The organism is Pseudomonas sp. G3-19 (assembly GCF_054855875.1).
In genome coordinates, this window is record NZ_JBMPIQ010000003.1 from 2,977,713 (window position 1) to 3,035,383 (window position 57,671).

General features: G+C 60.5%; 47 protein-coding genes and 1 pseudogene (2 of these 48 cut by a window edge). 20 read left to right on the forward strand and 28 right to left on the reverse strand.

What is annotated here, in order from left to right; all coding sequences use genetic code 11:
- Nucleotides 1–874, forward strand: partial view of a transglycosylase domain-containing protein gene (locus tag ACOYXI_RS13630; protein ID WP_461674957.1) — the 3' end only. The gene continues 2,240 nt to the left of window position 1, outside the view; only the last 874 of its 3,114 coding nucleotides appear in the window; its start codon lies beyond the left edge, outside the window; the stop codon is at nt 872–874.
- Nucleotides 875–1,039: 165 nt separating this feature from the next.
- Nucleotides 1,040–5,722: an NEL-type E3 ubiquitin ligase domain-containing protein gene (locus ACOYXI_RS13635; RefSeq protein ID WP_461674958.1), complete on the forward strand. Its 4,683-nt coding sequence runs from the start codon at nt 1,040–1,042 to the stop codon at nt 5,720–5,722.
- A gap of 48 nt (nt 5,723–5,770) precedes the next feature.
- On the opposite strand, the gene ACOYXI_RS13640 is transcribed toward ACOYXI_RS13635, so the two are convergent.
- The 5 genes from ACOYXI_RS13640 to ACOYXI_RS13660 all read right to left on the reverse strand — a co-directional run bounded on the left by ACOYXI_RS13640 (nt 5,771) and on the right by ACOYXI_RS13660 (nt 11,471).
- Nucleotides 5,771–6,262 (reverse strand): CS1 type fimbrial major subunit, encoded by a 492-nt coding sequence (locus ACOYXI_RS13640; protein ID WP_135296487.1) that lies wholly within the window; start codon nt 6,260–6,262, stop codon nt 5,771–5,773.
- Between the two features lies 1 nt (nt 6,263).
- Nucleotides 6,264–7,022, reverse strand: coding sequence for a molecular chaperone (locus ACOYXI_RS13645; RefSeq protein WP_461674959.1), 759 nt, complete (start codon nt 7,020–7,022; stop codon nt 6,264–6,266).
- Between the two features lie 59 nt (nt 7,023–7,081).
- Complete coding sequence (locus ACOYXI_RS13650) at nt 7,082–8,338, reverse strand: hypothetical protein (RefSeq protein ID WP_461674960.1); 1,257 nt, start codon at nt 8,336–8,338, stop codon at nt 7,082–7,084.
- Between the two features lie 28 nt (nt 8,339–8,366).
- Nucleotides 8,367–10,889, reverse strand: coding sequence for a CS1-pili formation C-terminal domain-containing protein (locus tag ACOYXI_RS13655; RefSeq protein WP_461674961.1), 2,523 nt, complete (start codon nt 10,887–10,889; stop codon nt 8,367–8,369).
- Nucleotides 10,890–10,994: 105 nt separating this feature from the next.
- Complete coding sequence (locus tag ACOYXI_RS13660) at nt 10,995–11,471, reverse strand: CS1 type fimbrial major subunit (protein ID WP_177416203.1); 477 nt, start codon at nt 11,469–11,471, stop codon at nt 10,995–10,997.
- Between the two features lie 515 nt (nt 11,472–11,986).
- Here ACOYXI_RS13660 and ACOYXI_RS13665 point away from each other — a divergent pair.
- Both ACOYXI_RS13665 and ACOYXI_RS13670 read left to right on the forward strand, forming a co-directional pair.
- Nucleotides 11,987–12,568, forward strand: coding sequence for a PadR family transcriptional regulator (locus tag ACOYXI_RS13665; RefSeq protein WP_139054248.1), 582 nt, complete (start codon nt 11,987–11,989; stop codon nt 12,566–12,568).
- Nucleotides 12,565–13,350: a siderophore-interacting protein gene (locus tag ACOYXI_RS13670; RefSeq protein WP_461674962.1), complete on the forward strand. Its 786-nt coding sequence runs from the start codon at nt 12,565–12,567 to the stop codon at nt 13,348–13,350. Before ACOYXI_RS13665 ends, ACOYXI_RS13670 begins: the two co-directional genes overlap by 4 nt.
- 106 nt (nt 13,351–13,456) lie before the next feature.
- Here ACOYXI_RS13670 and ACOYXI_RS13675 read toward each other — a convergent pair whose 3' ends face one another.
- Nucleotides 13,457–14,095 (reverse strand): Pr6Pr family membrane protein, encoded by a 639-nt coding sequence (locus tag ACOYXI_RS13675; protein WP_098965445.1) that lies wholly within the window; start codon nt 14,093–14,095, stop codon nt 13,457–13,459.
- A gap of 1 nt (nt 14,096) precedes the next feature.
- Entirely contained in the window at nt 14,097–14,327 is a 231-nt protein-coding gene (locus tag ACOYXI_RS13680) for a VF530 family protein (RefSeq protein ID WP_003227831.1), read from the reverse strand.
- A 300-nt stretch (nt 14,328–14,627) separates the two neighbouring features.
- On the opposite strand from ACOYXI_RS13680, the gene ACOYXI_RS13685 reads away from it, so the two are divergent.
- The 10 genes and pseudogenes from ACOYXI_RS13685 (at nt 14,628) to cmoB (ending at nt 26,561) form a co-directional block, all read left to right on the forward strand.
- On the forward strand, nt 14,628–15,989 hold the full coding sequence (locus ACOYXI_RS13685; RefSeq protein WP_098965447.1) for a carbohydrate porin: 1,362 nt from the start codon (nt 14,628–14,630) through the stop codon (nt 15,987–15,989).
- Nucleotides 15,990–16,216: 227 nt separating this feature from the next.
- Nucleotides 16,217–18,628, forward strand: coding sequence for a glucose/quinate/shikimate family membrane-bound PQQ-dependent dehydrogenase (locus ACOYXI_RS13690; RefSeq protein WP_461674963.1), 2,412 nt, complete (start codon nt 16,217–16,219; stop codon nt 18,626–18,628).
- 507 nt (nt 18,629–19,135) lie between these two features.
- Nucleotides 19,136–19,501, forward strand: coding sequence for a DUF6124 family protein (locus ACOYXI_RS13695; protein WP_027612112.1), 366 nt, complete (start codon nt 19,136–19,138; stop codon nt 19,499–19,501).
- 755 nt (nt 19,502–20,256) lie between these two features.
- Nucleotides 20,257–22,674 (forward strand): endopeptidase La, encoded by a 2,418-nt coding sequence (lon, locus tag ACOYXI_RS13700; RefSeq protein ID WP_027612113.1) that lies wholly within the window; start codon nt 20,257–20,259, stop codon nt 22,672–22,674.
- Nucleotides 22,675–22,853: 179 nt separating this feature from the next.
- Entirely contained in the window at nt 22,854–23,282 is a 429-nt protein-coding gene (locus ACOYXI_RS13705) for a hypothetical protein (RefSeq protein ID WP_135296494.1), read from the forward strand.
- Nucleotides 23,283–23,325: 43 nt separating this feature from the next.
- Nucleotides 23,326–23,406 (forward strand): annotated as a pseudogene (locus tag ACOYXI_RS13710) (hypothetical protein); the annotation flags it as partial.
- Between the two features lie 218 nt (nt 23,407–23,624).
- Nucleotides 23,625–24,017 (forward strand): protease inhibitor I42 family protein, encoded by a 393-nt coding sequence (locus tag ACOYXI_RS13715; RefSeq protein WP_007964468.1) that lies wholly within the window; start codon nt 23,625–23,627, stop codon nt 24,015–24,017.
- A gap of 2 nt (nt 24,018–24,019) precedes the next feature.
- Nucleotides 24,020–24,655 carry a lysoplasmalogenase gene (locus tag ACOYXI_RS13720; protein WP_461674964.1) on the forward strand — a complete coding sequence of 212 codons (636 nt, stop codon included), beginning with the start codon at nt 24,020–24,022 and terminating at the stop codon, nt 24,653–24,655.
- Between the two features lie 245 nt (nt 24,656–24,900).
- Entirely contained in the window at nt 24,901–25,608 is a 708-nt protein-coding gene (gene cmoA, locus ACOYXI_RS13725) for a carboxy-S-adenosyl-L-methionine synthase CmoA (RefSeq protein WP_219737930.1), read from the forward strand.
- Entirely contained in the window at nt 25,605–26,561 is a 957-nt protein-coding gene (gene cmoB / locus ACOYXI_RS13730; protein WP_098965457.1) for a tRNA 5-methoxyuridine(34)/uridine 5-oxyacetic acid(34) synthase CmoB, read from the forward strand. Before cmoA ends, cmoB begins: the two co-directional genes overlap by 4 nt.
- Nucleotides 26,562–26,687: 126 nt before the next feature.
- Here the strand turns inward: cmoB and tadA are convergent, their stop codons facing one another.
- Nucleotides 26,688–27,185, reverse strand: a complete 498-nt coding sequence (gene tadA, locus ACOYXI_RS13735) for a tRNA adenosine(34) deaminase TadA (protein WP_135296498.1) — start codon at nt 27,183–27,185, stop codon at nt 26,688–26,690.
- Nucleotides 27,185–28,561, reverse strand: a complete 1,377-nt coding sequence (locus tag ACOYXI_RS13740) for a multicopper oxidase family protein (RefSeq protein WP_095136913.1) — start codon at nt 28,559–28,561, stop codon at nt 27,185–27,187. Before ACOYXI_RS13740 ends, tadA begins: the two co-directional genes overlap by 1 nt.
- A 226-nt stretch (nt 28,562–28,787) precedes the next feature.
- Between ACOYXI_RS13740 and ACOYXI_RS13745 the strand changes: the two genes are divergently transcribed.
- Complete coding sequence (locus ACOYXI_RS13745; RefSeq protein WP_461674965.1) at nt 28,788–31,730, forward strand: dermonecrotic toxin domain-containing protein; 2,943 nt, start codon at nt 28,788–28,790, stop codon at nt 31,728–31,730.
- 82 nt (nt 31,731–31,812) lie between these two features.
- Here the strand turns inward: ACOYXI_RS13745 and guaA are convergent, their stop codons facing one another.
- The 4 genes from guaA to ACOYXI_RS13765 all read right to left on the reverse strand — a co-directional run bounded on the left by guaA (nt 31,813) and on the right by ACOYXI_RS13765 (nt 36,542).
- Nucleotides 31,813–33,390 carry a glutamine-hydrolyzing GMP synthase gene (gene guaA / locus ACOYXI_RS13750; RefSeq protein WP_027612122.1) on the reverse strand — a complete coding sequence of 526 codons (1,578 nt, stop codon included), beginning with the start codon at nt 33,388–33,390 and terminating at the stop codon, nt 31,813–31,815.
- A gap of 99 nt (nt 33,391–33,489) precedes the next feature.
- The gene (guaB, locus tag ACOYXI_RS13755; protein ID WP_027612123.1) at nt 33,490–34,959 is read right to left on the reverse strand and encodes an IMP dehydrogenase; all 1,470 of its coding nucleotides are present in this window, start codon (nt 34,957–34,959) and stop codon (nt 33,490–33,492) included.
- A gap of 116 nt (nt 34,960–35,075) precedes the next feature.
- Nucleotides 35,076–35,624 carry a hypothetical protein gene (locus tag ACOYXI_RS13760; protein WP_027612124.1) on the reverse strand — a complete coding sequence of 183 codons (549 nt, stop codon included), beginning with the start codon at nt 35,622–35,624 and terminating at the stop codon, nt 35,076–35,078.
- 144 nt (nt 35,625–35,768) lie between these two features.
- Nucleotides 35,769–36,542, reverse strand: coding sequence for a sulfite exporter TauE/SafE family protein (locus ACOYXI_RS13765; RefSeq protein ID WP_202368972.1), 774 nt, complete (start codon nt 36,540–36,542; stop codon nt 35,769–35,771).
- A gap of 100 nt (nt 36,543–36,642) precedes the next feature.
- Between ACOYXI_RS13765 and ACOYXI_RS13770 the strand changes: the two genes are divergently transcribed.
- The 4 genes from ACOYXI_RS13770 (at nt 36,643) to leuA (ending at nt 41,940) form a co-directional block, all read left to right on the forward strand.
- Nucleotides 36,643–37,557 carry a LysR family transcriptional regulator gene (locus ACOYXI_RS13770; protein ID WP_461674966.1) on the forward strand — a complete coding sequence of 305 codons (915 nt, stop codon included), beginning with the start codon at nt 36,643–36,645 and terminating at the stop codon, nt 37,555–37,557.
- Nucleotides 37,558–37,588: 31 nt separating this feature from the next.
- A complete protein-coding gene (gene xseA, locus ACOYXI_RS13775) occupies nt 37,589–38,968 on the forward strand; it encodes an exodeoxyribonuclease VII large subunit (protein ID WP_461674967.1) in 1,380 nt (459 codons plus the stop codon).
- 3 nt (nt 38,969–38,971) lie between these two features.
- Nucleotides 38,972–39,796: a peptidoglycan DD-metalloendopeptidase family protein gene (locus ACOYXI_RS13780; protein WP_027612128.1), complete on the forward strand. Its 825-nt coding sequence runs from the start codon at nt 38,972–38,974 to the stop codon at nt 39,794–39,796.
- 464 nt (nt 39,797–40,260) lie between these two features.
- Entirely contained in the window at nt 40,261–41,940 is a 1,680-nt protein-coding gene (leuA, locus tag ACOYXI_RS13785; RefSeq protein WP_003227879.1) for a 2-isopropylmalate synthase, read from the forward strand.
- 166 nt (nt 41,941–42,106) lie between these two features.
- On the opposite strand, the gene ACOYXI_RS13790 is transcribed toward leuA, so the two are convergent.
- A complete protein-coding gene (locus tag ACOYXI_RS13790; RefSeq protein WP_461674968.1) occupies nt 42,107–42,898 on the reverse strand; it encodes an amidohydrolase in 792 nt (263 codons plus the stop codon).
- The gene (locus ACOYXI_RS13795) at nt 42,886–44,034 is read right to left on the reverse strand and encodes a pyridoxal phosphate-dependent aminotransferase (RefSeq protein ID WP_461674969.1); all 1,149 of its coding nucleotides are present in this window, start codon (nt 44,032–44,034) and stop codon (nt 42,886–42,888) included. Before ACOYXI_RS13795 ends, ACOYXI_RS13790 begins: the two co-directional genes overlap by 13 nt.
- 270 nt (nt 44,035–44,304) lie before the next feature.
- On the opposite strand from ACOYXI_RS13795, the gene ACOYXI_RS13800 reads away from it, so the two are divergent.
- Nucleotides 44,305–45,594 carry an NHL repeat-containing protein gene (locus ACOYXI_RS13800; RefSeq protein WP_210558523.1) on the forward strand — a complete coding sequence of 430 codons (1,290 nt, stop codon included), beginning with the start codon at nt 44,305–44,307 and terminating at the stop codon, nt 45,592–45,594.
- 40 nt (nt 45,595–45,634) lie between these two features.
- Here the strand turns inward: ACOYXI_RS13800 and der are convergent, their stop codons facing one another.
- From der to hscB, 13 genes are all read right to left on the reverse strand, one after another.
- Complete coding sequence (der, locus tag ACOYXI_RS13805; RefSeq protein WP_027612132.1) at nt 45,635–47,107, reverse strand: ribosome biogenesis GTPase Der; 1,473 nt, start codon at nt 47,105–47,107, stop codon at nt 45,635–45,637.
- A 212-nt stretch (nt 47,108–47,319) separates the two neighbouring features.
- Entirely contained in the window at nt 47,320–48,471 is a 1,152-nt protein-coding gene (gene bamB / locus ACOYXI_RS13810) for an outer membrane protein assembly factor BamB (RefSeq protein WP_027612133.1), read from the reverse strand.
- Nucleotides 48,464–49,105, reverse strand: a complete 642-nt coding sequence (locus ACOYXI_RS13815) for a YfgM family protein (RefSeq protein ID WP_461674970.1) — start codon at nt 49,103–49,105, stop codon at nt 48,464–48,466. The genes bamB and ACOYXI_RS13815 overlap by 8 nt, the downstream gene beginning before the upstream one ends.
- A 41-nt stretch (nt 49,106–49,146) precedes the next feature.
- On the reverse strand, nt 49,147–50,436 hold the full coding sequence (hisS, locus tag ACOYXI_RS13820; protein WP_247842104.1) for a histidine--tRNA ligase: 1,290 nt from the start codon (nt 50,434–50,436) through the stop codon (nt 49,147–49,149).
- Nucleotides 50,437–50,472: 36 nt separating this feature from the next.
- Entirely contained in the window at nt 50,473–51,582 is a 1,110-nt protein-coding gene (gene ispG, locus ACOYXI_RS13825) for a flavodoxin-dependent (E)-4-hydroxy-3-methylbut-2-enyl-diphosphate synthase (protein ID WP_007964434.1), read from the reverse strand.
- A 3-nt stretch (nt 51,583–51,585) separates the two neighbouring features.
- Nucleotides 51,586–52,623 (reverse strand): RodZ domain-containing protein, encoded by a 1,038-nt coding sequence (locus ACOYXI_RS13830; protein WP_134787275.1) that lies wholly within the window; start codon nt 52,621–52,623, stop codon nt 51,586–51,588.
- Nucleotides 52,623–53,381 carry a type IV pilus biogenesis/stability protein PilW gene (pilW, locus tag ACOYXI_RS13835; protein WP_007964430.1) on the reverse strand — a complete coding sequence of 253 codons (759 nt, stop codon included), beginning with the start codon at nt 53,379–53,381 and terminating at the stop codon, nt 52,623–52,625. The genes ACOYXI_RS13830 and pilW overlap by 1 nt, the downstream gene beginning before the upstream one ends.
- 12 nt (nt 53,382–53,393) lie before the next feature.
- Complete coding sequence (rlmN, locus tag ACOYXI_RS13840; protein WP_003227893.1) at nt 53,394–54,542, reverse strand: dual-specificity RNA methyltransferase RlmN; 1,149 nt, start codon at nt 54,540–54,542, stop codon at nt 53,394–53,396.
- Between the two features lie 28 nt (nt 54,543–54,570).
- Complete coding sequence (ndk, locus tag ACOYXI_RS13845; protein ID WP_007964426.1) at nt 54,571–54,996, reverse strand: nucleoside-diphosphate kinase; 426 nt, start codon at nt 54,994–54,996, stop codon at nt 54,571–54,573.
- Between the two features lie 88 nt (nt 54,997–55,084).
- On the reverse strand, nt 55,085–55,285 hold the full coding sequence (gene iscX, locus ACOYXI_RS13850; protein WP_008084655.1) for a Fe-S cluster assembly protein IscX: 201 nt from the start codon (nt 55,283–55,285) through the stop codon (nt 55,085–55,087).
- Nucleotides 55,286–55,299: 14 nt separating this feature from the next.
- On the reverse strand, nt 55,300–55,641 hold the full coding sequence (gene fdx, locus ACOYXI_RS13855; protein WP_007964424.1) for an ISC system 2Fe-2S type ferredoxin: 342 nt from the start codon (nt 55,639–55,641) through the stop codon (nt 55,300–55,302).
- On the reverse strand, nt 55,641–57,506 hold the full coding sequence (gene hscA, locus ACOYXI_RS13860) for a Fe-S protein assembly chaperone HscA (RefSeq protein WP_134787276.1): 1,866 nt from the start codon (nt 57,504–57,506) through the stop codon (nt 55,641–55,643). Before hscA ends, fdx begins: the two co-directional genes overlap by 1 nt.
- A gap of 51 nt (nt 57,507–57,557) precedes the next feature.
- A protein-coding gene (hscB, locus tag ACOYXI_RS13865; protein ID WP_003227901.1) for a co-chaperone HscB crosses the window boundary here: on the reverse strand, nt 57,558–57,671 show its end. Its footprint extends 408 nt past the window's final position; the window shows 114 of its 522 coding nt (coding positions 409–522); the start codon falls outside the window, past its right edge; the stop codon is at nt 57,558–57,560.

Consider the following 57,671-nt stretch of genomic DNA (forward strand, 5'->3'; position numbering starts at 1 on the left):
CGCCTACGGCCCGGGCACCTACGATCTGCCGGATCAGGGCTTCATCGCCAAGGTCCATCCGCTGGACCTGTGGTTGATGGGCTATCTGCTGCACAACCCGGACGCCACCTTCAGCCAGGTGGTCAAGGCCAGCGAGTTCGAGCGCCAGGAAGTCTATAGCTGGCTGTTCAAGAGCAAGCACAAGGGCGCCCGTGACAGCCGCATCCGCACCATGCTCGAGATCGAAGCGTTCCTGGAAATCCACCAGCGCTGGCAGAAAGTCGGCTATCCGTTCGACCATCTGGTGCCGTCGCTGGCCACCGCCATCGGCAGCTCCGGCGACCGCCCGGCGGCGCTCGCCGAACTGATCGGCACCATCCTCAACGACGGCGTGCGCATGCCGACCCTGCGCATCGACAGCCTGCACTTTGCTGCAGACACCCCGTATGAAACGCGTCTGACCAACGACCCGCATGTGGGCAAACGGGTGATGCCATCGGAGGTCGCCACAGCGATGCGCGAGGCTCTTTCACAAGTGGTGGACTCGGGTACGGCGAAACGGGTGTCCGGCAGTTTCAAAACCGCCGACGGCACCCCGCTGGTGATGGGCGGCAAGACCGGCACCGGCGACAACCGCATCGAAGCCATCGGCTCCGGCGGGCGCATCCTCAGTTCGAAGTCGATCAACCGTACCGCGACCTTCGTGTTCTACATCGGCAACAACCACTTCGGCACGCTCACCGCGTTCGTCCCCGGACGCTCGGCGGAGAACTTCAAGTTCACCTCGGCACTGCCGGTGCAAGTGCTCAAGGGCATGGCGCCGATCCTTTCGCCATACCTGCAACCGGGCACGCACACGCTGTGCCAGGCGCCGGAGGTCACCGCCGCCCGGTAAGCCACGAAAGCAGCGTGGCGTGGTGGTAACTGTGTATTTTTCCCTCCGTGTTTTTCGAAGGCTCCGTGCGCAACCCCGGCGCTTTCAACCGGGTATTTGCGCTTTTTTCACCCACTGTCCTTGCCTAGGCTGATCGTTCCATTTTTGATCAAGGACGATCCAGCAATGCCCACCCTTTCCCCGCAGGGGCAACCGCCACGCACGGCGCACCTCGTCTCACCGGATGTCAGTGTTCATTATCAGACGATCGAAAAAGCCATCCCGGCCTGGCTGCGCGCAAGCTCAGCAAAGCGGGTCAATGAATTGCAGCTGCACCGACTGAAACTGCCGGCCTGGTATCAAGAGGTATCGGACGCCGAACATCGGCGTCTGCAACAGCAGATGCAAAATGCCTGGAAAGCACAAAACGACGTGGACAAGGCCTTGAGCAGTCTGCAAGACGTCTACGCCTTCGCCAAACCGTTATTACAGCAGGCGTTGCGACAGAGCTTCGGCGTCGAGGACGACGTCGAGAACACCTGGTTGCGCCTGTACGCCCCCGTCAACAGCGCGTGGTGGGCCCATGACTTTGCCGGTGCAACCACCAGCCGGACCGTCTCGCTGCTCGACGCTGCATTGCATAATTTTTCCCGTGATGAAGCGTTCAGCCCGGCCTCGGAGTTCATTACCCGCCCCGATGCCAACGGCCACTTCACGGTCAGGCCGCTCAAGCACAAAGTGAGTATCGAGCAGTTCAAGTCACTGTGCCGCGAGCTGAATATCGGCGCCCGATACGAGCAGCATCTCAACGATTTTCTGCGCTCGGGCAACCGTGTCGCCCGCCAGGTTTTGCAATACCGGGTCATCTTCAGCCAGAAAAGTACATTGAGCGTCTGTGCCCAGCTGGCCCTGGCGAAAAAGGACATTGACCGCGACGCCTACGAGGTCATCCAGGGCATGCTCGATGATCGGCGCAACCTGCGCTGGCGCGGGCGAGCCATCAACTACTACAACCTCGCCATGATGGATACGGCGCTGACCGGTATCACCCTAATAGCCCCTGACGTGGACACCGCCAATACCCCGGTTCCGGTGATTGCCTATGTGCCCCATGACCCGGAACACCCGCTCAAACAATACCCCTCGGCGCTGGACTTCATGGCGGAACTGACGCGGCAACTGCGCGACCGCGACGCTGCCGGCAGCTATCAGCGGTTTTTCAGCCAGTTCGTCAACCATCAGCAACGCGGGCATTTTTTTGCAGGGTTGAACGCCCGCCTGAGCACCGTGAAATGGCACGCCGTACCGCCGGGAACCCACCTGCCCAGTTGGCGCGAAACGCCTGTGGATCACCCCGATCTGCGCTTTCGCCTGACAAAAATCCAGGACGACCGCGATACCCGTTACACCGGCAGTCTCTGGGCCTACTTCCAGCAGCAGAAGCTCAACAAGATTTTCAATGACGCCCGGGAGATCGCCATTTCCACCGAGTATGCCGACCGCATGGCCCGCTGGGCCTGGTGGGACAACCTGGGGAAAATCCTCTCGGATATCTTCAACCTGGCGCTGCTGGTGGTGACCCCGCTGGTGCCGGGACTCGGCGAATTGATGCTGGCCTACACCACGTATCAACTGCTCGACGGCGTCTTTGAAGGCATCGTCGACATGGCCGAAGGGCATTTGGCCGAAGCGGGTGAGCAAGCCATTGGCGTGCTGCAAAGCATCGTCCAGCTCGGCGCCTTCGCCGCTGGCGCCAGCCTGGGACGTGTCGCACGGGTCAAGCTGTCGTCGTTTGTCGAAGGCCTGAAACCGGTGCAGTTGGCCGATGGCCAGACCCGCCTGTGGAATCCGGATCTGGAGCCCTATCGTCTGCCGGAACAGACCCTGCCGAGCCCGGCCCGCCCCGATGCGCACGGCGTTCATACGCTGGGGGACAAACACCTGTTGCGCCTGGATCAACACCTGTTCGAGGTGACCAAGGATCCGGCTTCCGGGAAACACCGCCTGCGCCATCCGCGACGTCCCCGGGCCTACGCACCGACGCTTGCACACAACGCCGACGGGGCCTGGGTCTGTGAAACGGAAAGCCCGCGTCTGTGGGACGGACCAAAACTGATGCGACGCATCGGCCATCGCACCGATGGTTTCAGCGACGCGCAACTGGAGCACATGCGCCTGCTGACCGGCACCGACGACGACATGCTGCGCCGCATGCACGTCGACAACACCCCGCCGCCGCCATTGCTCAGCGATACGCTGGATCGACTTGGCCCGGCGCGGCCAGTGCAGCCCGACGCGCCACTGTCGCCGGCGGCCAGCCAGGTGCTGGTGGATTGTCCACAGTTGACGCCGGTTCTCGCCGAACGGGTGGTGTCCCATGCCCGGCCGCTGGAACAGCAGCAAGCCACGGCGCAACGTCGTTTGCCCTTGCGTTTGCGCACGATCGCCCGCGAGGTGCAGTTTGAATTGCAGTCCGTGCGCGCCGCCCAGGGTTTGCAGCAGGAAGCCCTGAGCAATATCGACAGCGAACGGCTGATCCTCGGCGCGCTGCGGCATTACAGCGATACCTTCGGGGCGCTGCGGATTGAAATCCGTGAAGGCACGTTCGATGGCGAGTTGCGCTGCGAAGCCGGTGCTGCGGTCGCCGAGCGCGTCCGGGTGCTGGTGCGGGTCGCTGCCGATCGCTATCAAGTGCGCGATGGCGCGGACCTGCCGATCCACCCTGCCAGTGGCCTGTACGAGGCAATCCTGCAGGCAATCAATCACGATGGCCGCAGTGCCCTGGGGTATCGAACCGACGACATCGAACCGTTCAAGCAGTGGATCATCGCCAGAACCCAGGCCCCCAGCGAGCGGCGCACGCTACTCGCCAGTCCGCCGATCCGCCCGATCGCTGAATACAACACCCTGTTTCTGGTGCGCGGCCCGGGCCTGAGCCGCAATGCCGCCACGCTGGAGCAACGCATCCAGGATCTGCATCCGCATTTCAGCCCGAGCGAGGTCGAAGCGTTTGCCAATGCCCTGACCGAACGCGGCGAGCCGCTCAAGGCCATCGAGGCACATGAAGATGAACTCGATGAACTGCGGGTCATCGTCCATCGCTGGCGCTATCAGCAACCGGAGAGCTGGGGGCCGGGCAGTCAGGGGTTCCGTGACGGTGGCGGGCTGCATATCTACGAAAGTCTGCTGAACTGCTTCGAACGCAAGAACGCGCACCTGGGCAACCGCGCCGATCCGTCCGCCTATGCGCTGGACCTGTCGCTGGAACTGCTCTCCACGGATCTGGAAACCTGGTGGGCGAAACGTCCGCCGCTGAAGAAGTTTCTCGACAAGGTCACGCTGCTCAATCTCGACAACGCGCGGTTTTCCCCCGACGCCAACGGCCTGCTCAAAGACTTTCCGAACGTGGTCGAGCTGAGTGCCAAATACTGCGAGCTGACGCGCTTGCCGGAACGCATCGGGAGCACGATGCCCCGCCTCGAACGTCTGCGTCTGAACAATAACCACATTGTGCTGGACCGCGCCGCCGTCGAACGGCTGGGCAGCCTGACCTACCTCGAAGTGCTGAGAATGGACGACAACCCGCTGGGGCTGTCGCCTGATCTGTCGCGCATGCCGCGCCTCAAGGTGGTGGCGCTGAAGAACACCGGCCTGACCACCTGGCCTGACGGCATTCTGGCCAAGCCTCGGCCACGCGGTCTGCTGCTCGATCTGCGCGGCAACCCGCTGACGGTAATCCCCGACGTGCCGAGCGGTTCCGATGGGCAATGGCTGGTGGCGCGCACGCGTCTGGACGTCGCGGCCCTGTCTGATCTCAACCAGTTGCGTTACCAGGACAGTCGCCGTTCGATGGCACTGCCACCGGAGCCGATCATGCCGGTCGCCATCCCGGGCACCTCGATCATCTCCAACTATGGCGCCGATTACTGGTCCGACGTGCCGGGCTGGGGCATTGATCGCGAAACACCGTGGACAGAGCTGGTGGAAGATCCCATGGCCGCACCGTTCATGGCGACGTTGCTCAGCGTGCGTGAGTTTGCCGATTTCCGCGCGGGCGGAGCGGCGCGCGAGCAGTTGATGCAACGCGTCTGGCGCATGCTCGACGCCGTGCACGTCGACAGTCGCTTGCGCGAAAAACTGTTCACCATGGTGGTGGCGCCGGTGGACTGCGCCGATGCCGGTACGCAGCTGTTCAACCACATGGGGGTGAACGTACTGGCCTACGAGGCGCATGCCTATTCGGTCGAGCCGAAGGAACTGGAACTGAAGCTGGTGACGCTGGCCAAAGGCGCGGCGCGCCTGGAACAGGTCAACGAAATCGCCCGGGCCGATGTCGCCAGCCGTGGCGGCAATCCCGACGACGTGGAAGTTTATCTGGCCTACCAGACCGGCCTGGCCAAACGTCTCGGCTTGCCCTGGCAGTCCGAGGGCATGCTGTACCGGGCGGTGTCCGGCGTCACTGACGCGATGATCGATCAGGCCTGCGACACGGTACTGGCGCTGGGTGAAGGTGATGGCCTGGTCAACCAGATGCTTGAGCTCGACTTCTGGAAAGAGTATTTGAGCGAGCGCTATCCCGTGCGCCTGGAAAGCAACAAGCGTCTGTTCCAGCACCGCTACGAAGCCCTTGAATCGCTGCGCGAGATCCAGCGCCAGTGGGTGCAATCGACCGTGGCCGAGGAACGCGCAGCCTTGCGCGAACAGCTCAAGACGTTGATGAACGATCTGCCGGCGCCGGCAACCGTGGTGTTCAATGAAGAACCGATCAGCGACGCGCTGTTCGAGCGGCTGCTGGTCGATCTGGCGGATGACGAAAAAGAGCTCGCGCGTCGCCTGACCCGTGAAGCCCTGACCCGCGCCGGGCTTTGATGACGGCGTGCCGGCCTGCCCGTTGCACATCGGGCAGGCCGTGCCACCTCAGGGTGCCGCCGCATTGAAGATCAGGTGCACGTTGCCATAGTAATTCCCCGGCTTGTAGCCGCCGGCGGGCGTGATCGGCTGGATCTCCAGCGCATAACGCCCGCCGGCCCTGGCCTGCTCTGCAGAAACCACCTGACGCGGCGTCTCGTGAGTCAGCACGGTATCGGCGAAGCTGACGCGCAGATAAATGTTCTGCTCCTCGCGACCATTGGACAGAAACGCGGCGTTCTCAAGGCGGGCCTCGATGGCACTGGTGTCGTGCCTGAGGTCGAAGTGTTTGCGCATTCCGCCGAGGCTCTTGGTGCTGATATTCCACGGCAGAATCTGTTCACGATGAATCCAGTCCGTTTCGGCCGGTATCACATAAAAACCCAGCGTCGGAATATCCACCGACACCTCGAACCGGTGCTCTTCGCGTGCCGCAAACGATTCTGCACTGAACAGGGTCAGAACGCCCGCGCACAGGATCATCAACGATGGCTTGATCATTTCAGGCCCCCCCTGATGATTGGCCGGCTACGCGCAGGGACTTCTTGCTCTCGCCTTCCACCAGATTGAAGCGGTATTCGCGTCCGGACTGCTTGTCGAACTCGAAACTGTTGCCTGCGCGGATGTGGTGTTTGGTGGTTGGCTGGCAGGCGGTTTCGTCTTTCAGCGCACAATTGCGGAACTCGTCGATCAGCACCACGGTGTTGCCGTTATTGCGCACTCGATAGGTTGTCTGGGTGTCTTCGATCACGCTGTCGAAACGGCTGTCTTTCGGGCGCACAAAGAACACCGTACCGAAACCGGTCATGACGTTGACCCCGGCCGACAAGGTGGTTTTGTATTGCTCACGCTCCTCGGCGGACACGGCGAATTCGTCTTCCTTTTCCGGGACAACGGGGATGAACCGCACGCGGAAATAGCGCTCCCGATCACGCTCACCCATCATCAACAGACGCGTACCCTGCATGCCGTTGGCCGGCACGATCAGCCGCGCGGGGCTGGCCATCAGGCCGTCACGACTGCTCATGTCAGCCTGGCTCCTGACCTCGATTTCCCGCGAGGTGCCGTCGGCGTCATAGAGGATTTCGAGAATGTTGACCTTGACGAATGCAGTGCTGTCGCCGCTGTTGAATACCCGTTTCAGGTACGTGCTCTTGTCACCGTCGAGATAGTCGTAGACCGTCCCGACATTGATCTGCGGGCCGGCCTGCAGGGCAAAGGGCAGCCCGCTCAAAACCATTGCTAACACCAGACGCTTCATCACCTTGATTCCTTGGTCGTTGAACACAATGCCGAGTCGACTCATCGCTGAATGGCCCATCAGATATCCGAATCCCAGATCACAATGACAGTGCCGGAATAGCTGTCGCTCACGCCGGGCTGCAGCATCTCTGCCATCGAATGCGGCCGAACTTCGAAATGCAGGGTTCCCGGTGCTCGATCCACATAAAAACCGGGCTTGAAATACAGGGCATTCCCGGCGCTGGGCTTCAACGGCATGCGCCGCACCGGCTGGCCGGCAAGATCGGTTATGCCATTGGGCATGCTGACGCTGACGTGCAGCTCGACTCGACGGTAATTATTACTGTCCTGCAATCCGCACTCGGCACCTACTCCGGGACCGCAATTGATCAGCATCTTGAAACGCGATGACGCCGAGATGTTGAAGGTCTGGTCGCGGAACAGGCTGACCGGCCGCCGTCCGGCCTGCAGCCAGCTCTGCCAGCCACCGTTGGGAACCAGGCGGACTTTCTCGCCACCGGGAGGAATTTCGACCTTGAGGGTGTGCTGTACATTCAGATTGAAATTCAAGGTCAGAGACGAACTCGACGGCAACATCACATCGCCAAAATCGAAATCCGCATTCGGCCCGACGCTGTAGGTCAGCGAACCGCTGTAGTCCCCCGACGACATGCCCAGCGGGTCGGGGGTGACCAGTTCATAGGCAAAATCGAGGTGTTCCAGACGCAGCCACGGCACATCGAACTTCGCCTGTTTGGTGCAGGCAGCGGCCGCTGGCGTTTTCCAGAAAAACGAGTATGAATCGGGGGAGAACCAACCCACACCGCTGTACTGACAGGGCGCCGGAGCATAGACCCAACTCAAGCCCCACAACAGGTTGTGGGCGCTGCGATCGTCTTCGGCGCCCTCCACCAGTTTCATCACATTCTCGGTCACATAGCGCGAACCGATACCGACGATCCGCACCTTGACGATTTTTGGCTCGCGGGTGGTCTCGTGATAGACCGTCAGCTCACGCCACTGCACGGGTACCTGAAACGTTGCCCCTTGCCGCGGCGAAGGATGATTCGCCGCAATCGGCGCACGAGCGTTGAACTGAATCGGCACCTGCAAGCTGAATATTTCGTGCTGCTCGCACTGCGCCGGATCGTAGGTGCAGTAACCACTGGAAGGCGTGGTGTTGTGGAACTTGTTGCGGTGCGGATAAGACGAGTCCGGCTTGAACTCGGCGGTGATCGACACCTGTTCGGCGTGAGCCGCAGATACCGTGCCGGCGACCAGCACAACAGCGGCCAGCCCGCGACGCAGGTATGTAGCCAAGGGTGAGACGTTCATGTCTGCAAATCTCCTGAAGCAGGCCGGATCAACCCGCGGTGTGAGCCTTTTGGGTGACGTCGGCCAACGTGTCCGGCGAGCAGCGCAAATCGCCGATCATCAGCACGTTGTTTTCGCTACGGTGTTGGTCGGGGTCGAGCCGGAACTGGCACAGCAGTTGATCGGCGTAGCGCACTTCGAGGGTCGGTGAGCCGGCGTGCATCTCCATCGAGAAAAACCCGTCGACTTCGCTGACCCCGCGACTGGCGTGATTGATCACGTGATGGCCTTTGAGCGGCTGGCCTTGGGGGTCGAGCAGGCGTCCGAGTACGGTGACGGTTTTCATCACCCGCACCTTGCGGTACTCCACGCCGCCCTTGTTCAGGTGATAGCGGGCGCGAGACGGTTCGATGTTGGCGGCCGGAACATGATTGCCTTCGAAATCGAAGCCCACCGAACTGTTGCGGTACGCCGTGAGCGGGATGAAATTGCGCCCCGGCCGCAGCGCTGAACTGCCGCCGCTGAGGTCGTCGGCGCGCAGGGTGACGTCGGTGATATCCGACTCGACATCGACGATCATTCCGGCGCCACGGCCCTGATGCTGGCTGGTCATGACCAGTTGCTGACCGCCGACGATCACGCTGCTGTCGAGGTTAACGCCACCGGTGAAGTTGCCGTTGTAGGACGAGCGCTGCACGAAGCCGTCGCCATTGACCCAGTCGGTACGGAAGTTGGCCAGGCTCGAAAGACCGACGCCGTAGGTGTCGGTCAGCGCCGTGACCGAAACGCTTTGCAGAATGTGATTCTGCAGATCCTTGCGATAGCCGATCGAGCCATTGTTGTCGCGCCCGCCATCGCGGGCGGTGCGGCTGCCGATGCTGCCGGAAATCTGCTGCCCCGGCCCGCCCAGTGCCATGTTGATGCTCAGGTCGATCCCGCGATTACGCGCCTCGCCACTGCTGTAGCTGCCCGGCCGGTCGAACAGCGACAGCCGCCAGTTGGCATCGCTGCCAAACAGCTCGGTGCGCTGCGTCCAGCCCAGGTCCATGCCCACGCCTTCGACGTTGCCTGTACTGTGCGAGACCCGCGCACTCAGCGAATCCTTGCGGCTGATACGGTGGTTGAGCGCCAGCGACGAGTTACTGGTTTCGCCGGTGAACACATTGCGCTGCCGCACCCGGGTACCGTCGGGCAGCGTGTCGTAACTGTTACGGGTATCGAGCCAGCTGCGGTTGTGGCTGACCACCAGACTGCCGGCGCCATAGTTGTACAGGCCCTGCACATCGGCGCCGGTGCCGTGGTCTTCGGTCTGATAGAGATTGGCGAAGAGGCTGATGCTGTCGGCCAGGCTCCAGTCGATCGAGGTGCCGTACTGCAAGGTGTCGCGTACCTGACGCGCCGACAGGCCAAGGATCACGCGCGGGTGCAGCAGGTAGTTGAGCGCAGCGCCGGCGGCGAGATCGCCGCTTTGCTGTTCCTCCCAATTGCTCAGCAGTTTGCTTTCCTGCCCGGCGAACACGTTATAGCGCCAGCGCTGGTCGAGGTTTTGCCAGTTCACCGGTTTGTAGACCAGCTCCTGAGTAGTCGCGGTGGTCTGGCCATCCTCGATCAGGCGCACTTCGACTTCATAGATGCCACCGGGCAAGGGCCGGGTATCCAGCGTCTGTAAACCGGCCGGCACGGCTTGCGTATTGATCAGCAGGCCATCGCGATAGATCTCCACCGACGCCTGGCGATTGGCCGTGACGAAAATCGGGTAGACGCTGGGCCGCGGGCTGTCGACCGCCAGGCTGTCGGAGCTGCCATACATCACACCCACCGCCGTATCGGGGCTGGTGCCGAACGAACGGGGCTGGCGGGTCAGGCCTTCGGAATTAGGGGTGAAATAGCCCAGGCGGAAAAAACTGCCCTGCAGTTCGCGCTGGGTGTAAAGCTCGTGTACCGCATGATAGGTCTTGGTGTCCGGCCCGCCGAGGCGCGCCAGTTGCATATTGAAGGCCTGGCTCCAGTTGCCGAGACTGGCACTGGCTTCCAGACCGAAACGTCCGCCCAGATCCTGGTTCTGGCCGCCATTGAGGTTCAGCTGATTACGCAGCATCAGACCGCTGCTGCCCCCCTCGGGCTGCTCATGGAAGCGTTGCGTCTGCAGATCGCGCTCGGCGTTTTCGGTGGCGATCGAGAGCAGTGAATTTTCCAGGTTGTAATGCACCGCCAGCAGTTGCTCGGGGCATTGCCCGCTGCAGTTGCCCAGGGCTACGCCGGATTTGAGGAGACTGGCCCAGGTTTCGCGCTCGGCGGCACTGATACGGCTGTCACTGGTGTCGGTGAAGTCGAGCAAGGTAATGCGATCATCACGCGACAATACAATCATTGCCTCGCCCAGCGGTTGTTGATCAAGTTCGACACGAACCGCCAAAGGCACATCAAAGAAATGCTCTTCAAAGTCCGCCGGAAGACCTTTCGCCTGAGCCAGCAAACTTCGCGGGGTATTATCGACTGGAGGCGGCGCCGCCAGTACGCTGCTGCTCAAAAGCAATGCAAGCGCAGCCGCGATGGGCGTCATCGGATACATGGATTAATACTCTGATTACCGGAAGTAAAAGCCCGGCCGGGCAACTTCAAAGTTGCCGGCCGGTTACGTTACTGGACAAGTAACGTCAGGTATTGCCGTTATGACTCAAACCGAAGGTTCGACGACCAGCATGACCACACCGGTGTAATCGCCAGCGGCCGGTTTGGCACCGGTAGCGCTGATCTTGAAGGGCGCGCGATAACGCGTATTGGACTCGGTATCACCGACCACTTCCTGCGAAGTGGTGGTCAGCGTCTTGCCGTTGAGTTCGACTTTCAGGTCGATGGTGTTGTTACCGCCAATCAGCTTCGGCACACCTTCCAGACGTGCATGAACCTTGCCGGCCGTGTGCAGCACGTCGAAGTGCCCGTTGACTTCGCGCATCGAATTGGTGGCCGGGTTGTAGCTCATGTCCTGATCCTTGTTGACCAGATCGGCATCCACCGGCACCGCATAGAAGTCGTCAGCCGGCACGTGCGCCACGAGACTGATGGAGTGCTTGGCTTCAGTGGCGGCAAACGCCATCGAGGCGCTCATGGCCAGGACAGTCAGAGGGGCGGCAAAGGCGAGTTTCTTGAGCATCATTGAATACCTGTCTTATATAAATTAGTTGAGTCGTCGAGCAGTCAAGGCGAACTGAACAGTCACGAGCAGTCAGTGCTCACCGTTAACTTTCAACGCCGAAGAATATTCAACCAATTTATCTTCAAAGTAAGCAGGCAACGTCCTGCGACCTTGTAGCCTGGACGCTATTAGATGAGAAAGAAAAAACCGCAAAATTCAGGAAAGTTCCTGTCCAACTGTAAGAAGCAGGCTACAGCGCGCCAGCCGAATGACTGCATGCGCCACAACTTGGTAGCAACTTCCGTAAGACATGTACCACACTTTCCCGGAAACAAAGGGCGAAACGGAATATTAGAGAATCAGCACTAATCTGCGCCTTTGCCGGGGGATTTAATACTGCGTTTTCTTGATCATTTTCCGGTTTTTTCGACCGCAGATTCGATCGGTCAGGTGAGCGCCGTTGGTCAGGAACCCTTGTCAACGCCTAAAGATATATCTTAAGTTGTATCTAAACACGACGAGAGAGCAGGAAAATGAGAGACCATCATTCCCCCCATCATCACCGCGAACACGGCGACGGCCGTGACGGCTTCGAAAAACGCCCCGGCCGCGAACGCGGTGGACGCGGCCCACGGGTCTTCGCCCCCGGTGATCTGAAATTGTTGCTGCTGGCGCTGATCGCCGAGCAGCCGTGCCACGGCTATGACCTGATCCGCCAGATCGAAGGCATGTTCGACGGCGCCTACAGCCCAAGCCCCGGCGTGATCTACCCGACCCTGACCTTCCTTGAAGAAAGCGACCTGATCAGCGGCGACGCCGAGGCCGGCAAAAAACGCTACAGCGTGACCGACGCCGGTCGTTTGTCCCTAATCGAACAAGCGGTAGCGCTGGACGGCGTGCGCATGCGCATCGACGTCAGCAAACGCTCGTTGCGCGGCCATGACCGGCCGCCGGAAATCCACGAGGCGGTGCACAACCTGCGCCACGCCTTGCAACTGCACCACGGACGCTGGAGCGCGGAAGAAATCCAGCGGGTTGCCGCGCTGCTCAACGACACCGCCAAAGCCATCGTCGACGGCCCCGCCGTTCAAACTGCCCCGGAGAAAGCCGAATGACTGCAGTCGATACGCAAACCATTCATCGCGTGATGCACGAAATCAAACGCCGCAAACTCGAAGTCTTGCGCGTGGTCGACCTGACCCCGCGCATGCGCCGCATCACCCTCGGCGGCCCGGAGCTGGCCGGGTTCACCAGCCTGGGCACCGACGATCACGTGAAATTGCTGTTCCCGCAGAATGCCGAACAAACCGCTGCGCTGGAGACCATGGTGCTCGGCGCCGGCAAGGACAACGGCCCGCTGCCCGAGATGCGCGACTACACCCCGCGCCGCTACGACCTGGAAAAACTCGAGCTGGACATCGACTTCGTCCTGCACGGCGACGGCCCTGCCTCGACCTGGGCTGAACAGGCCAGACCCGGGCAATTCCTGCACATCGGCGGGCCACGCGGTTCGATGATCGTGCCGGACATCTTCGACAGCTATCTGCTGATCGGCGACGAAACCGCCCTCCCCGCCATCGCCCGCCGCCTTGAAGGCCTGGCGGCCAATCGCAAGGCGCTGGTGGTGATCGAAGTGGAGAACGGTGCCGAGCAACAAGTGCTGGAGAGTGCGGCGCAGGTCAATGTGATCTGGGTCCTGCGCGACGGGGGCAAGGACAACCTGCTGACCACGGTCAAAGAGCTGCAGGTGCCCAAGGGCAATCTGTATGCGTGGGTAGCGACCGAGACCAAGGTTTCGCGACAGATTCGCCGGGTGCTGCTGGATGAGCATGGACTCAATGAGCAGTTCGTCAAAGCCGTCGGCTACTGGCGGGCTGAGGGTTCGGCAGAAGAGTGATTTGCCCTTGTGGGAGCGGGCTTGCTCGCGAATGCGGTCGATCATTCAACCATGATGTTGACTGACCTGACGCCTTCGCGAGCAAGCCCGCTCCCACATTGACCTTTTAACTTCGTCCTGACTGCCAGCGGTCGATCCCGATCACCAGCAAGCCAATCAGCACAAACCCCACCAATATCCCCCCGGCATTGATGAACACCTGTGTATAACCGAGCATTGCCACATCAATGAACGGATACGCGTAGGCGCCAAGCAGATGCCCGCGCAGCAAGGCGTAAACGAAGTACACGAGCGGATAGATCAGCCACAGCGGCAGGTGCCACAGGCGCAACGTCCCTTTAGGCACGCAGCACCACCAATAGCCGAGAAACATCAGCGGCATCACGTCGTGGAGTAATTCGTCGGCAACAAATTGCCAGCCCTGCGGGTGCCACAAATGCCGCAGCAGAATGCTGTAAGCCAGACCGACCACCGCAATGCTGACCGCAATCCCGCTGCTCACCCATGGCTGGAGAAACCAGCGCTGTGCGGCGGATTCACGCCCGGTGACAGCGCAGGTCAGCACGGTCGCCACCAGGGTGTTGGTGAGTACCGTGAAGTAACTGAAGAAACTCACCAGCCCGCCCAGCAGGCTGGCGTCGACACTCAGCCGCGCAAGGAAAATCAGGTACAGCTGGATACTCAGCCCGGCCCAACCGAGCGTGGCGATGAGCGTGATCAGGCGTCGCCGCGTAACGGCGTCCATCTCAGAGCGGACGCTTGGTGCGCATCAGTTTCACGTACAAGCGCTCGACCTTCTCCCGCGCCCACGGGGTTTTGCGCAGGAAGGTCAGGCTCGACTTGATGCTCGGGTCGCTCTTGAAGCAGCGGATATCGATGCGCTCGGCCAACCCCGACCACTCGTAATGCGCCACCAGCGCATTGAGGATCTGTTCGAGGGTTACGCCATGCAGCGGATCGGGAGTGTGGTCGTTCATGCCAGGCCTTTGGACGGAGGGAAAATGCACAAGCCGCGCACCTTAGCCGAGGGGCCGGTCAGGTGGAAGGCCTTGGATCAAATGTAGGCCAACCCGAGAAGATCGCAGCCTGCAGCCATCGCCACAATGCGCCCGTTTGCCGCACTGTTACCGAATCAGAAATGCTGCATGTCTGCAAAAGCCCTTTGTCTTTTTGTTACAGATCATTATCCTGCCGCCCTTCAGCTGAATCGCTTCACTGCCTGCGTCAAATTGAAGCGCTCGGTTTACCCCCGTAAAACACCAAAAAAAGACTGACCCATGCCTGATTTTTCCTTCTCCCGAGACAGCGCTATCTCAGCCCTGCGCCTGCTCGGCGGCTGCACCGCGCTCGGCTTCGCCACCTACGCCCAGGCGGCTCCCGCCTTCGACAGCGACTCACCGTGGATGCTCGGTGACTGGAACGGCACGCGTACCGAACTGGCGGAAAAAGGCTACGACTTCAAACTCGATTACACCGGCGAAATGGGCAGCAACCTGCACGGCGGCTACGACCACGATCGCACCGCGCGTTACAGCGACCAGTTCGGTCTGGGCACGCACCTGGACCTGCAAAAAATCCTTGGCTGGGACGACGCCGAGTTTCAGCTGACCATCACCAAGCGCAGCGGCAACAACATCAGCAACGACCGGATCAACGATCCACGCGTGGGCGGCTTCACCTCGGCCCAGGAAGTCTGGGGCCGTGGCCAGACCACGCGCCTGACGCAGATGTGGTACCAGCAGAAATTCTTCGACCAGAAGCTCGACATCAAGGTCGGCCGCTTCGGCGAAGGCGAAGACTTCAACAGCTTCCCGTGCGACTTTCAGAACCTGGCGTTCTGCGGCTCGCAGGTCGGCAACTGGGTCGGCGGCATCTGGTACAACTGGCCGGTCAGCCAATGGGCGCTGCGGGTCAAATATCACCTGACCCCAGAGTTGTACGCGCAGGTCGGCGCCTACGAGCAGAACCCGTCAAACCTCGATCGCGGCAACGGCTTCAAACTCAGCGGCAGCGGTACCCAAGGCGCCGTGTTGCCGGTGGAACTGGTGTGGACGCCGAAGCTCAACGGCCTGCCGGGCGAATACCGTGCCGGTTACTACTACAGCAGCGCCAAGGCCTCTGACGTCTATAAAGACCAGAACGGCCAGCCTGCTGCACTGAGCGGCGAAGCCTACCGCAGCGCGTCGAGCAAACACGGCGTGTGGTTCGGTGCGCAGCAGCAAGTCACCAGCCTCGCCAGCGACCACTCGCGCGGCTTGAGCGTGTTTGCCAACGCGACGATGCACGACAAGAAAACCAACGCGATCGACAACTACGTGCAGGCCGGCGTGGTCTACAAAGGCCCGTTCGATGCCCGCGCCAAAGACGACATCGGTTTCGCCCTGGCCCGCGTCCACGTCAACCCGGCCTTCCGCAAGAACGCCGAAGCGAGCAATCAGGCGCACGCCGTCTACGACTATGACGACCCGTCCTTCCTGCCGCCGCAGGACACCGAATACAGCGCCGAACTGTATTACGGCGTGCACGTTGCCAACTGGCTGACCGTGCGCCCGAACCTGCAATACATCCGCCATCCGGGCGGCGTGAACGAGGTCGATGACGCACTGATCGCGGGGATCAAGATCCAGTCCTCGTTCTAAAGATTTACGCAAATCCCCAAGGTGGGAGCGGGCTTGCTCGCGAAAGCGGCGTGTCAGTCGATGCATCAGCCTTCTGACACACCGCTTTCGCGAGCAAGCCCGCTACCACAGGGGGATTGATGAAATTCGTTAGCTAGACAAGTTTTTATCTGAACCATACCTGCGCCCAATCGTCATCTAGAGTGACTAAAGCGCGGGACTAAATAAACGTCACGGAGAATCACACTATGAGCACCGAAAGTGCTTCGAGTCGGGGCCGTCTGTTACCGAGCCTGCTCGGCATTCTGCTTCTACTGATGGGCCTGGCCATGTTGGCCGGGGGAGTCAAGCTGAGCATGCTCGGCGGCTCGCTGTACTACCTGCTGGCCGGTATCGGCATTGCGCTGAGCGGCATTCTGTTGCTGCTGCGTCGTCGTGCAGCGCTGGGCCTGTACGCCATCGTGCTGTTCGCCAGCACGGTCTGGGCCTTGTGGGAAGTCGGTCTGGACTGGTGGCAACTGGTGCCGCGTCTGGCCCTGTGGTTCGTTCTCGGCATCGTGATGTTGCTGCCGTGGTTCCGTCGTCCGTTGCTGCTCAATGGCCCGGCGCCGATGGGCACGGGTGGCCTGACCGTGGCCGTGGTGCTGGCCGGCGTCACTGCCCTGGCCAGCCTGTTCACCCACCCGGGCGAAACCTTTGGCGAACTGGGCCGCGACACCGCGGACATGACCAGTACCGCACCGCAAATGCCTGAAGGCGACTGGCAGGCCTATGGCCGCACCGAATTCGGTGACCGCTACTCGCCGCTGAAGCAGATCACTCCGGCCAACGTCGGCAAGCTGCAAGAAGCCTGGCGCATCCAGACCGGCGACCTGCCAACCGCCGATGACCCGGTCGAGCTGACCAACGAAAACACCCCGCTCAAAGCCAACGGCATGCTCTATGCCTGCACCGCGCACAGCAAAGTGCTGGCGCTGGATCCGGACACCGGCAAGGAACTGTGGCGCTTCGACCCGCAGATCAAGAGCCCGGTCGGCTTCAAGGGCTTCGCCCACATGACCTGCCGTGGCGTGTCGTACTACGACGAAGCCGCTTACGCCAAGTCGGAAAACGCCGCTTCCGCCGTCATCTCCGAAGCCGGCAAAGCCGTTGCCCAGGCCTGCCCGCGTCGTCTGTACCTGCCAACTGCCGATGCACGCCTGATCGCACTGAACGCCGACACCGGCAAGATCTGCGAAGGCTTCGGCAAAAACGGCGTGGTCGACCTGACCCAAGGCATCGGCCCGTTCACCGCCGGTGGCTACTACTCCACCTCGCCGGCGGCGATTACCCGTGATCTGGTGATCATGGGCGGTCACGTCACTGACAACGAGTCGACCAACGAGCCATCGGGCGTGATCCGCGCTTTCGACGTGCGCGACGGCCACCTCGTGTGGAACTGGGACAGCGACAAGCCGGACGCCACCGAGCCATTGGCCCCAGGCGAAACCTACAGCCGCAACTCGGCCAACATGTGGTCGCTGGCCAGCGTCGATGAAAAACTCGGCATGGTTTACCTGCCACTGGGCAACCAGACTCCAGACCAGTGGGGCGCAGACCGCACCGCAGGCGCCGAGAAATTCAGCGCCGGCATCGTTGCCCTCGACCTGGCCACCGGTAAAGTGCGCTGGAACTACCAGTTCACCCACCACGACCTGTGGGACATGGACGTTGGCAGCCAGCCAACCCTGCTCGACATGAAAACCGCCGACGGCGTGAAACCGGCGCTGATCGCCCCGACCAAACAGGGCAGCCTGTACGTCCTCGACCGTCGTGACGGCACGCCGATCATCCCGATCAAGGAAATCCCGGTTCCGCAAGGCGCCGTGAAAGGCGACCACACCGCACCGACCCAGGCCCGTTCGGACCTCAACCTGCTGGCCCCGGAACTGACCGAAAAAGCCATGTGGGGCGCCAGCCCGTTCGACCAGATGCTGTGCCGCATCCAGTTCAAGGAACTGCGCTACGAAGGCCAATACACGCCTCCGTCGGAACAGGGCAGCCTGATCTATCCGGGTAACGTCGGCGTGTTCAACTGGGGCGGCGTCTCGGTCGACCCGGTTCGCCAGATGCTGTTCACCAGCCCGAACTACATGGCCTTCGTTTCGAAAATGGTGCCACGCGAGAAAGTCGCCGCCGGCAGCAAACGCGAGAGCGAAACCGCTGGCGTGCAGCCAAACACCGGCGCGCCATACGCGGTGATCATGCACCCGTTCATGTCGCCACTGGGCGTACCGTGCCAGGCCCCGGCCTGGGGCTACGTTGCCGGTATCGACCTGACCACCGGTAAAGTTGTGTGGAAACGCAAAAACGGCACCAGCCGCGACAGCTCGCCAATCCCGATCGGCTTCACCCTGGGCGTACCAAGCATGGGCGGTTCGATGGTCACTGCAGGCGGCGTCGGCTTCCTCAGCGGCACCCTCGATCAGTACCTGCGCGCCTACGACGTGAACACCGGTAAAGAACTGTGGAAATCGCGTCTGCCTGCAGGCGGTCAAGCGACTCCGATGACCTACACCGGCAAGGACGGCAAGCAATACGTGCTGCTCGTTGTTGGCGGTCACGGTTCGCTGGGCACCAAGATGGGTGACTATGTGATTGCGTACAAACTGCCGGAATAAGTTTTAGCGGCGGTAAAGGAAAGGCGATGCTCCGTGAGGGGCATCGCCTTTTTTGTGCCCACACTTTCTGAGTCCACCGGACAAACCTGTGGGAGCGGGCTTGCTCGCGAAAGCGGTGTATCAACCAATGAGTTTGCCGGCTGACACATTGCCTTCGCGAGCAAGCCCGCTCCCACACTGGACGGTGTCCGTCCTACAGAAGCGCGTTATACGCGGGAGATTTCCGACAAGTCGCGTCGGTTGTGCCTCGGAAGTTGGCTGGATAGGCTCTGGTGGTCGCTGGAAATTCAGCGGCCGGGCGTCGCGGCCTGATAACTGATGCATAATCGCCAACCTGACAGCACCTCGGATGCCTGTTGGTTGTGTCATGGCGGCTGTGCGCGGGATACCTTCTTTGGGGGTATGCCGATTCCTCAGTTATCGGTCCGCGAACCCGCGTACAGCTGCCACCTCAGATTGCGTCGCGGCAATTGAAGGTAGCTCCACTTCACCAACTGAGAATTCATCATGATCAAACCCACACCGAATCCCCCCGAAACCTCCCCCTACGAATCCCTCGATTCCAGAAAACTCCACGACGCCGCCGAGCGTGCGCTGGATCACTACCTGAAGCCCTCCGCCGCCGCGGTGAGATTCCACAAACCCAGCAGCATGTTCCAGGTCGCCCCGGACATGGACAACGAAAGCCTGCTGGTTCACGCCTGCGAATCACTGGCCCAAGCCAGCCTCATGACCAGCGACATCGCCGCGTACATCGACATCCCGCAGCGCCGGACGATACTGGCCATTCAGCAAATCATCATGCTCGCCGAACTGGCGGTGAATCGGGTGCTGGATAATGTGGAAATCACCCAATCTGCGGCACACAGCTGAGCCATAGTGGGAGCGGGCTTGCTCGCGAAAGCGTCAGCACATCCAACACTTGCGGTGACTGACACACCGCTTTCGCGAGCAAGCTCGCTCCCACAGTGGAATTGGGTGAGTCAGGTGGAGATGGGTCGGCTCGTAGGCCGCCATCGCGAGCAGGCTCACTCCTACAGTTTGAACCCGGTGCATTCAGTTGGAGATCGGTTGGCTGTCAGGCCGCCATCGCTGGCAAGCCAGCTCCCACAGTTTTGATTCGTGTATGCCCCATGCGGCGCAGCCGCCCCACTCAAAACAATGAGCGCAAGCTCGAGTACCGCTCTTGATCTTGATCCACGGGCGACGTCGGAAGGCTGAGTGGAGGGATTGATCCGGGGGTGGGAGCGCAGCGACCGTTTGGCGCAGCCAAACACAGCGAGAGGAGGTGCAGCGAAGCAAACCGGAGGCGCTGCCCCACGGATCAGTCCCGGAGCGAAGGAACCCCGAGCCCCAGCGAGCGGGCCGAACGCAGGAGCAAGCCTTTTCGGTTACCTTTTCGGCGTCTGGAAAAGGTGACTCGCCGTAAGGGCGAAACCGCCAGCCGCCACACCCAAAAAAACGGATATACCCCCAAAACCCCAAGAACCTGGTCGGCCCAAAGGCCGCCAAGCCCAAAGCGTGACGCCTGTCAAAACCCTGAACGCACAAGCAGAAACACCGCCCCCCATTGAAACCACCCAAAGCCTGCCCCATCTAAGACCCATACCCCATTGCGCAGGTGCCCCATGAGCGACCAGCAAGAATTCCCGGACAACCCCGACGACTACACCGAAGCAGAACACATCGAACACACCTCATCCGGCAAAGGCCTGGCCCTGCCCGGCCAGAACCTGCCGGACAAGGTCTACGTCATCCCGATCCACAACCGCCCGTTCTTCCCGGCCCAAGTGCTGCCAGTCATCGTCAACGAAGAACCCTGGGCCGAAACCCTCGACCTGGTAAGCAAATCCGACCACCACTCCCTGGCCCTGTTCTTCATGGACACGCCCCAGGAAGACCCGCGCCACTTCAACACCGGCGCCCTCCCCGAATACGGCACCCTGGTCAAAGTCCATCACGCCAGCCGTGAAAACGGCAAACTGCAATTTGTCGCCCAAGGCCTGAGCCGCGTACGCATCAAGACCTGGCTCAAACACCACCGCCCGCCGTACCTGGTCGAAGTCGAATACCCGCACCAGCCCACCGAGCCGACCGACGAGGTCAAGGCCTACGGCATGGCGCTGATCAACGCGATCAAGGAACTGCTGCCGCTCAATCCGCTGTACAGCGAAGAGCTGAAGAACTACCTCAACCGCTTCAGCCCCAACGATCCGTCGCCGCTGACCGACTTCGCCGCCGCCCTCACGTCGGCGACAGGTAATGAGCTGCAAGAAGTGCTCGACTGCGTGCCGATGCTCAAGCGCATGGAAAAAGTCCTGCCGATGCTGCGCAAGGAAGTCGAAGTCGCGCGCCTGCAGAAAGAGATCTCCGCCGAGGTCAATCGCAAGATCGGCGAGCATCAGCGTGAGTTCTTCCTCAAGGAACAACTCAAGGTGATCCAGCAGGAACTCGGCCTGACCAAGGACGACCGCAGCGCCGATCTCGAACAGTTCGAACAACGCCTGGAAGGCAAAGTCCTGCCGGCACAGGTGCAGAAACGCCTCGAAGAGGAAATGAACAAACTGTCGATCCTCGAGACCGGCTCGCCGGAGTACGCGGTCACCCGCAACTACCTCGACTGGGCGACCTCGGTGCCGTGGGGCGTGTACGGCGAGGACAAACTCGACCTCAAGTACGCGCGCAAGGTACTCGACAAACACCACGCTGGCCTCGACGACATCAAGGATCGCATCCTCGAATTCCTCGCGGTCGGTGCCTACAAAGGCGAGATCAGCGGCTCGATCGTGCTGCTGGTCGGCCCGCCGGGCGTGGGTAAAACCAGCGTCGGCAAATCCATCGCCGAATCCCTTGGCCGGCCGTTCTACCGCTTCAGCCTCGGCGGCATGCGTGACGAAGCCGAGATCAAGGGCCACCGCCGCACCTACATCGGCGCGCAACCGGGCAAACTGGTGCAGGCGTTGAAAGACGTCGAAGTGATGAACCCGGTGATCATGCTCGACGAGATCGACAAGATGGGCCAGAGCTACCAGGGCGACCCGGCGTCGGCGCTGCTGGAAACCCTCGACCCGGAACAGAACGTCGAATTCCTCGATCACTATCTCGACCTGCGCATGGACCTGTCGAAAGTCCTGTTCGTATGCACCGCCAACACCCTGGATTCGATTCCCGGGCCGTTGCTGGACCGCATGGAAGTGATTCGCCTGTCGGGCTACATCACCGAAGAAAAAGTCGCCATCGCCAAGCGTCACCTGTGGCCGAAACTGCTGGAAAAGGCTGGCGTGTCCAAGGGCAGCCTGAGCATCAGCGACAGCGCACTCAAGGCCTTGATCGACGGTTACGCCCGCGAAGCCGGGGTGCGCCAACTGGAAAAACAGATGGGCAAACTGGTGCGCAAAGCGGTGATGAAGCTGATCGACGACCCGAAAGCAGTGATCAAGCTCGGGCCGAAAGACCTCGAAGCCTCGCTGGGCCATCCGGTGTTCCGCAATGAACAAGTGCTGTCCGGCACCGGCGTCATTACCGGTCTGGCCTGGACCAGCATGGGCGGCGCGACCCTGCCGATCGAAGCCACGCGAATTCACACGCTCAACCGTGGTTTCAAACTCACCGGGCAACTGGGTGACGTGATGAAAGAGTCGGCGGAGATCGCCTACAGCTACGTCAGCTCACACCTGAAACAGTTTGGCGGCGATGCGAAATTCTTCGACGAGGCCTTCGTCCACCTGCACGTGCCGGAAGGCGCCACACCGAAAGACGGCCCGAGCGCCGGCGTGACCATGGCCAGCGCCCTGCTCTCGCTCGCCCGCAATCAGCCGCCGAAAAAAGGCGTGGCGATGACCGGCGAACTGACCCTGACCGGGCATGTACTGCCGATTGGCGGCGTGCGTGAGAAGGTGATCGCGGCGCGGCGGCAGAAGATCTTCGAACTGATCCTGCCGGAGCCGAACCGGGGCAACTTTGAGGAGTTGCCGGATTATCTGAAGGAAGGCATTACCGTGCACTTCGCCAAGCGCTTTGCGGATGTAGCGAAAGTTTTGTTCTGATTTAGACATTGGTCGTTATCAATCAAACAACGATAACGACCAATACTTCTTCGCATAGCCGAGCACTTCATAATTGCCAAGCGATATAAAAAACTGACATTTCTGACAGTTCCGAAGTTTTCTATCTTGAATAAGCTCTACCTTGTTTCTCCCCCCAGGTTAGACACAGGAGCTTCAAGATGAATAACTCAAAAGATGCAAGGACGTTTGCTCGCGGTATTTTGACAGCCTACATTCCAGAGGACGTCAACTTCTCGACCGATAAACTAATCATAAGTACTCATAAAGAAACCCTAGCCCTGGAAGGAATCTACCGCCGTCCTGACCAACCGAACTTTTCAAGAAACGTCAGGGTTTTCCTGACAAAAAAAGACCAGAAGTATCCGGACAATGGCAGGCATGACTTTCCTGCAGAAAATATCAGAGTCGAATATGACGGAAATTTTAACGCCGATTTTTTTAGGACCATTCCGGGAGAAGGCGTTATTTTTCTCAACCTTGACCCTGTCACCCATCGCTACTCCTGTGCGATGGATATAAGTTTCACAAAAGAGGGCAGTGACGAAAGTTTTCCTGTTATTTGCTCATTTACCATGATCCATCAATAGTCTGCTGCTGATCAAAGTCAGCATTTTTGCATCGGCCGACGCTAAGTTGCCGGATTATCTGAAGGAGGGCATTACCGTGCACTTCGCCAAGCGCTTTGCGGATGTGGCGAAAGTGTTGTTCTGACAGTTATCCAGAGCCTGACACGCCGCCTTCGCGAGCAAGCCCGCTCCCACAGGGTTCTGTAGTGAACACAGCATTTGTGGTCACCACACAACTACTGTGGGAGCGGGCTTGCTCGCGAAGGCGTCTGTGGCAACACCACAGAACCGCCTCACCGTCACACTTTGTCTCATCTTCAGTTATGCTCGCCGTTCGTCGTCAACGCCGGAGCCACTGAGCCTATGTCCGCCACTCGCCTGTTTGTCCCTCTCGCCCTCTCTTTGCTGGCCGCCTGCGCCACGCAGCCAAAACAGAACGTGACCGTGGAAAACCAGAGCGAATGCCCCGTGCAGTTGACCAACGGACAAAACCTGATCGTGATGCTGCCGAGCAACCCGACCACGGGCTATCGCTGGGCAATTCAGGACTCCGCCGGCGGCGTGCTACATGCACTCAGCCCTGAGGTTTACAGCAGTCCGAAAGATTCCGGCATGGTCGGCGCGGGCGGTTTTTCCACCTGGCGCTTTCAGGCCTTCGCCACCGGCACCGGCCGCCTGCGCCTGACTTCGCAGCAGCCCTGGGAACCGGAAGTCGAGCCGGCAGAAACGTTCGACTGCGCCATTTCGGTGAACTGATCGTGGGCTGGCTGATTCTGGCGCTGATGGGCGCGGTGACGTTTCTCTACGGTGTGAGCACGCATGCGGTATTGCTCTGCCTGCTGGTCAAACCGTTACCGGTGCTGGCGCTGCTCGGCTGGCTGCACGATGCGCCACCCAGCGACTATCGACGCTGGATCAGTCTGGGGCTGATTTTCTCTGTGCTCGGTGACGTGTTGCTGGCGTGGCCGGGGGATTTGTTTGTGTTTGGCCTCGGTGCGTTTCTGGTGGCGCATCTGGCGTATCTCAAGGCTTACCTCAGCGACTGCAAACGGCTGGCGCTTTTGCCGCTGGTGCTCGCGCTCGGCGTCGGCGCGGTGCTGCTGGGGATTTTGATTTCCAGTGGCCTCGGGCCGTTGCTGGTGCCTGTGCTCGTCTATGGCACCGCGATCAGCGCCATGCTCTGGCGCGCCCTCGCCCGCCTCGGCACCGATGTGCCCAAGCGTTCGGAGCTGCTGGCGGCGGCGGGTGCGCTGGCGTTCGTGTTCTCCGACAGTGTGATCGGCATTGATCGCTTTGTGGCGCCGTTTCTTGCTGCGCCGTACGTGATCATCCTCAGTTACTGGCTGGGCCAGTGGGGGATTGCCGCTTCGGCGTTTTCCGTGAAACACCGCTAATTTTGTAGTGAGGGGATTCATCCCCGATGGGCTGCGCAGCGGCCCTGAAACCGGTCAATCAGGTATGTCAGACAGACCGCGGGCACAGATCTTGGGGCTGCTTCGCAGCCCATCGGGGATAAATCCCCTCGCCACGTCGGACAACCCAAGCATCCCGACGCCACTTTGGCTAAAATGCCGGCCTTTTCATCAACACCGCCGGAACCGCCGTGAGCAAAGAACCCGATCGCATTTTCGCCCAGCCGATGGCCCAGGTGCCTGACTTCGCCTTCAACGAGGACGTGGTGCGGGTGTTCCCGGACATGATCAAGCGCTCGGTGCCGGGTTACCCGACCATCGTCGAAAACCTCGGCGTACTTGCGGCGCAATTTGCCCAACCGAACAGCGTTCTGTACGACCTCGGTGCTTCGCTCGGCGCCGTGACTCAAGCCTTGCGCCGTCACGTGCGCACCGACGGTTGCCGGGTGATCGCGGTGGATAACTCGGCGGCGATGGTCGAACGCTGCCGCGAGTACCTCAACGGTCAGGATTCGATGTTCCAGGAGTTGTTACCGGTCGAAGTGATCGAAGGCGACATTCTCGCGCTCGAGTTCAAACCGGCCTCGGTGGTGGCACTGAACTTCACCCTGCAATTCATCGCCCCGGAGCAGCGCACCGCGTTGCTCTCGCGTATTCGCCAGTCGCTGCTGCCCGGCGGCGCGCTGATTCTCTCGGAGAAGCTGCGCTTCAACGATGCCGAAGAACACGCGCTGCTCACCGATCTGCACGTCGCGTTCAAACGCGCCAACGGCTACAGCGAACTGGAAATTGCCCAGAAGCGTAGCGCCATCGAAAACGTCATGAAGCCCGACAGCCTCGAAGAACACCGCGAACGCCTGCTGGCCGCCGGGTTCTCGAAAGTCGTGCCGTGGTTCCAGTGTCTTAACTTTGCCTCGTTGATTGCCTTGCCATGATTGATCTGTCCCCCCTCGCCCGCCGTCTGGCCGGTAGCCCGCTGGCCGACTGGGCCAACACCCTGCAAGGGCAACTCGACAAGAAAATGGAGAAAGGTCACGGCGATCTGGAGCGCTGGCAGAGCGCGCTGGACGCGTTGCCGAAACTTGAGCCGACTGAAGTCGATCTGCTCAACGGCCTGAAACTCGACACCGACTGCGACGACGAAACCCGCGCACAAATGCGCACCGCGCTGATGGGCCTTTCGCCGTGGCGCAAGGGGCCGTTCGACCTGTTCGGCGTACACGTCGACACCGAATGGCGCTCGGACTGGAAGTGGTCGCGGGTCGCCCCGCATCTGGACCTGAAGGGCAAACGCATCCTCGACGTTGGTTGCGGCAACGGCTATTACATGTGGCGCATGCTCGGCGCCGGTGCCGACAGCGTGATCGGCGTCGATCCGAACTGGCTGTTCTTCTGCCAGTTCCAGGCGGTGCAGCGTTATCTGTCCGAACCGAATGCGTGGCACCTGCCGTTCCCGTTCGAAGACCTGCCGCCGAACCTTGAAGGCTTCGACACAGTGTTTTCGATGGGTGTGTTCTACCACCGACGTTCGCCGATCGAGCATTTGCTGGCGCTGAAGGATTGCCTGGTCAAGGGCGGCGAGCTGGTGCTGGAAACGCTGGTGGTTGAAGGCGACAAGCATCAAGTGCTGGTGCCGGAAGATCGCTACGCGCAGATGCGCAACGTGTGGTTCCTGCCGTCGGTGCCGGCGTTGGAATTGTGGCTGCGTCGGGCAGGCTTCACCGATGTGAAATGCGTGGACGTCAGCACCACCACCGTTGAAGAACAACGCGGTACCGAGTGGATGAAGTATCAATCGTTGAGCGACTTCCTTGATCCCGAGGATCACAGCAAGACCATCGAAGGGCTGCCAGCGCCGATGCGCGCGGTGATTGTGGCCCGTAAGTAACCCTCTCAAACACCGCATAACCTTGTAGGAGTGAGCCTGCTCGCGATAGCGGTCTGACAGTCAAAACAATGTTGAATGTCAGACCGCTATCGCGAGCAGGCTCACTCCTACAGTTGGGGGTTGTGTTTATTCAGATGGTTTTGCGCGACGGGCTCTGAAGAATTCGGTCAGCACTGCTCCACATTCTTCGGCCAGCACCCCACCCTCATACAACACCCGGTGATTCAAAAAGCCCTGGGTAAAGAACTGTCCCTGACTCTGCACAACCCCGGCCTTCGGCTCCAGCGCGCCATACACCACCCGGGCAATGCGTGAATGCACGATCAGCCCGGCGCACATGCTGCACGGTTCCAGCGTCACGTACAGCGTGCTGCCGGGCAGGCGATAGTTGCTGACAGCTTGCGCAGCAGCGCGGATCGCGACCATTTCCGCGTGGGCACTCGGGTCGCTGGTGGTGATCGGGCAGTTGTAGCCACGCCCGATGATTTCACCGTCCTGCACCAGCACCGCGCCCACCGGCACTTCGCCGAGGGCTGCGCCTTGGGCAGCAAGCTCCAGCGCTTCACGCATGAAATCGCGGTCACGGCTGCGGTCGATGATCGCGGCGGGGCGAATCTGGCGCATCACTTCACCTCGATGGCGGCCATCAGGCCGGTTTCCATGTGGTCGATCACGTGGCAATGGAACATCCATACCCCCGGGTTATCCGCCACCAGCGCCACTTGCGCACGCTCGTTCTTGCCCAGCAGATAGGTGTCGGTGAAGTACGGCGTGATCTTGTGCCGGTTCGACGCAATCACCTTGAAGCTCATGCCGTGCAGGTGAATCGGGTGCTGATACTGAGTCATGTTCTTCAGTTCGAAGATGTAGCTCTGGCCCAGTTTCAGGCTGGCAATCGGCCGATCGGCGCAGGTCTTGTCCGTGATGTCCCAGGCCTTGCCGTTGATCTGCCACAGGCTCGGTGGCTTGCCGTTGTCGACATTCACCGACACCGAACCGACCCATTCGAAATTGAAGTTGAGTTTCTCGGCATTCGCCAGATCCGGCTCGGCCACCGGGTTGGCGGGCAAGGCTTTCGGCCACTCGGTCGGCGCATCGTTATTGGCCACCGAGCGCAAGGTTCCCAGTCGCACCGGGCCGTTGCGCAGCGACAACTCTTCTCCGGCCGGCGGCGCCTTGATCGCCAGGCAAATGCGCATGCCGGGGCCGAGCCAGTATTCCTTGCCCAGCGGCCGCGGCTCGATCGGGTTGCCGTCCAGCGCATAGATCTGCGCTTCGACGCCGGGGATGTTGATGCGATAGGTCAGGGTGTTGTCGAGGTTGAGCAAACGCACCCGGGTGATCTGCCCCGCCGGTAACTCGATCACCGGCGTTGGCACACCGTTGATGGTCGACAAGCGCCCCGCCGTACCGCCACGCGCCGCTTCACGGGGGATGCTGAACTCGACGAAATTGCCTTGCTCGTCGATGTGCCAGTTCTTCAGACTCAGGGTCTTTTCGTACTTGAAACCGGTCGGCTCGCGCTCTTCGACAATCAACGGCCCGACCAGCCCGCGCCCCAGCTCTTCGCTGCTGCTGACGTGCGGGTGATACCAGTAGCTGCCCGCGTCCGGCACGCGGAATTTGTAATCGAAGTATTCACCGGGCAGCACCGGCAATTGCGAGACGTACGGCACACCGTCCATCTCCAGCGGCAAACGGATGCCGTGCCAGTGAATGGTGGTCGCCACCGGCAGGTGGTTGATGAAACGCACCCGCAGCCACTCGCCCTGACGCACGCGCAATTCAGTGCCCGGCGCCGACGGGCCGAACGCCCAGGCCTCGGTCTTGTGCCCTGGCACCAATTCAACGTCCAGTGGCGCCGCGATCAGCTCGTAGTCGTGGCCCGCGTCAGCATCGGCCATCTTGCCCAGCCAGTAGCGCGACGCGCCTCCCGCTCCGACACCAACGACAACAAGACCGGCCAGGCCACCGAGGATTTGGCGACGGGTAAAGGACATGAACTCAACTACCTCACGTATCTGCGTCGGGCACCGGGCCCGCAAAAGGCAAATACGATACACCTGCAATTGCGAAACAGTAAGGGCAGCGCGGCGGATGGACGCAGTTGCGCCTCGCGCGTACACGATTTCAACTGCTCAGGTGACATAACTATGTAGTGCACATGCATCGAACAGCCGCGCCATCCTGTGCCACCCGTTACTCAAGGACAGAGAGCCCAAACACATGCCCAACCCGATGCCCAACGCCGCCGACAAGGCCGCGCTCAAGGCGATTGCCGCCACCGTCATCCAGACCTGCCCGAGCCTGCAGGACGCTGCTCGACAGGTCGCCAGCGACTTGTTGATCAAATACCAGGTCCACGGCCTCGACCCGGATCAGGTGTATTTCCACCGCTTCGACGCCTCGCAAAGCAGTTCGAATGCCTTCACCGGCTGGGAGCACGTGCACGCCACGCCCACGTCAAGCATGACCCTGACCCAGTTGGTGATTCACCGCTTTCGCGTCGCCGATCAGGACAACGCCGACCTGCTCGATGTCTATGGCGGTTTCTATACTGCCGGTCCCGACGCCCGTACCTTCGATGAACGCAATGAAGTGCGCCTGCATAGCAACGATGTGCTCAAGGACTTCTGGAGCATCGACTTCAGCGCGCTGTACGACGCTCAACTGAACGCATTCTGGAACACCAGCGGCAGCGACTTTCGTACCCTGGCCAAGTGCAACTTCCTGATCAAAGCGCTACAGGCGCGGGACAAACGTCAGCTGAGTGGCGAGGATTTCCAGTTCGTCACGCAAGCGGCGATCGGCCCGCTGACGTGGCCAGTCAGCCTGCCAATGCTGCAGACCAGCCACCCTTGCCCGGACAGTGTGCGCACGCTGGACATTGCCGGTTACGCCGCTACCAACGTCCTGCGTTTCGTCATGCCCCAGGGTCGGCAGATCCTCTACCTGCCCGGCAACAGCGATGCATTCCATGTACTGGAAAGCGCCACCGACCTGCACTTCTGGATCCTGCAGCGGATGAACACACCTGCGGCGCGCGAGACATTCCTTGCGCATTTCTCGCTGGCCGACCGGCAGCAGATCAACGCTAATCTTGGTGACCTGATGAATCGCCTGGTGGCTACGTGGGGCCGCTACGATCACTCGATGATCAATCAGGACAACCGCGCGGTCAGTGGCGACGCCTTCACCTGGCTGAGTGACTCGACCCGCACGGCGATGTTTGCCGAAGCCAGCCTGTCCCTGACCTCCAACGGTGACCTGCGCAAGAAGCTGTGGATCGGCTACCTCAGCGCCGGGGTCAAGGTTTTCGGGCCAATGGCGGTGGTCGGCTGGCCAGTCGCATTGCCGGTGATCGGCGCCAGCATTGCCAACATGGGGCTGAACATCGATCAGGCGGTCAATGGCAAAACCGCCGCCGAGCGCAAGGCCGGGATTGTCGGTGCGGTGCTCAGCGGCATCGACATGCTGTTCAATCTGCTGGCACTCAAGGGCCCGGGATCATTGGCCGAGGTCGGACCCGAGGTGGATGCCGCCGAAGCGGCGGAGATGAGCGACCTGACCGATAAAGTCGGGACGCCGATGGGTGGGCCTCAGCCGCCGATTGCCACCCCCCTGATTGAAGACACCCCGCGACCGGTCATTCCGCCGAGCTGGCAAGCCAATGAGTTGCTCGATGGCATTACGCCGGTGAGCGAGCCCGGAAAATTCCAGGGCATTTATCTGCTCGATTCGAACCCCTCGACCGCCATCCTGATGGACGACACCGCCTATTACGTCCGCTACGAAGCCGACATCAACGGCAGCGGACACTGGGCGGTCATCGATCCTGAGCACCCCCACGGTTTTACTCGCTCGATCCCGGTACGCCTGAACCCTGAGGGTGAATGGGAAGCCATGCCCCGCGCAGGACTCGCCGGCGGTGGCAAACCTTCGGCACTGGCCGGATCAAGCAGCCGCAGCCCGCTGACCGCCCTGCCCGCCTCGCAATACGACGTACCCGCACCGCTCAAGGCGCATCTGGAGGAAGGCGCGGCCGGGCTGAATGACGAGGCCTTGCGCGATTTCTACGACAGCCTGAACGAGTTCGATGCCTACCGCGACTTCAAGGTCATCCGCAAACGCCTGTATCACGATGCACTGGATTTTTTCAGCACGCTGCGCCTGCCCGTTCGTCCTCCGGTGCCCGCCCTGGCGGCAGACGCGACCGCCGAAGAAATCATCGAGAAAATCCTCGAACATGCCCGGGGCCTGGCCATCGGCGAGAGCCACACGGCCATCGGCAGCAAGCAATGGCTGATCGAGAACATGCAATTGCTCGCCAGCAAACAGGTGAAGAGCCTGTACATGGAGCACCTGCTGACCGATTTCCATCAAGCCGCGCTTGATGAGTTCTTCCGCACCGGCAACATGCCGCAAAAACTCGAGGCCTATCTCAAGGCACTCGACGTCGGCAACATGACCGATCCGCTGGAGCGCTACACGTTCCTGGAACTGGTCAAGGAAGCCAGAAAGCAGGGGATCCATGTACAAGCCATCGATTGCATGGCGAGTTACCGACTCAACGGCATGGACTTGCCATTGGGCAACAACACCGCGCGGCAGAAAATGATGAATTACTTCGCGCGTCTGATGATCCGTGCCGATCAGTCCGCACGCGGCGCGCACAAATGGGTGGCGCTGATGGGCAACTCTCACTCCAACACTTTTGATGGGGTTGCCGGCGTCAGCGAACTGGAAGAGGCAATCGGCATTCGCGTCGAGGATGTCGCCGTAGGGACTTCACGGGGCATTGAAGTCGATCCCGGGAGAATCCTGCCCTTGGGCGGTACGGCGCACGATCGTTCCGCGCTGGTCAGAGGCGACTTGCGCCTGCAAATCGAAACACCCTGGACCGCGCACACCATGACCGAATTCGAAACCCTGCTGCCTCGCTACGGCATGTACTCCCTGAAGCAGCAACCCAACCTGACATTCATCGTCCATCGCAGCCGCACCCGAGAACTGGTACGGACCGTCATCGACACAGACGGCAAGCACTTCTACATCGAACGCCCCGGCTGGACTTCGGTGAGCGGTAAACGCTACCCGAGCATGAAAGCCCTGCTGCAAGCTCTGGATGACATGGGCATGCAACTGGGTGGCTGGTCAAAACCGCTGTAACGCAAAAACAGAAAAGCCGTGTGAAACGGATTTCACACGGCTTTTCTGTTGCGGCGATCAAGCCTTTACGGCTTGCGCGGGATCACTCCCACTCAATGGTCGCCGGCGGCTTGCTCGACACGTCGTAAGTGACGCGCGAAATACCTTCGATTTCATTGATGATGCGGCCGGAGACGGTTTCCAGCAGTTCGTAAGGCAGGTGTGCCCAACGTGCGGTCATGAAGTCGATGGTTTCCACGGCACGCAGGGCCACGACCCAGGCGTAACGACGGCCATCGCCGACCACGCCAACCGATTTCACTGGCTGGAACACCACGAAGGCCTGGCTGACTTTGTGGTACCAGTCGGCTTTGCGCAGTTCTTCGATGAAGATATGGTCGGCGCGACGCAGCAGGTCGGCGTATTCCTTCTTCACTTCACCGAGGATGCGCACGCCCAGACCCGGGCCCGGGAACGGGTGACGGTAGACCATGTCGTACGGCAGGCCCAGTTCCAGACCCAGACGACGGACTTCGTCCTTGAACAGTTCGCGCAGTGGCTCGACCAGTTTCAGGTTCATTTCTTCCGGCAGGCCGCCCACGTTGTGGTGCGACTTGATCACGTGGGCCTTGCCGCTTTTCGCGCCAGCCGACTCGATCACGTCCGGGTAGATGGTGCCTTGCGCCAGGTACTTGATGTTGTCCAGCTTGCAGGATTCGGCATCGAACACGTCGATGAAGGTACGGCCGATGATCTTGCGCTTCTTCTCCGGGTCGGCTTCGCCGGCCAGGTTGTTCAGGAACTGGTCTTCCGCGTTGGCGCGGATCACCTTGACGCCCATGTTCTCGGCGAACATGGCCATCACTTGCTCGCCTTCGTGCAGACGCAACAGGCCGTTGTCGACGAACACGCAGGTCAACTGGTCGCCGATGGCCTTGTGCAGCAGCGCCGCAACCACCGAGGAGTCAACGCCGCCGGACAGACCCAGCAGCACGTTGTCGGTGCCGACCTGTGCGCGGATGTTGGCGATGGCGTCTTCAGCGATCTTCGACGGAGTCCACAGGGCTTCACAGCCGCAGATGTCCAGCACGAAGCGCGACAGGATGCGGCCGCCCTGCTTGGTGTGGGTCACTTCCGGGTGGAACTGCACGCCGTAGTAAGCGCGCTCGTCGTTGAACATGCCGGCGATCGGGCAGCTTGGGGTGCTGGCGAGGATGTGGAAGTCTTCCGGCATCTTGGTGACCTTGTCACCGTGGCTCATCCACACGTCGAGACCGAACAGGCCATCGGCGTCGATGTGGTCTTCGATGCCGTCGAGCAGGCGGCTCTTGCCGACTACGTCAACGCGGGCGTAACCGAACTCACGCAGCTCGGAACCTTCAACCTTGCCGCCCAGTTGCTCGGCCATGGTCTGCATGCCGTAGCAGATACCGAAGACCGGCACGCCCAGATCGAAGACTGCCTGTGGGCAGCGCGGGCTGTTGGCTTCGTGCACGGACTCGGGGCCGCCGGCGAGGATGACGCCTTTAGGTGCGAATTCGCGGATCGCCTCTTCGTCCATGTCGAACGGGTGCAGCTCGCAATACACACCGATCTCGCGCACGCGGCGGGCAATCAGTTGGGTGTATTGCGAACCGAAGTCGAGGATCAGGATGCGGTGAGCGTGAATGTCGAGGGCCATGATTCAGTCTCGTCTAAGTAATTCAGAAACAGTCGTGATTCAGAAACAACTCGGGGCTGAATAAAACAGCCCCGGTTGCTTAACGATTTGCTTGAAGCATCAACCTACGCGGTAGTTTGGCGCTTCTTTGGTGATCTGCACGTCGTGAACGTGGGATTCGGCCATACCGGCACCGGTGATCCGCACGAACTCAGGCTTGGTGCGCATTTCTTCGATGTTGGCGCTGCCGGTGTAACCCATCGAGGAACGCAGACCGCCCATCAACTGGTGGATGATCGCCGTCAGGGTGCCTTTGTACGGCACACGGCCTTCGATCCCTTCCGGAACCAGTTTCTCGGCGCCTGCCGAGGAGTCCTGGAAGTAACGGTCGGAAGAACCTTGCGCCTGAGACATGGCGCCCAGCGAACCCATACCGCGATAAGCCTTGTACGAACGGCCCTGGAACAGTTCGATCTCGCCCGGCGCTTCTTCAGTACCGGCGAACATCGAACCCATCATCACGCAGGACGCCCCAGCGACGATGGCCTTGGACAGGTCACCGGAGAACCGGATGCCGCCGTCGGCGATCAACGGTACGCCAGTGCCTTCAAGGGCAGCGGCGACGTTGGCGATGGCACTGATTTGCGGCACGCCGACACCGGCGACGATACGGGTGGTGCAGATCGAGCCAGGGCCGATACCGACCTTGACCGCATCGGCACCCGCTTCGGCCAGGGCCTTGGCGGCTGCGCCGGTGGCGATGTTGCCGCCGATCACCTGCACTTCAGGGAAATTCTCTTTGACCCAGCGAACGCGGTCGATCACACCCTTGGAGTGACCGTGTGCGGTGTCGACCACCACCACGTCCACACCGGCGTTGACCAGCGCGGCAACGCGGTCACCGGTGTCTTTACCGGTACCGACGGCAGCGCCAACGCGCAGACGACCTTGATCGTCCTTGCTGGCCAGCGGGTAGGCTTTGGCTTTTTCGATGTCTTTGACGGTCATCATGCCTTTGAGGGCAAACTTGTCGTCGACGATCAGGACTTTTTCCAGGCGGTGCTTGTGCAGCAACTCGCGGACTTCGTTCTTGTCGGCGCCTTCACGCACGGTGACCAGACGCTCTTTAGGCGTCATCACTTCACGTACGGTGGCTTCCAGACGGGTTTCGAAGCGGACGTCACGGGAGGTGACGATGCCGACCAGGTCGCCATCGTGCAGCACCGGAACGCCGGAAATGTTGTGCATGCGGGTCAGTTCGAACAGGTCACGCACCGTGGCATCAGCCTCGATGGTGATCGGATCTTTCACGACGCCGGCTTCGAACTTCTTGACCTTACGCACTTCGGCAGCTTGCTGCTCGATGGTCATGTTCTTGTGGATGATACCGATACCACCTTCCTGAGCCATGGCGATTGCCAGACGGGCTTCAGTAACGGTGTCCATGGCGGCAGAAACCAGAGGAATATTCAGCTCGATGCCACGGGTAAGGCGGGTCTTGAGACTGACTTCGTTAGGAAGCACCTCGGAATAACCAGGCACTAGGAGAATGTCGTCGAATGTCAGAGCTTCTTGGCTGATACGCAGCATCGCGGGGGCTCCCGAGCGGGAAAATGGAAGCGCGCCATTATAGTCAGACACCCCCTGCTGTTCAATGTAAAACTCAGCTTAATATCAATGTTGCTGATATACGGAGACCCCCGCTGCTACAGCTCCACCTTGACCCAAGAGACAGGTTGATCGAGCCAATCGGCGAACTCATCGATAAAGCTCTGCTTGAACCCGGCTTCCAGCCAGTTGTTGAAGATGAAGCCGAGGTTGGAAAACGCACATTCCTGCAAGAACAGAAAGCCGTTGATGTCGTCTTCATGCCCGCATTCCGGGCAGGTGAAGTTGTCGGTGCGGCCTGGAAACCAGTCTTCCAGGCTTTCGAACAGCGCTTCGCCGACTTCGCGGCGGCACTCGGCGCACCCGGCTTCTTCGAGAAAGCCCTTGGCCGGCGTGTAGATGCAGCGCTTGACGATGATCTCCAGGCCGTTGATCGGCTCACCGAAGGGCAGCGCCTCGGGGTGCAGCACCACCGCACGCGCGCCGTCGGCAATCGCATGGGCCATGCGATTGCCGGTGCGGCCGCAAGTGGTCAACTGTTCTTCGATGATGTTCTTGCGCACCAGCCAGCGCACGATCGCCCGCGCCCGGGGTTCGTGGACCGGCAGGGTGGAGATTTTCGGGACGATGATGCTTTGCGAATTCATGGAAAGTCCTGCGGTATGGCTTCTGACGCCTTCGCGGGCAAGCCCGCTACCACAGGGATATGCATTCCAATGTGGGAGCGGGCTTGCCCGCGAAGGGGCCCTAAAGGCCGGCAGCTTAATCCCTGACGAAATCCGGTCAAGTGCTCACGCCATACTAATAATGTAGCGCCCGATCAACGCAATCCCGCTCGCCAGCACCAGCCAGGTCACCAATCGGACAAACGCCTCGCGCGACAAGCGCATCGTCAACCGCCGCCCGATCCACAGGCCCAGCACCATGGCCGGCAACAGACACAGCGCCAGCATCAACAAGGGTAGCTCGGCATACACCCCGGCGATGGCGAACAGGCTCAAACGTACCACCGTGCTGCAACTGATCAGCGCACTTTGCGTGGCCCGCGCCGCGTCCTTGGGCAGGCGGCTGTTGAGATAGATCGCATATAGAAAGCCGCCACTGCCAAACAGCGCGCCAAACAGCCCGCCTACCGTGCCCATCGGTAGCGCCCATGCGGCAGACAACTGCGTCGGCCGGGTTTTCACCCACAGGCTGTAAACCGCATAAGTGCTGATGAATAACCCCATCAACAGCAACAACAGGTCGGATTTGAGGTTGAGCAGGAAAATCACCCCCAACGTGCACCCCACCGCCATGCATGGCAGCAGCCGCAACAACTCGGGCTTGGCCACATCCCGGCGCGAGGGCAGCAGATTGCCGAACGCCGCGACGAAATCCAGCAACACCAGCAGCGGCACGATTTTCGACAACGGCATGAACAGAATCAGAATCGGCCCCGCGACCAGTGCGGTACCGAACCCGGCAATCCCGAACACGATATAGGCCAGTGCGATGCCCAGCCCGATCACCGCCCAGCCGCCCGCGCCCCACGTCCACTCGCTCAACAACCCCGCCACGCTCATCGGTCCGCTTCCTTTATAAGCCTGTGATGACTTTAGCCAGCGCCAAGCCTTGCGACTAATATGATCAAAGTCGCCCACCCATCTCAAAAAGGCATACCTGGTGCTTTCAACCCGTCAACTGCGCTATTTCGTGGAAATCGCAGAATGCGGCAGTTTCAGCGCCGCGGCTGAACGCCTGTTCATCGCGCAGTCGGCGCTGAGCCGGCAGATCAAGGACATGGAAAACCGCCTGCAAACCCCGCTGTTCGAACGCACCGCACGCCAGCCCCGGCTCACCGCGGCGGGTGAGGCGTTTCTGCCCCGGGCCAGAAACCTGCTCAACGAGCTAAGCAAGGCCAGCGCGATGGCGACCGAAGTCGGTAACGGACAACTGGGCACGCTGCGCCTGAGTCATTCCAGCACCGTGTCGATCAACGGGCATTTATTACGTCGAATCAGCACTTATCTCGATCAGCAGCAGGGCGTGTCGCTGGACATCGGCAAGCTGTCCTCCGAGGCGCAGCTTGAGGAGCTGGCCGAAGGTCGCCTGGACATTGGCCTGTTGCGCCTGCCGGTGCTGCGTCAGCGTGAAGGTATTCAGGTGGTGCCATTGTTCACCGAACGCTTGCTTCTGGCGGTGCCGAACGATCATCGCCTGGCCGATTCAGCCGCTGTCGAATTGGCGCAACTGAAGGACGAGCCGTTTATCTCGATCCCGCATCCGCAGCGTGGCGGGCTCAGCTATTTGTGTGCCGACCTGTGTATGCGTCAGGGCTTTTTTCCCAAAGCGGCGCGGGTGATGTCGCGCAAAACTACGCAGTTGCAGTTGATCCAGGCTGGATTCGGCATCGCCCTGCTGCCCGAATCAATGCAGGACATCGCCCCCGGCGGTGTACGATTTCTGCCGCTGAGCGATCCCGATTGCCAAAGCACCGTGGCCCTCGCCTATCGCCAGAACCCCACGCCACTGGTTCAACACTTCATCCAGACCTTCACAAATCCTCCCCACAAGGGGTTTTGTGTTGGGTCATGGTGATCGACAGGCAAATGCCCTTAAACTGCGCCCCATGATTAAAGATCCCTTTGCAAGACTTGGCCTGGACCGTGAAGTCCTGACCGTCAGCCAGCTCAACGGCCGCGCGCGGGTGTTGCTCGAAGACGTGTTCAGCAACATCTGGGTCGAAGGCGAAATCTCCAACCTCGCCCGCCCCGCGTCCGGTCACGTGTATTTCACCCTCAAGGACAGCGGTGCGCAGGTGCGTTGCGCGCTGTTCCGCAATAATGCGGCGCGGGTGCGTCAGGCGCTGAAGGACGGTCTGGCCGTGAAGGTACGCGGCAAGGTCTCGCTGTTCGAAGGACGTGGCGACTATCAGCTGATTCTCGATACCGTGGAGCCGGCCGGTGACGGCGCGCTGCGCCTGGCCTTCGATGCACTGAAGGAAAAGCTCAGCGCCGAAGGCCTGTTCAGTGCCGAACGCAAAGTGCCGTTGCCGGCGCATCCGCAACGCATCGGCATCATCAGTTCGCCGAGCGGCGCGGTGATTCGCGACATCATCAGCGTGTTCCGCCGGCGGGCGCCGCAGGTGCAACTGACGCTGATCCCGACTGCCGTGCAGGGTCGCGAGGCCACGGCGCAAATCGTCCGCGCGCTAAAACTGGCCGACGCCCGTGGTTTAGACGCGCTGATCCTCGCCCGTGGCGGTGGTTCGCTGGAAGACCTCTGGTGCTTCAACGAAGAAGCCGTGGCCCGCGCTGTCGATGCCTGCGTGACGCCGATTGTCAGCGCCGTCGGGCATGAAACCGACGTGTCGATCAGTGACTTCGTGGCTGACGTGCGCGCCCCAACGCCCTCCGCCGCCGCCGAACTGCTGGCCCCGGATTCGAGCCACCTGATCCGTCAGGTCGAAAGTCTGCACCGGAGTCTGGTGATGCGCATGCGCGACCGGCTGATGCGCGATCGTCTGCGCCTCGAAGGCATGGCCCGCCGTCTGCGCCACCCCGGCGAACGCCTGCGTCAGCAAGCGCAACGCCTGGATGACCTGGACATGCGCATGCGCCGGGCGTTCGAACGCCAACTGAATACCCGCCGCGAGCGCCTGATCCGTCTGGAAACCCGCCTCGCCGGGCAACACCCGGGACGCCAACTGGCGATGCTGCGCCAGCGCCTCGACAGCCTCGCCGAGCGCCTGCCGCGAGCCATGCGCGAAGGTCTGAAAAGCCGTCGCCTGCAACTGCACAGCCAGATGCAGACGCTGCATGTGGTCAGTCCGCTGGCGACCCTCGGCAGGGGTTACAGCATTCTGCTCGATGAACGCGGGCACGCGATCCGTAATGCCGCGCAGACCCACACCGGCCAGCGCCTGAAAGCAAAACTGGGCGAAGGCGAACTGCAAGTGCGCGTCGAGGACAACCACCTGACGCCTGTCACCCTTTCTCTACTGGACTGATCCATGCCGCGTTTTTTTGCTCCGTTATTGTTGCTGTGCCTGACCTCCTTCAACGCCCACGCCGACAGCTACATCACCCGTTTGCTGAACAAACCGGTGCCGGGCGGCGTCGCGGTGGTCGATCTGGGCAGCGCTGCGCAGGCACCAAAAGCCACCTATCAGGGCAAACCGGTGCTGGTGGTGAAAGAACAGAACAACTGGCTGGCGATTGTCGGTGTGCCGCTGACGGTCAAACCCGGCAGCCAGCAGATCAGCAGCGGTGGGCGCAATCTGCCGTTCACGGTTGGCAACAAGAAATACCCGGAACAGCACATCACCCTGAAGAACACTCAACAGGTCAATCCGAACCCGGCCAATCTCAAGCGCATCGAGGGCGAGCTGGCCGAGCAGATCAAGGCCTACCGCAGCTTCAGTCCGAATACCCCGAGCAACCTGCTGCTGGACAAACCGGTCAACGGGCCGCTGTCGAGCAAATTCGGTGTGCGCCGCTTTTTCAATGGCGAAGAGCGCAACCCCCATGCCGGTCTCGACTTTGCGGTGCCGGCCGGCACGCCGATCAAGACTCCGGCGGCGGGCAAAGTGATTCTGACCGGCAACTATTTCTTCAATGGCAACACGGTGTTTGTCGATCACGGCCAGGGCTTTATCAGCATGTTCTGCCACATGTCGAAAATCGACGTGAAGGTCGGCGATCAACTGGCCCGTGGCGCGGTGGTTGGCAAGGTCGGCTCGACCGGCCGGGCGACCGGGCCGCACATGCACTGGAACATCAGCCTGAACGATGCGCGGGTAGATCCAGCGATTTTCATTGGTGCGTTCCAACCGTAATTCCTGATTGAGGCTACCGGCCCCTTCGGGAGCAAGCCCCCTCCCACACTGGATTTGTGTTGTGAACACGATCAACTGTGGGAGCGGGCTTGCTCGCGAACGCGGCCCATCCCACACCGCAAATACTGCTCACACCCCACCAGTTTCAATTGCGCCCCAATCCAACCCCACGCAAACATCAATAAGATCATCCGCCTGAAGCACAATAAAATCGCGCCGATCGCAGCTTTTCGAGTATTCCTCTCAATTTTTTTCGACTGCTTGCCATCCTCTCCCCTCGCGGTTAGGGTTGAAGGCATGAAAACCTCTCACACCCTTATTCAGCTTCGCCAGCACCGTAGTTTGTGCCTCGTCAGCGCACGACTGCCGGGCTGAATCGCTGCGCCTCGTCCCAAGCGTTTTCCCGAACATTCGTTCCACCGGCAGGCCGCCTCTTTTCGGCCCAGACAATAAGGAATTTCCCGATGAGCATGCTCAAAGACCCGTCTTCGAAATACCGCGCGTTCCCCGTCATCAATCTGCCGGATCGCACCTGGCCGTCGAAAACCATCGACGCCGCGCCGATCTGGTGCAGCTCCGACCTGCGTGACGGCAACCAGTCGCTCATCGAGCCGATGGACGCGGTGAAGAAGCTGCGCTTCTGGAAAACCCTCGTTCAGGTGGGTGTGAAGGAAATCGAAGCCTCGTTCCCGGCCGCTTCGCAAACCGACTTCGACTTCGTGCGTACCCTGATCGAAGAAGGCCACATCCCGGACGACACCACCATTCAGGTGCTGACCCAGGGCCGTGAAGACTTGATCGAGCGCACCTTCGAATCCCTGCGCGGGGCGAAGAAAGCCATCGTCCACCTGTACAACGCCACCTCGCCTTCCTTCCGTCGCATCGTCTTCAACCAGGACAAGGACGGCATCAAGGCCATCGCGGTCAACGCCGCCAAGCTGTTCGTCAAATACGCAGCGATGCAGCCGGACACCGAGTGGACTTTCGAATACTCCCCGGAAACCTTCAGCGCCACCGAGCTGGAGTTTGCCAAGGAAGTCTGTGACGCGGTGATCGAGGTCTGGAACCCGACGCCTGAGCACAAAATGATCCTCAACTTGCCGGCCACCGTTGAATGCGCGACCCCGAACGTCTACGCCGACCAGATCGAATGGTTCGGCCGCAACATCAATCGTCGTGACAGCGTGATCATCAGCCTGCACACCCACAACGATCGTGGCACCGGCGTCGCCGCCACCGAGCTGGGTCTGATGGCCGGCGCGGATCGTGTCGAAGGCTGCCTGTTCGGCAACGGCGAGCGTACCGGTAACGTCGACCTCGTTACTGTCGCACTGAACATGTACACCCAGGGCGTTGACCCTGAGCTGGACTTCTCCGACATCGACGGCGTGCGCAAAGTCGTCGAAGAGTGCAACCAGATCCAGGTGCACCCGCGCCACCCGTACGTCGGCGACCTGGTCCACACCGCATTCTCCGGCTCGCACCAGGACGCGATCCGCAAGGGCTTCGCCCAGCAGAAACCGGACACCCTGTGGGAAGTGCCGTATCTGCCGATCGACCCGGCCGACATCGGTCGCAGCTACGAGGCGGTGATTCGTGTGAACAGCCAGTCGGGCAAGGGCGGTATCGCCTACTTGCTGGAGCAGGAATACGGCATCAGCCTGCCGCGTCGCATGCAGATCGAGTTCAGCCAGGTGGTGCAGCGGGAAACCGATCGCCTCGGCCTTGAGATGACCGCCAAGCAGATCCACTCGCTGTTGATCAGCGAATACCTGCAAGCCAACACCCCGTACGCGCTGGTCAGCCATCGTCTGCAGGAAGAAAACGGCAACAGTGCCGTCGAAGTGGAAGTGGCGAGCCAGGGTCAGGGCGAAACCAACCTGCACTGGCGCGGCAAGGGCAACGGTGCGCTGGAAGCACTGGTGGCCGGCCTGCCGATTCCGGTGGAGATCATGGACTACAACGAACATGCGATCGGCGCGGGCACCAATGCCAAGGCAGCGGCTTACATCGAGCTGCGAGTGAACGGTGAGCGTGCGGTGCACGGCGTGGGTATCGATGAAAACATCACCACTGCCAGCTTCAAGGCGCTGTTCAGTGCGCTGAACCGCTCGTTGAGCCAGCCTGAGGCGAAAGCGGCTTAAGCCTTCGCTGACATGCAAAAGGCCCCGGAGTGTGAATTCCGGGGCCTTTTTTATGCCTGCTGGTTTTGTGCTGTCTGATCTGGCCTCTTCGCGAGCAAGCCCGCTCCCACAGGGTATTGCGTTCTACCTGTGGGAGCGGGCTTGCTCGCGAAAGCGGTCGCGAATATCAAGTGAGTTCGAAGGTATCTGCATCCAGATTCGCCGGGAAGCGCTCGCGATACGCCGCCAATGGCGCGGCTTCCAGCACGACCTTGAACACCCCGTCCGCCTCCCCCGCCGCCAGCAACGTCTCGCCCTGGAAATCCAACACCTGACTGTCGCCGGTATAGGCAAAGCCCTTGCCGTCGGTGCCGATCCGGTTCACTGCCGCCACGTAGCACAGGTTTTCAATCGCCCGCGCCGGCAACAAGCGGTTCCAGTGCAGACGCCGCGCACCCGGCCAGTTGGCGGTGTACAGCAGCAGATCGGTGTCCTGCGCGTCGCGACTCCACACCGGGAAGCGCAAGTCGTAGCAAATCAGCGGCCGGATGCGCCAGCCCTTGAGTTCGAACTGCACCTGGCGCTCGCCGGGGGTGTAGTGGTTGTGCTCACCGGCCATGCGGAACAGGTGGCGCTTGTCGTAATGCCAGACTTCGCCGTCCGGGCGTGCCCACAGCAGGCGATTGCGATGGCTGCCGTCCGCCGCCTGAATGATCACGCTGCCGGTGATCACCGCATTCAGTTTCGCGGCCTGCGCCTTCATCCACTTGCTGGTCGGGCCATGCTCGGCTTCGGCGAGGGTTTCCGACTCCATGGAGAAACCGGTGGTGAACATCTCCGGCAGGATGATCAGGTCTGCGCCCCGGGCCTGCTCCAGCAGCACCTCGAAGTGCTCGAGGTTGGCCTGACGGTCATGCCAGGCCAGACTGGTCTGGATCAGCGCCAGATGGAGATCGGGCAATGCACTCAGATCACGCATAGTTTTGCCGCTGCTTCGCGCAGCGTCTCCTCGCGTTTGGCGAAGCACAGGCGCACCAGGCGCTGGCCTTGCGGTGGATTCTGATAGAACACCGACACCGGAATGCTCGCCACGCCGTGTTCGCGGGTCATCCAGATCGCCATGTCGACGTCGTTCAAGTCAGGGCGGATCTGCGAGTAGTCGACCAACTGGAAATACGTGCCGGTGACGCGGGTAAAAGTGAAGCGCGACGGCGCCAGCAAATCGCAGAACAGGTCGCGCTTGGCCTGATAGAAACCCGGCAGCTCTTCGACGTGTTCCGGGTGCTCGGCCATGTAATCGGCCAGGGCGTATTGCAGCGGGGTGACACCGCAGAAACTGACGTACTGGTGCACCTTGCGCAGCTCGGCGGTCAGCGCCGGCGGTGCAACCACGTAACCGGTTTTCCAGCCCGTCACGTGGTAGGTCTTGCCGAACGAGCTGACCACAAATGCGCGCTGGTACAGCTCTTCGTGAGCCAACACGCTGACATGCGGCACACCGTCGAACACCAAGTGTTCGTACACCTCGTCGCTGATCAGATAGATGTCGCGACCACGGATCAACTCCGCCAGTTGATCCAGTTCGGCACGGCTGATCAGTGCACCGCTCGGGTTGTGCGGTGTGTTGATGACGATCATTTTCGTGCGCGAGCTGAGGGCCGCGGCGAGCTTGTCGAAATCGATGGAGAAATCGTGCGGGTTCAGTTGCACATGCACGCAGCGGCCGCCCGCCAACTGCGTCGCCGGTTCATAGCTGTCGTAGCACGGGTCGAACACGATGACTTCGTCACCGCTGTGGATAACCGCCTGAATCGCACAGAAGATCGCCTGGGTCGCGCCCGGCGTCACGGTCACTTCGCTGTCGGCATCGACTTTCACGCCATAGCTGCGCGCGATTTTCGCCGCGATTTGCTCGCGCAGCGCCGGCAGGCCGGTCATCGGTGAATACTGGTTATGGCCGCTGGCGATATGCCGACCGACCGCGTCACGCAGGGACTGCGGGCCGTCGAAATCAGGAAAACCCTGGGACAGGTTAATCGCTCCGGTCTGCGCCGCGAGCTGAGACATCTGCGTGAAAATAGTGATGCCGACGTTCGGCAGCTTACTGGTGATCATCGAGGGGTTCCCTGCTCTACACCCGGCTCTGACGGCGGCGCGGGAGAGCCCGAGAATAGCCCATTCGAATACGATAAAAAAAGTCGTTCCCTACGATGCGCGGCAATACGAAATCACAAAAAGGCACCTTGAACCTACTCGCGCCGGAGGAAAACGGATGAGTGGTCGCGCAATACGCCCTCCCCTGTAACTTCTGACAGTAGCGGTAAGTTGCAGCAAGCTTTTAACTGGGTCCACGGCACAACCTCGTTATCTCAAGGAATCGCAGTGATGACAAAACGAATGATCATTAAGGCAGGTAATCTGGATACCACGTTTGGCAAAGGCGGCAAGAAAAAACTCAAATTCAATTTCGGGAGTGCCTATCACGCCAATAGTCTTACACTCACCAGCGAGGGCAGGATCTTTATTGCCGGCGACGTGGAACAGCCATCGGGCGATGACTTGCAGCAAAATTTCGCCATAACGTGCCTCAACCAGAAAGGTGAGCCTTACTTGCCTTTCAATAACGGTTATATGGCCGACCGCTTCAACCCCGATGACGCTCGACTGGCCTCTGCCTGTCAACGAATCTTCATAACCGGGTCGAAGGTAGTTCTAGCAGGTGTCTTTACTAATGACCGGCCAACGGATGTCCCCGCTTTTGCCAGACTGAACATGAACGGCCGTTACGACGAGCCATTCGGCAGGGGAGGAAGATATGTCTACAAGTTACCCTGTGACCCGAGCAGTTCAGTGGGCGCCTCACCCACCAGCATAGACAGGCAATCAACCGGTCATTTTGTCTTCGCCTTTGAGCATGTCTGGCATGACCTCGTCACACCGCATGCACTTAACTCGACCGCAGTACTGGCCAGAATCTCCCAAGACGCAAAGCTGGACAATAACTTTGCCCGGGGCAACGGACATCTCACGATCAAACCAGCACCTGGACACAACTTTCGCAAGAAGGGCCTGATCATCCAGAACGATGACCGTATTCTGGTATTTGGAGAACTTTCGGGAGAGAGCAGTGATGCGGTCATCTACCGATTCACGGCTGACGGCGAGATTGATCCGTCATTCGGAAGAGAGGGCGAACTGCGAAAGCCCGACTGGAACATCACCAGCATCGTCGCACTTCCCGGCGATCGTTTGTTGTGCGCTGGGTCACGGGGCGATCAAGCGCTGCTCGCTCGCCTGGAGGCTGACGGCAGTGACGACACCTTTAGAAGCGAGGTGAAGATTCACGATCGTTGCGCGTGGCTGAAGGCTTTGCAACAACCCGACAACACGACGCTGGTTGTGGGTTACGCCGAGAAAAACCTGAACGTTGTCCCGTTATTGGCGCGTTTTCTGGACAATGCTGAATTGGACCCGAACTTTGGCGAAGGCCAGGGCTGGGTAAGTGACGGCATGGGAAACATGCTTGAGCGTGCCATCGATCTCGCGGTGGACGACATTGGCCGAATTCTGGTGCTGGGAAAATCGCAAGGCCTGTCTCCGTATGCGGACTTCTTCCTGCTGCGCTACCAGGGTAGTAACGCCAAAGAGCGCTCAATGACAACCATCAGCCCATAAAAAGGCGCCGCAAGCGGCGCCTTTCGGGTGAAGACCTGAATCACTTCTTGTCGCGGCGCTTCTTGCTGGCTTTCTTGTTGTGCGACATCAAGCGACGCTTCTTGTTGACCTGGCGGTCGGTCAGCGTGTTCTTGTTGCCTTCGTACGGGTTCTCGCCACCTTTGAACTCGATGCGGATCGGCGTACCGACCAGCTTCAGCACACGGCGGTAAGTGTTCTCCAGATAGCGCACATACGACTTCGGCACTTTCTCGATCTGGTTACCGTGGATCACGATGATCGGCGGGTTAGCACCCCCCAGGTGAGCGTAACGCAGCTTGATCCGGCGGCTGTTGACCATCGGCGGCTGGTGCTCGCTGACCGCGTCTTCGAGAATCTGCGTCAGGCGGCTGGTCGGCCAGCGGGTAACCGCAGACTTGAACGAGTTCTGCACCGAGGCGTAGAGGTTGCCCACGCCAGTACCGTGCAGCGCCGAGATGAAGTGAATGTCGGCGAAGTCGACGAAGAACAGCCGACGTTGCAGCTCGACCTTCACAAAGTCGCGCTCGCTCGGGGTCATGCCGTCCCATTTGTTGATTGCGATCACCAGCGCACGGCCGGCTTCGAGGGCAAAGCCCAGCAGGTTGAGGTCGTGATCGACCACACCTTCGCGGGCGTCCATCACGAAGATCACCACGTTGGCGTCTTTGATCGCCTGCAGGGTTTTGACCACGGAGAATTTTTCGACTTCTTCGTGGATCTTGCCGCGCTTGCGCACACCGGCGGTGTCGATCAGCGTGTACTTCTCGTCGTTACGCTCGAACGGAATGTAGATACTGTCGCGGGTGGTGCCGGGCTGGTCGTAGACGATGACGCGGTCTTCACCGAGCATGCGGTTGACCAAGGTCGACTTGCCGACGTTCGGACGGCCGATGATGGCGATCTTGATCCCGTCTTTTTCGCTCGGGCCAGGAATGCGCTTGGCTTCCTCACCCTCGGCGACGATCTCTTCTTCTTCGCCTTCCGCCGGTTCGTCATCATCACGCGGGAAATCGCTCAGTGCCGCTTCCAGCAGTTGAGTGATACCACGGCCGTGAGCACCGGCGATCGGGATCGCGTGGCCCATGCCCAGCGGGGCGAATTCAGCGCGGGCCATTTCCGGGTCGATGTTGTCGACCTTGTTGGCAACCACGTGGGAACGCTTGTTACGCTTGCGCAAGTGTTCGGCGATCATCTGGTCGGCGGCGGTGAAACCGGCCTTGGCATCTACCAGGAACAGCACAACATCCGCTTCTTCAATGGCCAGCAGCGACTGCTCGGCCATTTTTTCGTCCATACCGTGTTCGTCACCGGAGATACCGCCGGTGTCGATCAGAATGTAGGAACGCCCTTGCCACTTGGCCTCACCGTACTGGCGATCACGGGTCAGACCGGACAAGTCGCCGACGATGGCGTCGCGAGTCCTGGTCAGGCGGTTGAACAAGGTGGATTTGCCGACGTTTGGTCGGCCCACCAGGGCGATTACGGGAACCATGCGGCTCTCCACTTCGTTATTTCAGAAAATACAAAAGCCGCTGCGAGGCAGCGGCTGGTGCTCGGGGCAACACTGTGGGAGCGGGCTTGCTCGCGAAAGACCGTAGCAGCACCGCGTTTAATCAGGCTGTACGCGTCTTCGTTGACGCCCTTCGCGAGCAAGCCCGCTCCCACAAATGAAGCTGCCTGGGGCGTTAACCCCAAGCATAGTTGTTACTTGATGGTCAGGGCTTCCAGTTTGCCGCTGTTGCCATACACATAGATCGTGTTGCCCACCACCAGCGGACGGGCACGCAGGCCGTCACTGTCGATACGCTCACGACCCACAAAACGACCGTCCACCTGGCTCAACAGGTGCAGGTAACCTTCCAGGTCACCGACGGCTACGTAGCTGGAGAACACTTCCGGAGCCGACAGTTGGCGGCGAGCCAGCGAGTCGTTGCTCCACAGTGCAGTGGTCGAACGCTCGTCAACGCCTTCCACGGTGCCCGAAGACAGGCTCACGTAGACGTTGCCGAAACCCTGGGCGACACCGGCATAGCTCGATGCATCGCGCTGCCACAATTGGCGACCGCTTTGCAGGTCGAGTGCCGCAACGCGACCCTGATAGCTGGCAACGTACAGCGTTTCACCGGACAACAGCAGACCGCCGTCGATGTCGACCACGCGCTCCAGTTCCGAACGACCGGTTGGAATCGCGACCCGTTGTTCCCAGACCGGCACACCGTTGGAAATGTCCAGGGCGACCACTTTACCGGTCGACAGGCCAGCCACCGCGAGGCGGTTGGTCACGACGGGGGCGCTGGTGCCGCGCAGGGTCAGTACCGCAGGGGTGCTATCGTAGGTCCAGCGACGGTCGCCGGTAGCAGCGTCCAGACCGATCAGACGATCGTCCTGAGTCTGTACCACGACAACGTCACCGTTGTTGGCCGGTGGCGCTAGCACTTCACTGGATACCCGGGCGCGCCACTTCTCTTCGCCGTTGATGGCGTCGAGGGCAACGATTTCACCCTTCAGGGTACCGATCGTGACCAGGCCGTAACCTACGCCAACGGCGCCGGAGACAGGCAGTTCAAGATCCTTTTTCCACTTCACGTCGCCATTGCTGCGATCCATGGCCATCAACACGCCGGTCACATCGGCCGCGTAGATGGTGTCACCATCGATCGCCGGCACCAGCATGTTGTAGGTTTCGCCCTGACCGTCACCGATCGAACGGCTCCACTGCTTTTGCAGAACCACTTCTTCTTTGAAGTCGGTCAGCTCGGCCGGTGGCAGTTCTTTTTTGCTGTTGCTGCTGCAACCCGCGGCCAGAATGGCCAGAGCCAGCAATGCTGCATGCTTCCAACGGATCACGTCACGCATCCCCTTTGGCCAGGTCGTCAAGCTTGATTTGAAGGCCACCGACTGCCGCTTCATCCGACAGTGCCGCCTTGGCTTTTTGATACGCGGTGTTCGCCTCGTCGGTACGACCCAGCTGAACCAGCAGATCACCCTTGAGTTCTTCGCGAGTGGCCAGGAACGCCTTGTCGGCATCGCCGTCGAGCAGCTTCAGGGCTTCATCGGCCTTGTTCTGCGCACCCAGTACCTGCGCCAGACGCTGACGGGCGATTTCGCCCAGCGCCGGGTTGGCCGGTTTGGCAACGATGGCTTTGAGTTCAGTCGCAGCGTCGTCCAGCTTGCCGCTGTCGACCGCTACTTTGGCCACGAACAGGCTGCCGTACTGCGCGTACGCGGTGCCGCCGAATTCGCTGCTGAGCTTGCCGGCCAGATCCGCAACGCGGGCAGCGTCAGGCTTGCCGTCCGGGGTCAGCGTGGTTTCCAGCAGTTGCTGATAGAGCACCGAGGCGCCTTGCGACTGGTTGCTCTGATACTTGTGAAAAGCCTGCCAGCCGAACACGATGACCAGCGCCAACAGGCCGCCAGTGACCAGAGGTTTGCCGTTGCGTGTCCACCAGTCCTTCAAATCCGCCAACTGTTCGTCTTCGGTACTCGACACCCCAATACTCCTTAATCGCTAAATCGGCTGTTTAGACAGCTTCAACCCTGCACGACGCAGGTGGCCAGGTGAGCGGCAAGCGCATCCCAGGCAATGCTTTGTTGTTCGCCCTGGCCACGCAGGGGTTTGAAACCTACCACTTGCTGGGCCATTTCGTCGTCACCCAGGATCAGTGCATACAGCGCACCGCTCTTGTCGGCTTTCTTGAACTGGCTTTTGAAGCTGCCGGCGCCGGCATTGACTTGCAGACGCAGGTTTGGAAGCTGGTCACGCACACGCTCGGCCAGGGCCAGACCGGCCAGTTCGGCCTCCTCGCCAAAGGCGCAGAGGTAAACGTCGACCTGACGGGAGATTTCTTCCGGGATCTGCTCCAGGGTTTCGAGCATCAACACCAGACGCTCGATGCCCATGGCGAAACCCACGCCGCTAGTCGGTTTGCCGCCCATCTGCTCGACCAGACCGTCGTAACGACCGCCCGCGCAGACAGTGCCCTGGGCGCCGAGCTTGTCGGTGACCCATTCGAATACGGTTTTGCTGTAGTAATCGAGGCCGCGCACCAGTTTCGGGTTGAGCACGTACGGGATGCCGACCGCGTCCAGACGCGCTTTCAGACCTTCGAAGTGCGCACGGGATTCGTCGTCCAGGTAGTCGGCCATCTTCGGCGCATCGACCAGTACCGCCTGAGTGTCGGCATTTTTGGTGTCGAGCACGCGCAGCGGGTTGGTTTTCAGGCGACGCTGGCTGTCTTCGTCGAGCTTGTCGTGGTGCGCCGAGAGGTACTCGACCAGCGCTTCACGATAGCGACCACGGGATTCGCTGGTGCCCAGGCTGTTGAGCTCGAGCTTGACCGCATCACGGATACCCAGCTCGCCCCACAGGCGCCAGGTCATGATGATCAGTTCGGCATCGATGTCCGGACCGTCGAGGTTGAACACCTCCAGACCGATCTGGTGGAACTGGCGATAACGGCCTTTCTGCGGACGCTCGTGGCGGAACATCGGGCCGATGTACCAGAGTTTCTGCACCTGGCCACCGCCGGTGATGCCGTGTTCGAGCACCGCACGCACGCACGCCGCGGTGCCTTCCGGACGCAGGGTCAGGGAGTCGCCGTTACGGTCTTCGAAGGTGTACATCTCTTTTTCGACGATGTCGGTCACTTCACCGATCGAGCGTTTGAACAGCTCGGTGAATTCGACGATCGGCATGCGGATCTGCTTGTAACCGTAGTTATCCAGCAGACGCGCGACAGTGCCCTCGAAATAACGCCACAGCGGGGTCTGTTCGGGCAGGATGTCATTCATGCCACGGATGGCTTGCAGAGACTTGCTCACTTTAAATCCTTAAATTCATTCGGCTTTCAGTCAGGCTCAGCCGCGCGCGATGACCGCTGCGTCAGCTTCGACCTTCTCGGCCGCTTTCTCGCGGATCAGCTTTTCCAGCTCGTCCACCAGATTGTCATTCGTCAGTTTCTGCGACGGCTTGCCGTCGATGTAAATCAGGTTTGGCGTGCCGCCGGTCAAGCCGATATGGGCTTCCTTGGCTTCGCCGGGGCCGTTGACCACGCAACCGATCACCGCGACATCCAGCGGCACCAGCAGGTCCTCAAGGCGCCCTTCCAGCTCGTTCATGGTCTTGACCACATCGAAGTTCTGCCGCGAGCAGCTCGGGCAGGCGATGAAGTTGATGCCACGGGAACGCAGATGCAAAGACTTGAGAATGTCGTAACCGACCTTCACTTCCTCGACCGGATCGGCCGCCAGCGAGATGCGGATAGTATCGCCAATCCCCTCGGCGAGCAGCATACCTAGGCCCACGGCGGATTTCACTGTGCCCGAACGCAAACCACCGGCTTCGGTGATGCCCAGGTGCAGCGGCTGGACGATTTCTTTCGCCAGCAGACGGTAGGCTTCAACGGCCATGAACACGTCGGAGGCTTTCACGCTGACCTTGAAGTCCTGGAAATTCAGGCGCTCGAGGTGCTCGACGTGACGCAGCGCGGACTCGACCAGTGCAGCCGGGGTCGGTTCGCCGTATTTCTTCTGCAGGTCTTTTTCCAGCGAGCCGGCGTTGACGCCGATACGAATCGGAATCCCGCGGTCACGGGCGGCATCGACCACGGCGCGAACCCGGTCTTCCCGACCGATGTTGCCCGGGTTGATGCGCAGGCAGTCGACACCCAGTTCGGCGACGCGCAGAGCGATCTTGTAGTCGAAGTGGATGTCGGCAACCAGCGGCACCTTGACCAGTTGCTTGATCCTGCCGAACGCCTCGGCGGCGTCCATGTCCGGTACCGAAACGCGGACGATGTCGACGCCGGCGGCTTCCAGACGATTGATCTGGGCGACGGTGGCAGCCACATCATTGGTGTCGCTGTTGGTCATGCTCTGCACAGCGATGGGCGCATCGCCGCCAACAGGTACGTTACCGACCCAGATCTTGCGCGAAACGCGACGTTTGATTGGAGATTCGCCGTGCATGACTTATTGACCCAACTTCAGGCGAGCAGTCTCGCCACTGGTGAACGGAGCGATATCGACCGGTTGGCCGTTGTAGCTGACCTGTGCGGCGCGAGCCACACCCAGACGCACCGCCAGTGGCGGCTTGCCGGAAACCGAAACGCTGTCGCCTTTATGTTTCAGACCGCTGAACAGCACTTTGCCGCGACCATCGGTTACCTGTGCCCAGCAATCGGCGGTGAACTGCAGTTGCACCTGGCCGTCGCCAGCCGCTGGGACAGCTGCTTCTGCGGTCGGCGCAGAGGTAGCCGCTACCACTGGTGCGGTGACCGTCGGCGCTGGTGTGGCCGGGGCATTCGGTGCCGGAGTCGCCGGAGCCGCCACAGCCGGGGCCGGTGTATGAACCGGTGCGGCTGGCGTGGTTGCAGCCGGGGCGGCTGGTGCGGTGGCCGGAGCAACCGGCTCGGCACCGGTCGATTCAGCGGTGGTTTCCGATTGCGGCAGGGCCAGCGCGGTTGCGCCTTCGGCCTGACCTTCGGCAACGGCCTGGTCTTCCGGCTCGTCGATCGGGTGAATCTGTGTGGTGCCGTCGGCGCCTTCGACTTCAACGTGCTCCGGGGCCAGGCTGGTCACGTCCTTGCTGCGCTGCGAGGTCTGATCCTGCCACCAGACGAAACCGCCGCCGATGACCGCGACCAGCAACAGCAGGCTGACAATACGCAAAATAGTGTGTGAAACCCGCACCGGCTCTTCGATACGACCCAGCGCATGCACGTTGCTGCCCTGTGAGTCGGTGCCGGTGGACTGGTCGAATTGCTGAACCAGAACAGTCTGATCCATCCCGAGCAATTTGGCATAAGCGCGAATGTAACCGCGAGCGAAGGTATGCCCCGGCAGCTTGTCGAAAGCGCCAGCTTCAAGATTGCTCAGGGAAGTCACGGTGAGGTTGAGCTTGAGGGCCACTTCGGCCAGCGACCAGCCATTGCTTTCGCGGGCCTGGCGCAAAGTCTCACCGGGATTAACGCGAGTCGCTGCTACAACTTCGGGATGCGCCGCTTTCATCATTGCTCCGACAGGTATTGCTGATATTCCGGCGTACCGGGATAGAGTCGTTTTAATTGCAGGCCATAACTGGCGGCCTTGTCGCGATCTTCAAACACTTTTGCCAGCCGAACGCCGAGCAATAGACTACGTGCATTTTGCTCGGTTAGCAGGCTGAAACGGTCGTAATAGTCACGCGCGGGCACATAATGCCTGTCTTCGAAGGACAACTCAGCCATTTCCAGCAAAGCGCGCGGTTGTTGACGGTTCAGCCGCAGGGCTTTTTCCAGTTGCTGCTGTGCCAGATCCCGCTGACCGAGTTTCGAGGCGGTCATGCCGAGGTTCTCGAAGACTCGCGAACGCTCAGGATACAGGGTATCGGCGGCTGCCTGCTCAAAACGCTCGTAGGCTTCCTTGTAACGCTGTTCTTCGTAGAGAAAACTGCCGTAGTTATTGAGGATTCGTGCATCGGTGGGACGCGAGGACAGGGCTTTGCGGAAATGTTCGTCGGCCAGCTTCGGCTCCATTTCGGCCTGGAACACCAGGCCGAGGGCAGCGTTGGCATCAGGATCGGAGCCGTCCAGCTCCAGCGCCTTCTTCAGCGGCACCTTGGCGCGCTCGGTCATCCCTTGCTGCAAGTATCCCAGTCCCAGCTGCACGTAGGCGGCACGCGCTTCGTCGCGGCCCTTGCTGGTCTTCATCGGGTTGTAGTCACCCGACAGGACACAACCAGCACACAGGCTGGCCATCAGCAACAGCAGCGCAAAGCGCAGGGACATAGAGATCCTCTCTTAGTTAGTGTTCGCGGCGTTCTGTGCCAGATCGCTGTCGGCGCTCAACTCGCGCACGGCGATGTAACGTTCACTGCGACGGGTGCGATCCAGCACCTGCCCTACCAATTGACCACACGCAGCGTCGATGTCTTCACCACGGGTGGTGCGGACAGTGACGTTAAAGCCGGCCTGATGCAACTGATCCTGGAACCGACGAATGGCGTTGTTGCTCGGCCGTTCGTAACCGGAATGCGGGAACGGGTTGAACGGAATCAGGTTGATCTTGCATGGAATGTCTTTGAGCAGCTCGATCATTTCCACGGCGTGCTCAAGCTTGTCGTTGACGTCCTTGAGCAAGGTGTACTCGATGGTCAGCACGCGTTTCTCGCCCAGGGCGGACATGTAGCGCTGGCACGACTCGAGCAGCATCTTAAGCGGATATTTCTTGTTGATCGGCACCAATTGGTTACGCAATGCGTCATTCGGTGCGTGCAGGGACAACGCCAGGGAGACGTCGATGTGCTTGGCCAGCTCATCGATCATCGGCACCACGCCCGAAGTGGACAGGGTCACGCGGCGCTTGGAGATCCCGTAACCGAGGTCATCCATCATCAGATGCATGGCGGCCACGACGTTGTCGAAGTTCAGCAGCGGTTCGCCCATGCCCATCATCACCACGTTGGTGATGGCGCGGTCGATGGTGGCGGGAACACTGCCGAAGGATTTGTTGGCAATCCACACCTGACCGATGACTTCGGCGGCGGTGAGGTTGCTGTTGAAGCCTTGCTTGCCGGTGGAGCAGAAACTGCAGTCCAGGGCACAGCCTGCCTGGGACGAAACGCACAGAGTGCCGCGTTTGCCCTGGGGAATGTAGACGGTCTCGACACAGCTGCCGGACGCCACGCGCACCACCCACTTGCGGGTGCCGTCGCTGGAAATGTCCTCGCTGACCACTTCGGGACCACGGACCTCAGCAATAGCCTTGAGCTTGTCACGCAAGGCCTTGCTGACGTTCGTCATGGCGTCGAAATCATCGACGCCAAAGTGGTGAATCCATTTCATTACCTGACCGGCACGGAAACGCTTCTCCCCGATTGAGTCGAAGAATTTTTCCATTTCCGGCTGGGTCAGACCCAGCAGGTTTGTTTTAACAGTCGATGTAGTCATGGATTCACCTTCACTCTTTAAGCAATGCTTAGCGAGTGGTTACTTCAGTAGCTGCGAAGAAGTACGAGATTTCGCGAGCAGCAGCGGCTTCGGAGTCCGAACCGTGAACGGCGTTGGCGTCGATCGACTCAGCGAAGTCAGCACGGATGGTGCCGGCAGCAGCTTCTTTAGGGTTGGTAGCGCCCATCAGCTCACGGTTCAGAGCGATAGCGTTTTCGCCTTCCAGAACCTGAACAACAACAGGACCGGAGATCATGAAAGCAACCAGGTCGCCGAAGAAACCGCGCTCTTTGTGCTCAGCGTAGAAGCCTTCAGCTTCAGCTTTGGACAGCTGCTTCAGTTTCGAAGCTACAACGCGCAGGCCTGCTTTTTCGAAACGAGTGGTGATCTCGCCGATGACGTTTTTTGCAACAGCGTCAGGCTTGATGATGGAGAAAGTACGTTGAACAGCCATGGTGTAACTCCAGAAACAGTAATTTGCGAAAAATTAAACCCGCGAATTATACGCGGGTTCTTGGGTATTGCCTAACCTGCGAGGACGATCAGTCCAATTCTTCAGCCCAGAGCGTCTGAACCGCTTCCAACACTTTCTCGCCGACCCGGCCAGAGGTATTGTCAAAATCCGGCAGCTCTTTGATCCATTGCTGCAGATCGACGAAATTGACAGAGAACGGGTCTACACCCGGCTTGGCTTCGGCCAATTCTTCTGCAATGCGTTGAACATCATTCCAACCGTAGCTCATGACAGTCTTACCAGTCAGTGCGGCGCTTCGGCCGCATGGTTAAGCGAATATTTCGGAATCTCGACGGTGATGTCTTCTTCACCAACGATAGCCTGACAGGCCAGACGCGATTGCGCTTCCAGACCCCAGGCGCGATCGAGGAAGTCTTCTTCCAGCTCGTCCGCCTCTTCCAGCGAGTCGAAACCCTCGCGGATGATGCAGTGGCAAGTGGTGCAGGCGCAGACGCCGCCGCAGGCGCTTTCCATCTCGATGTGGTGTTCGTGAGCCAGCTCGAGAATCGAAGTGCCGGGCTCGGCCTCGACGACCATGCCTTCAGGGCAGAACTTCTCGTGGGGCAGAAAAATGACCTGCGGCATCAGATATCCTCGATTTCATTCAGATTGCGCCCCGACAGAGCGGCTTTCACCGTCAGATCCATGCGGCGGGCAGCAAAAGCATCGGTCACTTGCGACAGACGCTTGGTCTGCTGCTCGATGGCGTAACCATCGGTGCCTTTCATCAGTTCGGCCAGTTCTTGCATCTGCAGCTCGATGACCATGCGCTCCTCGGCGTCGAGCAAACGCTCGCCATCGGCTTCCAGAGCACCCTGCACCGCTTCGATCAGGCGTTGGGCATCGACTTGCTGCTCGCGCAGGACGCGGGCGACCTTGTCGTCATTGGCGTGCTGGAACGAGTCCTTGAGCATCTTGGCGATTTCACCGTCGGTCAGACCGTAGGACGGCTTGACCTGAATGCTCGCCTCGACGCCCGAACCCAGTTCGCGGGCAGACACGCTGAGCAGGCCGTCGGCATCGACCTGGAAGGTCACGCGAATCTTCGCCGCACCAGCCACCATCGCCGGAATGCCGCGCAATTCGAAGCGAGCCAGGGAGCGGCAGTCGCTGATCAGCTCGCGCTCACCCTGCAGCACATGGATCGCCATGGCCGACTGGCCGTCTTTATAAGTAGTGAAGTCCTGCGCACGGGCGACCGGGATGGTGGTGTTGCGCGGAATCACCTTTTCCATCAGCCCGCCCATGGTTTCCAGCCCAAGGGACAGTGGAATCACGTCGAGCAGCAGCAGTTCGCCGCCATCGCGCTTGTTGCCAGCCAGCGTATCCGCCTGGATCGCGGCCCCGATGGCCACCACTTGATCCGGGTCGATTTCGGTCAGTGGCTGACGACCGAAGGCTTCGGCGACGGCTTCACGAACGCGCGGCACACGAGTCGAACCACCGACCATGACCACGGCATGCACGTCTTCCAGCTCGATACCGGAATCACGCACGGCGCGGCGGCAGGCTTTCAGGCTGCGGGCGACCATCGGCTCGATCAGCGCATCGAAGGCTTCGCGGGTCAGCTGCGCTTTCCAGTCACCGTAGGCGACTTCAACGCTGGCCGCATCGGTCAGGGCTTCTTTGGCCGCACAGGCGGTTTGCAGCAGATTGCGTTGTGCGCCCGGGTCGAGATCGGCAGACAAGCCGGCGTTCTCGATGATCCAGCCAGCAATCGCGTGATCGAAGTCATCGCCGCCCAAGGCGCTGTCGCCGCCGGTGGCCAGCACTTCGAAAACACCGCCAGTCAGACGCAGAATCGAAATATCGAAAGTTCCGCCGCCCAGGTCATAGATTGCGACCAGACCTTCGGCGTGTTGATCCAGGCCATACGCCACGGCAGCAGCAGTCGGCTCGTTGAGCAGACGCAGCACATTCAGACCGGCGAGTTTCGCCGCATCCTTGGTGGCCTGGCGCTGCGCATCGTCGAAATACGCCGGAACGGTGATCACCGCACCGACCAGCTCGCCACCCAGGGTCGCTTCAGCACGCTGACGCAAAACCTTGAGGATATCGGCAGAGACTTCGACCGGGCTTTTCGGACCTTGTACGGTGTCGATGAACGGCATGTGCGATTCGCCGCCGACAAAGCGGTATGGCAGTTGCTCGCCCAATTGCTTGACGTCGGACAAACCACGCCCCATCAGGCGCTTGACCGACAGCACAGTATTCAAGGGATCGGAGGACGCGGCCAGTTTGGCCGATTCGCCAACCTCGACGCGGTCGGCGTGATAACGCACGGCGGACGGCAGGATGACCTGCCCGTCAGCGTCGGCCAGTGGCTCGGAAAGACCACTGCGCAACGCAGCGACCAGCGAATTGGTAGTGCCCAAGTCGATCCCCACAGCCAGACGACGCTGGTGCGGTTGAGGACTTTGGCCGGGTTCGGCGATCTGCAGTAGGGCCATCGTGATCAGGACTTATCTGTATATCAGGCGTGCGACCGGAGCGGCACTGGGTTAATCGTCGAGGCGCTCTTCTAACTGGCGCACTTCGTAGGTGAGCTTGTCGAGGAACTGCATGCGCCGCATCAGGCGTTCGGCCTGTTCGCGTTGCGCCGCATCATCCCAACA

What these genes read in the sequence shown, in the direction of transcription:
- ACOYXI_RS13635 (WP_461674958.1), top strand. Translation starts at nt 1,040, where the DNA reads ATGCCCACCCTTTCCCCGCAGGGGCAACCGCCACGCACGGCGCACCTC.
- ACOYXI_RS13640 (WP_135296487.1), bottom strand. Translation starts at nt 6,262, where the DNA reads ATGATCAAGCCATCGTTGATGATCCTGTGCGCGGGCGTTCTGACCCTG.
- ACOYXI_RS13645 (WP_461674959.1), bottom strand. Translation starts at nt 7,022, where the DNA reads ATGAAGCGTCTGGTGTTAGCAATGGTTTTGAGCGGGCTGCCCTTTGCC.
- ACOYXI_RS13650 (WP_461674960.1), bottom strand. Translation starts at nt 8,338, where the DNA reads ATGAACGTCTCACCCTTGGCTACATACCTGCGTCGCGGGCTGGCCGCT.
- ACOYXI_RS13655 (WP_461674961.1), bottom strand. Translation starts at nt 10,889, where the DNA reads ATGTATCCGATGACGCCCATCGCGGCTGCGCTTGCATTGCTTTTGAGC.
- ACOYXI_RS13660 (WP_177416203.1), bottom strand. Translation starts at nt 11,471, where the DNA reads ATGCTCAAGAAACTCGCCTTTGCCGCCCCTCTGACTGTCCTGGCCATG.
- ACOYXI_RS13665 (WP_139054248.1), top strand. Translation starts at nt 11,987, where the DNA reads ATGAGAGACCATCATTCCCCCCATCATCACCGCGAACACGGCGACGGC.
- ACOYXI_RS13670 (WP_461674962.1), top strand. Translation starts at nt 12,565, where the DNA reads ATGACTGCAGTCGATACGCAAACCATTCATCGCGTGATGCACGAAATC.
- ACOYXI_RS13675 (WP_098965445.1), bottom strand. Translation starts at nt 14,095, where the DNA reads ATGGACGCCGTTACGCGGCGACGCCTGATCACGCTCATCGCCACGCTC.
- ACOYXI_RS13680 (WP_003227831.1), bottom strand. Translation starts at nt 14,327, where the DNA reads ATGAACGACCACACTCCCGATCCGCTGCATGGCGTAACCCTCGAACAG.
- ACOYXI_RS13685 (WP_098965447.1), top strand. Translation starts at nt 14,628, where the DNA reads ATGCCTGATTTTTCCTTCTCCCGAGACAGCGCTATCTCAGCCCTGCGC.
- ACOYXI_RS13690 (WP_461674963.1), top strand. Translation starts at nt 16,217, where the DNA reads ATGAGCACCGAAAGTGCTTCGAGTCGGGGCCGTCTGTTACCGAGCCTG.
- ACOYXI_RS13695 (WP_027612112.1), top strand. Translation starts at nt 19,136, where the DNA reads ATGATCAAACCCACACCGAATCCCCCCGAAACCTCCCCCTACGAATCC.
- lon (WP_027612113.1), top strand. Translation starts at nt 20,257, where the DNA reads ATGAGCGACCAGCAAGAATTCCCGGACAACCCCGACGACTACACCGAA.
- ACOYXI_RS13705 (WP_135296494.1), top strand. Translation starts at nt 22,854, where the DNA reads ATGAATAACTCAAAAGATGCAAGGACGTTTGCTCGCGGTATTTTGACA.
- ACOYXI_RS13715 (WP_007964468.1), top strand. Translation starts at nt 23,625, where the DNA reads ATGTCCGCCACTCGCCTGTTTGTCCCTCTCGCCCTCTCTTTGCTGGCC.
- cmoA (WP_219737930.1), top strand. Translation starts at nt 24,901, where the DNA reads ATGGCCCAGGTGCCTGACTTCGCCTTCAACGAGGACGTGGTGCGGGTG.
- cmoB (WP_098965457.1), top strand. Translation starts at nt 25,605, where the DNA reads ATGATTGATCTGTCCCCCCTCGCCCGCCGTCTGGCCGGTAGCCCGCTG.
- tadA (WP_135296498.1), bottom strand. Translation starts at nt 27,185, where the DNA reads ATGCGCCAGATTCGCCCCGCCGCGATCATCGACCGCAGCCGTGACCGC.
- ACOYXI_RS13740 (WP_095136913.1), bottom strand. Translation starts at nt 28,561, where the DNA reads ATGTCCTTTACCCGTCGCCAAATCCTCGGTGGCCTGGCCGGTCTTGTT.
- ACOYXI_RS13745 (WP_461674965.1), top strand. Translation starts at nt 28,788, where the DNA reads ATGCCCAACCCGATGCCCAACGCCGCCGACAAGGCCGCGCTCAAGGCG.
- guaA (WP_027612122.1), bottom strand. Translation starts at nt 33,390, where the DNA reads ATGGCCCTCGACATTCACGCTCACCGCATCCTGATCCTCGACTTCGGT.
- guaB (WP_027612123.1), bottom strand. Translation starts at nt 34,959, where the DNA reads ATGCTGCGTATCAGCCAAGAAGCTCTGACATTCGACGACATTCTCCTA.
- ACOYXI_RS13760 (WP_027612124.1), bottom strand. Translation starts at nt 35,624, where the DNA reads ATGAATTCGCAAAGCATCATCGTCCCGAAAATCTCCACCCTGCCGGTC.
- ACOYXI_RS13765 (WP_202368972.1), bottom strand. Translation starts at nt 36,542, where the DNA reads ATGAGCGTGGCGGGGTTGTTGAGCGAGTGGACGTGGGGCGCGGGCGGC.
- xseA (WP_461674967.1), top strand. Translation starts at nt 37,589, where the DNA reads ATGATTAAAGATCCCTTTGCAAGACTTGGCCTGGACCGTGAAGTCCTG.
- ACOYXI_RS13780 (WP_027612128.1), top strand. Translation starts at nt 38,972, where the DNA reads ATGCCGCGTTTTTTTGCTCCGTTATTGTTGCTGTGCCTGACCTCCTTC.
- leuA (WP_003227879.1), top strand. Translation starts at nt 40,261, where the DNA reads ATGAGCATGCTCAAAGACCCGTCTTCGAAATACCGCGCGTTCCCCGTC.
- ACOYXI_RS13790 (WP_461674968.1), bottom strand. Translation starts at nt 42,898, where the DNA reads ATGCGTGATCTGAGTGCATTGCCCGATCTCCATCTGGCGCTGATCCAG.
- ACOYXI_RS13795 (WP_461674969.1), bottom strand. Translation starts at nt 44,034, where the DNA reads ATGATCACCAGTAAGCTGCCGAACGTCGGCATCACTATTTTCACGCAG.
- ACOYXI_RS13800 (WP_210558523.1), top strand. Translation starts at nt 44,305, where the DNA reads ATGACAAAACGAATGATCATTAAGGCAGGTAATCTGGATACCACGTTT.
- der (WP_027612132.1), bottom strand. Translation starts at nt 47,107, where the DNA reads ATGGTTCCCGTAATCGCCCTGGTGGGCCGACCAAACGTCGGCAAATCC.
- bamB (WP_027612133.1), bottom strand. Translation starts at nt 48,471, where the DNA reads ATGCGTGACGTGATCCGTTGGAAGCATGCAGCATTGCTGGCTCTGGCC.
- ispG (WP_007964434.1), bottom strand. Translation starts at nt 51,582, where the DNA reads ATGCACGGCGAATCTCCAATCAAACGTCGCGTTTCGCGCAAGATCTGG.
- ACOYXI_RS13830 (WP_134787275.1), bottom strand. Translation starts at nt 52,623, where the DNA reads ATGAAAGCGGCGCATCCCGAAGTTGTAGCAGCGACTCGCGTTAATCCC.
- pilW (WP_007964430.1), bottom strand. Translation starts at nt 53,381, where the DNA reads ATGTCCCTGCGCTTTGCGCTGCTGTTGCTGATGGCCAGCCTGTGTGCT.
- rlmN (WP_003227893.1), bottom strand. Translation starts at nt 54,542, where the DNA reads ATGACTACATCGACTGTTAAAACAAACCTGCTGGGTCTGACCCAGCCG.
- ndk (WP_007964426.1), bottom strand. Translation starts at nt 54,996, where the DNA reads ATGGCTGTTCAACGTACTTTCTCCATCATCAAGCCTGACGCTGTTGCA.
- iscX (WP_008084655.1), bottom strand. Translation starts at nt 55,285, where the DNA reads ATGAGCTACGGTTGGAATGATGTTCAACGCATTGCAGAAGAATTGGCC.
- fdx (WP_007964424.1), bottom strand. Translation starts at nt 55,641, where the DNA reads ATGCCGCAGGTCATTTTTCTGCCCCACGAGAAGTTCTGCCCTGAAGGC.
- hscA (WP_134787276.1), bottom strand. Translation starts at nt 57,506, where the DNA reads ATGGCCCTACTGCAGATCGCCGAACCCGGCCAAAGTCCTCAACCGCAC.